We start from the raw sequence: 56481 nt of genomic DNA on the forward strand, positions 1-56481 counted from the left end.
GTGGTGAGCAGGCCGAACCAGGCCGCGCCGGCGTGGAACGAGACCTTGGCGAGCACCGCCAGCGTCACCGGGAAGTTGAAGCCGATCATGGCGACCACGGCCATCACCACGATCACCAGCAGCAGGTCGCCGCGGGTCCACACGTACCGGAGGCCGTCGAGCACGCCGCCCTTCGCGCGCGTGCCCGGGGCCGCGGCGCGGATCAGGGCGGGGACGTGCATCCGCAGGTACGCGAAGACCGGCGCGACGCCCAGCGCGGTGCTGATCAGGAAGACCGGCCCGACGCCGAGCCCCGCGATCGCCACGCCGGCCAGCGCCGGGCCGCTGACCCGGGCGACGTTGAACGTGGCGGCGGAGAGCGAGAGCGCGTTCGGCAGCAGCGTCAGGCCGACCAGCTCGGAGATGAACGACTGGCGGACCGGCGTCTCGATCGCATTGGCGACGCCGAGCAGCCCGGCGAAGACGAAGACGTGCCAGAGCTCGACCACGCCGGCCGCGACCAGGATCGCGAACACGATCGCGAGCAGCGCGTACGCGGCGTTCGAGGCGATCAGGATGCGGCGCTTGTCGTACCGGTCGGCGAGCTTGCCGGCGTAGAGCGTGAGCAGCAGGACGGGCAGGAACTGGAGCGCGGTGACGATGCCGAGCGCGGAGCCGGAGTTGCCGGACAGGTCCAGCACCAGCCAGTCCTGGGCCGTGAACATCATCCAGACGCCCACCAGCTTCACCAACTGGCCGGTGGCGAACAGCCGGTAGTTGCGTACGGTCAGGGATCGGAATGTCGTGTTCAGCGTGGCCCGCACGGGATCGTGCGCCTCCCTCGTCTCGGCGTGCTGGTGCTGCCGTGTGACGGATCAGGCGGCGCGAGCGACCCTCTGCATGATCTCGGCCGCCCGGCGGAGGGTCTCCAGATCCTCCGCGGACAGGTCGGCGAGATGGTCAGCGAGCCACTCGTTGTGCGCGCGCTGCACCTGCTCGTACTCCTGGCGCCCCTGCGCGGTGGTACGCAGGATGACCTGCCGGCCGTCGGTCGGATGCGGCTCGCGGAGCACCATGCCCCGCTCCTCCAGCTTCGCGATGATCTTGGTCATCGTGGGTGGCTGCACCCGCTCGACGTCCGCGAGCTCGCGCGGGCTGAGCGCACCGGCCAGCTCCAGGCTGGTCAGCGCGGACAGCTGCGCCATGGTCAGGTCGCCGACCGGCCGCGCCTGCCGCAGCCGCCGGTTGAGCCGGGTGATCGCTTCGCGCAGCCCCAGGGCGAGCTGCAGCGCGGTCGTGCGCTCCGCCATCACCGTCCCGCTCCGTCACGTTCCTTAGCCTAGCTAATAAGCCTGGCTAACTACCACCGATATGACCGCTCTCACCAGCGTGCGCCGGGAGGTTCGGCACACCGTACCCCCCGGCGCCGCCACATCAGATGATCGCGGCCTCGATCGGACCGCGCAGGAAGTAGAGGACGAAGAGGAAGGCCACGGCGTACAGCAGCGGGTGCACCTGGCGGGCCTTGCCGGACACCGCCTTGAGCAGCACGTACGTGATCACACCGGCCCCGATGCCGTTCGAGATCGAGTACGTGAACGGCATCAGCACGATGGTCAGGAACGCCGGGATCGCGATCTCCCAGTCGCTCCAGTCGATCGTGCGCACCGCGGTCATCATCAGGAAGCCGACCACCACCAGCGCCGCGGACGCCGCCTCGAACGGCACGATCTGCACCAGCGGCGACACCAGCACCGCGACCAGGAACAGCGCGCCGGTCACCAGGTTCGCCACGCCGGTCCGGGCGCCCTCGCCCACGCCGGCCGCGCTCTCGATGTACGACGTGTTGCTGGACGTGCTGGCCGCGCCGCCGGCCGCCGCCGCGATCGAGTCGACCAGCAGGATCTCCCGGGTACGCGGCGGCGTGCCGTTCTCGTCGAGCAGCCCGCCCTCCTGGCCCACCGCGACCATCGTGCCCATCGTGTCGAAGAAGTCCGTCAGCAGCAGCGTGAACACGAACATCAGGCAGACCAGCACGCCCGCGCGGCTCCACGAGTCGAACAGGTTGAAGTCGCCGAGCAGCGACAGGTCCGGCGTGACCGACCAGTCCTTGTCCAGCGTGGGCACGTTCAGCGACCAGCCGCGCGGGTTGCCGGACGGCCCGCCCGCCGGGCCGACCTTCGCGATCGCCTCCACGATCAGGGCCAGCACGGTGGCGGCGAGGATGCCGATCAGGATCGCGCCCTTCACCCGGCGCACCATCAGGACCAGCGTGAACAGCAGCCCGATCACGAAGACCAGCACCGGCCAGGTGACGAGCTGGCCGCCGATGCCGAGCAACAGCGGCGGCGACCCGGCCGCGCCCCGCGCGAAGCCCGCGTCCACGAAGCCGATCAGCGCCAGGAACAGGCCGATGCCGACGCCGATCGCGGTCTTCAACTCCGTGGGTACGGCGTGGAAGACCGCCTGACGGAAGCCGGTGAGCACCAGGACGGCGATGATCACGCCCTCGATGACGACCAGGCCCATCGCGTCGGCCCAGGTCATCTGCGGCGCGATCTCGTACGCGACCAGCGCGTTGACGCCCAGCCCGGCGGCCAGCGCGAGAGGGAAGCGCGCCACCACGCCCATCAGGATCGTCATCAGGCCGGCGACCAGCGCGGTCGCGGCCGCGATCGCCGGGATCGCCAGCGATCGGCCGTCGGCGTCGACCGCGGCGCCGAGGATCAGCGGGTTGAGGACCACGATGTAGGCCATCGTGAAGAAGGTGGCGAAGCCTCCGCGCACCTCGCGGCTCAGCGTCGAGCCGCGCGCGGAGATCTCGAAGTATCTGTCGAAGCCGTTCCGGGGCGTCGTTGCCTCTGCCGGTGAGCCGGCCATGGGCACCTCACTGGGGGATGATCGGGACTAACGGAAGGCGTCATGGTCCCAAACGCACTGTGCCCGCAAAAGCTCACATATGTTTCTGATTCGTACCGCTGACCTGGCGCGGATCACGCTGGACGTACCCTTGGGGCGTGGCCCGATCCCCAGTTCCGCTGCCGACGTCCGACATGACGCCGGATGATCGGCCGTCGAGCCCGGAGGGTCCGCGTCCCCGTCCCACGCCGCTCGATCCGCCGATGGTCCCGTTCGCGGTGGGTGGCACCATCGCCTGGGCGCTCGCCGGTCTGGTGCTCGTCGTCTTCTTCCGGGACTGGCTGGATAGCACCGGCCGCACCGACTGGCTGTGGATCTGCCTCACCGGCTTCCTGCTCGGCTTCCCCGGCACGGTCACGATGATGCGCCACGACGCGCACCGGCGGAGGCGGCGTCGGACTCAGCCGTGACCGTACGGCTCGGCCGGCTCGTCGCCCTCGACGGACCCGGACGCCCGGCTGACCGCCACGGCCTCGACCTCGCTGTCGTCGTAGATCGTCGGCAGCTCCTCGACGTGCGCCTCCGGCTCCTGGAGCGTCTCGGAGTGCGCGCCGCAGCCGTGGTCGATGCTGACGGCGCGGCCGTCGTCCGGCGCGTAGAGGTTGCCGCACACGCCGAACGCCTGACGCAGCGCGCCGGCCAGCGGGAGGTAGAAGCCGCACGAGCCGCACCGGGCCGTGCGCGGGGCCGCCACGGAGATCGGCGCCTCCGGGCCGTGATCCCCGTCGTACCACCGCTGGGCCGTGTCCTGCCGGCCGAACCGGGACATCACCCGCGCCCGGCCCAGGCCCAGCTCCCAGGTGGCCTCCTCGACCGCCGGGTCGTCCGACTCCAGGTAGCCCGGGGCCAGCCGCTCATCGTCCGGCGCGGTCGGCAGCAGGTCGCCCACGCCGAGGTCGCCGGGCTGCAGGCGCTCGTTCCACGGGAGCCAGCCCGGGGCCATCAGCGCGTCCGGCCCCGGCAGCAGCACGGTCTCGCAGACCGTCACGTGCTTGCTGCGTGAGACGCGCGTCACGGTGACCGCCCAGCGCCACCCGCGATAGCCCGCGAGGTGACACTCGAACAAGTGCGTGACCAGGCGATCGCCCTCGGCGATCACCTCCAGGTGCTCACCGACCTCGGACGCGTCCACCACATCGGTGATCGCGTCGCGGGCGATGTCGACGGCGTCGGCGCAGACCTGGTCGAGTTTGGCGGGCCGGGCGGCGATCCTGCTCACCCGTCCATTCTTCCCTACGCATCGGCCGCTCTCCCACTTGACCCCGATCGCGCCCGGCCGGTGGGGCGAATCCGGCCTCGATGGGCGAGGATGGAACGCATGGACTTCCTGGCGCTGTTGATCCGGGGTGTCCGGCTGTTCTTCCGGGCCGCGATCACCAGCACGCGATGGGCCGGGCGGCATGCCGGCCTGGTCCGCGCCAAGGGCGCCGGCGGCGACACCGGCATGATCCGGCTGATGGACCTGCACGCCGCGTCCATCGCCGGCGACACGCTGATCACGCTCGGCCTGGCCGGCACCATCTTCTTCGCGGTGCCGCTCGGTGAGGCGCGCGGCAAGGTGGCGCTCTACCTGTTGATCACCATGGTGCCGTTCGCGCTGCTCGCGCCGGTCGTCGGCCCGCTGCTCGACCACTTCCGGCACGGCCGGCGGTACGCGCTGGCCGTCACCATGCTGGGCCGGGCGTTCCTCGCCTGGCTGATCTCCGACAACCTGGAGGGGTTCGCGCTCTATCCCGCCGCGTTCGGCGTGCTGGCGCTGTCCCGGGCGTACGGCGTGGCCCGCGCCGCGGCCGTGCCCCGGCTGCTCCCCGCCGGGCTCAGCCTCTCCCAGGCCACCGCGCGCGGCAGCGTCTACGGCACCATCGCGGGCACGATCGTGCTGCCGCTCGGCCTCGCCGCGGTCTGGCTCGGTCCGGAGTGGCCGCTGCGCGTCGCCTCGATCATCTTCCTGGTCGGCATGGTCATCGCGCTCCGGCTGCCGCCCAAGGCCGACTCGGAGCCGCCGGAGGCCGTGCCCCGCCCGATCACCGCGATCTTCGGCCTGCGCCGGGGCGCACCACGCGCACTGGACGGCGCGCTCGTGATCGCGACCGTGGCCGGCGCCTCCTCGCTGCGCGCGGTCTACGGCTTCCTGCTGCTGTTCTCCGCGTTCGCGATCAAGGGCGACGAGTTGGCCCCGATGCTGTTCGGCCGCACCATCACCGACCAGGCCGCGCTGGCGGCCGTCGGCGCCGCGCTCGGCATCGGCGCGTTCCTGGCCACCGCCGCCGGCACCCGCCTGCTCATCCGCCGGCCGCTCTGGCTCCAGTCCACCGGCCTGGTCATTGTCGCCGGCCTGGCCGTGCTCACGGTCATCCGGCCGACGCTCGGCATGCTCACGCTGCTGTCACTGATCACGGCCGCGATGTCCGGCATCGCCAAGCTCACGGTCGACGCCACGATCCAGGAGCGGATCTCGGAGCGCCTGCGGGCCAGCGCGTTCGCGCACTCCGAGACCATCCTGATGCTGGCCTGGGTGGCGGGCGGCGCGATCGCGCTCATCCCGCTCGGCATCCGCTCCGGGCTCGCCGTGCCGGCGATCTTCGCGGTTCTCGCCGCGATCCGGGCCGCCTGGACCGTCACCCGCCTGCGCGGCGAACGCCTCACCGGCGTCCCGGCCGCGCCGATCGGCACCCCCGAACTCCCCCCAGGACCATCCAGCGGTACGGACGAGGGCGCCGACCGGCCCGCCCCGCCCCGCGCCCCGGAGGACGTCACGCCGGCGGACCCCTGGGCACCCCCACCGCGCCGCCCGTCCCCGTACCGCAGCGGCACCATCGGCACCCGCCCGGGGTCCCCCGACGGCGGCGTTCGTACCGCCCCGGGTCCGGAGGGTGCCCGGCCGCCGGGAGCGCCCGGCGGCCCCGGCGTTGCCGGGGGCGCGGCCGGCGGTGGCTCCGGCGCCGGGAAGACGCGGTGGTGGCAGCGGCGCAGGCGCGGTCCGGAGCCCTCGGGCCCGGCCGGTCCGCCGCCGGCCCCGGCCCCACCCCGGGACACCGACCTGCCGCCCACCCGGATCGACACTCCCCCGACGCGGGTGGACGAGGGCCGTGACGCGCCGCCCGGCTTCCACGTCTACCGCCCGTCCTCCTCGGGCCAGAGCCGCCCGCCGGATCCGGACGGCCCCGGCCAGGCATGATCAGCCGGTGACCACCGACCCGCTGCCCCGGCCCACCGCCACGACGGATTCCGTCGCGGCCCCCAGCGATTCCGGCGGCACCATCCCGTCGCCGCTCCTCGAAGGCGGGCGTGGTCCCGTGCTCGTGGTGACGGCCGTTGAGCCGGAAGCGGTGGCGGTGCGGGGTGGCCTGGTCGACACCGGCGAGAGTGACGTCGGCGAGCTCTCGGTGTTCGCGGTCGGGGTCGGGTCGGCGGAGGCGGCGGCGGGGACCGCGCGGCTGCTGGCGCTGGCGGAGGCGGCCGGGCGGCCCTACGCCGCGGTGATCTCGGCGGGAATCGCCGGGGGACTGGCCGGGCGCGCCGCGATCGGCGACACCGTGATCGCGGATCGGAGCATCGCCGCGGATCTCGGGGCGGACTCGCCCGAGGGCTACCTGCCGATCGAACGGCTCGGCTTCGGCACCAGCGTCGTGGCCGCGGACGTCGCGCTGACCGCGCTGCTGCGCGCGGCGCTGCCCGACGCGCTGCGCGGCGACGTGCTCACCGTCAACACCGTGACCGGCACCGCCGCCCGCGCCGCCGCGCTCGGCGCCCGCCATCCGGCCGCGGTCGCCGAGGCGATGGAGGGCTTCGGCGTGGCCGCCGCCGCGCGCACGGCCGGCGTGCCCTTCGCGGAGCTGCGCACCATCTCCAACCCGGTCGGCCCGCGGGACCGGGCGGCCTGGAACCTCCCGGCCGCGCTCACCGCCCTCACCGCCGCCTTCGCCGCGCTGGCCCCGGGCAGGCCGGCCGGCTGAGGGGTTTCTCGGCACCCACGGCGGCACCGGCAGGGAGGAGCGCCAGCGACGACCGGTGCCCGCGGGAGCGTGCGGGCCGCGACCACGCCGGGAGTGGGAAAGCAGGACGAACGCCACAGCGTGGCCGGGGGTGCGGCTGGTTACGGTGGCAGGATGGAATCGCTGTCTGTGGCGTATTCGCCGTGTCCGAACGATACGTTCGTCTTCCACGCGCTGGCGCACGGGCTGGTGCCGGGCGCGCCGCCGATCGACGTGACGTTCGCGGACGTGGACGTGACGAACACGGCGGCCGAGCGGGGCGGGTTCGACCTGGTGAAGGTCTCCTACGCGGCGCTGCCGTGGCTGCTCGACACCTACGAGCTGCTGCCGTGCGGCGGGGCGCTGGGCCGGGGTTGTGGACCGCTGCTGCTGGTGAACGACGACCGGACCGACCTGTCCGGCGCGACGGTCGCGGTGCCGGGCGACCGGACCACGGCGTACCTGCTGTTCCGGCTCTGGGCGGGCGAGCGGCAGCCCGCGGCGGTCGAGGTGGTGCCGTTCCACGAGATCATGCCGGGCGTGGCGGCCGGGCGGTGGGACGCGGGCCTGGTGATCCACGAGGCGCGGTTCACGTACCACCGGCACGGGCTGCGGTCGCTGGTGGATCTCGGCGAGTGGTGGGAGTCGGACACCGGGCTGCCGATCCCGCTGGGCGCGATCCTGGCCCGGCGCGGCGCGGTGGATCCGGCCGAGGCGGCCGGATGGATCCGGGAGTCGGTGCGGCGGGCGTGGGCGGATCCGGCGGCGAGCCGCGACTACGTGCTGACGCACGCGCAGGAGATGGATCCGGCGGTGGCGGAGCAGCACATCGCGCTGTACGTGAACGAGTTCACCGCGGACCTGGGCGACGAGGGATACGAGGCGATCGACGCGCTGCTCGGGCGGGCGGCGAAGGCCGGGTTCACGCCGGAGGTGCCGTCGCTGCGGAGGTGAGGAGAGGGCCCTCGCGGGCCCTCTCCGGCCCCTAGATCTCCAGCTCGCGCGCGACCGCGTGCACGACCTGCGCGACCTTCTGCGCGCTGCGCTTGTCCGGGAAACGGCCGCGGCGCAGATCGGGCTGGATCTTCGCCTCCAGCACCTTGATCATGTCTTCGATGAGGCCGTGCAGTTCCTCGGCGGGACGGCGCCGCAGCTCCGCGACGGACGGCGGGGCGTCGATCAGCTTGACGCCCATCGCCTGGGCGCCCTTGCGGCTGTCGACCACGCCGAACTCGATGCGCTGCCCGCCCTTGAGCTCCGTGACTCCCGCCGGGAGCGCGCCCTTGGGCAGGAACACGTCGCCGCCTTCATCACTGGTGACGAAACCGTAGCCCTTCTGCGCGTCGTACCACTTCACTCGACCCGTAGGCACCGCGGACCTCAACTCCGTTGGACAGCGGACGGCCGTGCGCCGCCCTGTGCCCACAAGGCTACTGACCGCGCCGGTACGGACCAACCGCAATCCCGGCCGGCCGTGCGCCCGTCGGGCGGGCCGGGGCCGGCGTATCAGCGCAGATGATCGTCCAACCAGCCGGGGAATTCCGCGAGATCGGTGAGGACCGTGTGCGCACCGGCGGCCCGCAGGTCGTCCGCGCTGCACGGGCCGGTGGCGACGCCGACGCCGGGGACGCCGGCGGTGCGCGCCGCGACCATGTCGGCCGTGTGGTCGCCGACGTAGATCCGCACGCCGTGCTCGGTCAGCGCGGTGGCCTTGCCCTCGGCGAAGAGGTCACCGGCGATCTCGTCGACCGGCAGGCCGAGGTGGTCGACGTGCAGCCGGGCCAGCCGGCCGAGTTTGGAGGTGACCACCACCACCCGGCCGCCGCGGGCGCGCACGGCCGCGAGCGCGTCCAGCGCGCCCGGCATGGGCAGCGTCGGCGTGACCGCGTGGTCCGGGTAGAGCGCGCGGAACAGCGTGACGGCGTCCTCCACCGCCTCCGGCGGGAACCAGTGCGCCAACTCGGTGCGCAGCGGCGGCCCGAGCCGGCTGACCGCGAGGTCCGCGTCGACCGCGACGCCGGTCCGCGCCGTCAACTCCCGGTAGTTCGCGGCGATGCCGGGCCGGGAGTCGATCAGCGTCATGTCCAGGTCGAAGCCGACCGATATCACCTCAGTGCCCGGAGTCGCTGCGGTGGTACGTCAGGCGCTCGACCGGCAGCGGGAAGGTCTGGTCGTCGCCGAACGGCGAGGGCGCGCCCGGGCGGTCCGCGGCGAACTCGGAGATGGGCAGGTGACCGGGCTTCGGCGTCTTGGACCGCACCTTCTCCTGGGCGGCGGGCTTCTCCGTCCGTGCCATGCTGCTGCTCCCTAGCTGTCGGTGATGCTTGCGATGAGAATGTTCCCACCGGCTCCTCGTCCGGGGATCATCGTCCCATGGATCTCCAGCGCCGGGCGCGGCCGGATAGCGTTGAAGGACGATGACCACTCCACTCGCGGACCACCTGCGTTCCCGTACGGACGATGAGCTGAGCGACCTGCTGCGCCGTCGCCCGGATCTGACCGTGCCCGTCCCCGCGGACGTGTCCGCGCTCGCCGCCCGCATGCAGTCGCGCGTGTCGACGGCGCGCGCGCTGGAGGGCCTCACCGAGTTCGCGCTGCTGATCCTGGACGCGGCGCGGCTCACCCGCGACGACGACGGCGTGACCTCGGTGGACGCGATCGTCGCGATGACCGGCGGCGTGGACCCGGCCGCGGTCCGCGCGACGCTGGCCGATCTGCGCGCGCTGTTCCTGCTGTACGGCCCGGACGAGGCGCTGGAGCCGGCGCCCGCGCTGGACGACGTCTCCTCGCCGTACCCGGCGGGGCTGGGCCGGCCGGCCGCGGACCTGCACCCGCGCACGGAGGCGCTCTGCGCGGACCCGGCCAAGCTGCGGCGCGCCGTCCTGGCCGCGTCCCCGTCCGCCCGCGCGGTGCTGGACCGGCTGGCCGCGGGCCCGCCGGTGGGCACGGTGTCGGCGGCGGCGCTGGCCGGGGTGACGCCCGGCTCCGCGATCGGCATGACGGACGCCGCACCGGGCGACGAGCCCGTGGACGAGCCGGGCGGCCCGGTGCGCCGGCTGGTCGAGCAGGGGCTGCTGGTGCCGGTCTCGGCGGAGACCGTGGAGCTGCCCCGCGAGGTCGGCCTGCTGCTGCGGCGGGACACCGGCCCGCTCGGCACGCTGCGCCCGCACCCGCCGGTGATCACGCCGGTCGGCCGCGACCCGAAGGCCGCGGACTCCGCCGGCGCGGGTCAGGCGATGGAGACGGTACGCCGGGTGGAGGCGCTGCTGGAGGCGGTCGCGGCCGAGCCGCCGGGCGTGCTGCGCGCCGGTGGCCTGGGCGTGCGCGAGATCCGCCGGCTGGCGAAGGCCGCGGCCGTGGACGAGGGCACGTCGATCCTGCTGCTGGAGGTGGCGTACGCGGCCGGCCTGCTCGGCGACGCGGAGGCGGCCACCGCGAAGAGCCGCCGGGTGGGCGGCCCGCCCGGCGAGCAGATCTGGCTGCCGACCGCGGTCTACGACGCCTGGCGGGCGACCTCGCTGGCCCGGCGCTGGGCCGATCTGGCCGGCGCCTGGCTGGCCATGCCGCGTCAGGTGATCCAGCCGGGCCAGCGTGACGACCGGGACAAGCCGCTCACCGCGCTCTCGCCGGACGGTGAGCGGGCGGGCGCGCCGGCCAACCGGCGGGTGGTGCTGGAGGTGCTGGCCGGGCTGGAGCCGGGCGCGGCGCCGACCGGCGACGAGATCCTGTCGATCATGGCGTGGCGGTCGCCGCGGCGCACCCGCGGCTGGGAGGGCGCGACGCACCTGGCGCTGGCCGAGGCGGCGGCGCTGGGCGTGACCGGGCTGGGCGCGCTCACCTCGTACGGCCGGCTGCTGGTCGAGGAGGAGGCGTCCGCGGCCGCGCGGGACGCCGCGATGGCCGGCGACCCGCTGGGCATGCGCGCGGAGGCGGACCGGGAGCCGGGTGAGCCGGAGGTGGTGCGGGCGCTGGACGGCCTGCTGCCCGCGCCGGTCGACCACGTGCTGATCCAGGCGGACCTGTCCGTGGTGGTGCCCGGCCCGCCGGAGCCGGAGCTGGCCGCGGAGCTGGAGGTGGTCGCCGAGCAGGAGTCGGCCGGCGGCGCGAGCGTGCACCGGCTGACCACCGCCAGCGTGCGGCGCGCACTGGACGCCGGGTACTCCGCGGACGAGTTGCACCGGCTGTTCGCGCGCCGGTCCCGCACGCCGGTGCCGCAGGCGCTGACGTACCTGGTGGACGACGTGGCGCGCAAGCACGGCGGGCTTCGCGTGGGTACGGCCGGCGCGTACCTGCGCAGCGACGACGAATCGCTGCTGATCGAGGTCCTGGCGGACCGGCGGCTGGCCGCGCTCGCGCTGCGCCGGCTGGCACCGACCGTGCTGTGCAGCCCGTACGCGCCGGGCCGGCTGCTGCCCGCGCTGCGCGAGGCCGGTTACGCGCCGGTGCCGGAGGACGCGTCCGGCGCCACCGTGCTCAGCCGGCCGAAGGCGAAGCGGGCGGCGGCGCGCGGTGCGGTGACCGCGACCGCGTCGGACTCGCTGATCGCGTCGCGGCTGACCCGGCCGCGCCTGCTCGGCATCGTGGAGCAGATCCGGCGCGGGGACGCGGCGGCCCGGGCCGCGCGGCGGGCGCCGTCGACGGTGCGGGACGCGGAGGGCCAGGCGCACACACAGGCGCTGGCCGTGCTGCAACAGGCGGTCCGGGACAAGGCGCTGGTCTGGGTCGGTTACGTGGATGCGCACGGCGCCACCGCCACCCGCCTGGTCCGGCCGGTGTCGATCGGCGCGGGCTACCTGCGCGCGGAGGACGAGCGCACGGAGATGTTGCACACGATGGCGCTGCACCGGATCACCGCGGCGGTTCTTCCCTCCTGAACGACGCCACGATCGAGACGATCAGCAGCGCGGTCACGGCGGAGCCGAGCGACTCGCCCATCGAGTCGACCAGCCCTTGGCGCTGGATGAACAGCCCGTGCAGGAACCAGCCGAACAGCACCACGCCGAGCAGCGTGTAACCCGCCACGGTCGCCCGCGACACCGGTGCTCCGTCATCGGAAGAACGCATGTCCGCCCCCGCCGCGCATAGGTGACCACCCATATCGAGGGTGACAGCTACGCGCCGGCGGGGACAGGTGGAAAAACGCGCGCCCGCCCCCGTTGATCACACGAACGCGCGTTACCCACCTTGAGGAGACGTCTTCGGCCGGTGACCGGTTGCACTCGATTCCACGGCCGGGCCGATCGCGTGACAGACTGGAGGGTCGCCCGAGCCGGGCATGCGGAGGGAGTCACAGACGTGGCCGATGGACCACTCATCGTGCAATCGGACAAGACCCTGCTGCTGGAGGTCGATCACAAGGACGCACAGGCGTGCCGGATCGCTATCGCGCCGTTCGCCGAGCTGGAGCGCTCGCCGGAGCACGTGCACACCTACCGGCTGACGCCGCTGGGGCTGTGGAACGCGCGGGCCGCCGGGCACGACGCGGAGGCGGTGGTCGACGCGCTGATCCGTTTCTCCCGTTACCCGGTGCCGCATGCGCTGCTGGTGGACGTGGCCGAGACGATGGACCGGTACGGCCGGCTCCAGCTGGTCAACCACCCGCAGCACGGCCTGGTGCTGCACGCGCTGGACCGGATGGTGCTGATCGAGGTCGCGAAGTCGAAGAAGCTGGCCGGCATGCTCGGCGCGAAGGTCGACGACGACACGATCCTGGTGCACCCGTCGGAGCGCGGCCGGCTGAAGCAGGCGCTGCTGAAGCTGGGCTGGCCGGCCGAGGACCTCGCGGGCTACGTGGACGGCGAGGCGCACCCGATCGACCTGGCGCAGGACGGCTGGACGCTGCGGGCCTACCAGCGGGAGGCGGTCGACACGTTCTGGGCCGGCGGCTCCGGCGTGGTGGTGCTGCCCTGTGGCGCGGGCAAGACGCTGGTCGGCGCCGCCGCGATGGCGGAGGCGAAGGCGACCACGCTGATCCTGGTGACGAACACGGTCGCGGGCCGGCAGTGGAAGCGGGAGCTGGTCGCGCGCACGTCGCTGACCGAGGAGGAGATCGGGGAGTACTCCGGCGAGCGCAAGGAGATCCGGCCGGTCACCATCGCGACGTACCAGGTGCTCACGTCGCGGCGCAACGGCGCGTTCACGCACCTGGACCTGTTCTCCGCGCGTGACTGGGGCCTGGTCGTCTACGACGAGGTGCACCTGCTCCCGGCGCCGATCTTCCGGTTCACCGCGGACCTCCAGGCCCGCCGCCGCCTCGGCCTGACCGCCACGCTGGTGCGCGAGGACGGCCGGGAGGGCGACGTGTTCTCGCTGATCGGCCCGAAGCGGTACGACGCGCCGTGGAAGGACATCGAGGCGCAGGGCTGGATCGCGCCGGCCGAGTGCGTCGAGGTGCGGGTGACGCTGACCGACGCGGAGCGGATGAGCTACGCGACCGCGGAGTCGGAGGAGCGCTACCGGATGGCCGCGACCGCGCGGACCAAGCTGCCGGTGGTGAAGGCGCTGCTGGAGCGGCACCCGGACGATCAGAAGCTGGTGATCGGCGGCTACATCGACCAACTGCACCAGCTCGGCGAGTTCCTGGACGCGCCGATCGTGCAGGGGTCCACGACGAATAAGGAGCGCGAGCGGCTGTTCGACGCGTTCCGGGCCGGTGAGATCTCCACCCTGGTCATCTCGAAGGTCGGCAACTTCTCGATCGACCTGCCGGAGGCGGCGGTGGCGATCCAGGTGTCCGGCACGTTCGGGTCGCGGCAGGAGGAGGCACAGCGGCTGGGCCGGGTGCTGCGGCCGAAGGCGGACGGGCGCCAGGCGCACTTCTACACGGTGGTGTCCCGGGACACGATCGACACGGAGTACGCGGCGCACCGGCAGCGGTTCCTGGCCGAGCAGGGGTACGCGTACACGATCACGGACGCGGACGACATCCTCGGCCCGAAGCTGCCGGAGTTCTAGGCCGGCACCTCGGGGCCGGGTTCCAGCAGCGCGGCCAGCAGATCCCCGTCGGCGTCCAGGCGCGTCAGGACCTCCGACGGGGAGAGCTGGCGGGCCTCCGCGTCGCCGCACGCCATCGACTCGACCTCGTGCCAGGTCAGCGGCGCGGACGCGGTCGGGGTCGGCTGCGCGCGCAGCGAGTACGGCGCGACCGTGGTCTTGAACGCGTTGTTCTGGCTCCAGTCGATGAAGACCTTGCCGGGGCGCAGCTGCTTGGCCATCTTCGCCGTGATGCCGCCCGGGACCGCGCGCGCCAGCTCCTCCGCGACGCGCTTGGCGTACCCGCTGATGATCTCGGCGTTCTGGGTGCCGGCGACCGGGCAGCAGAGCTGCATGCCCTTCTTGCCGGAGGTCTTCGGGTAGCACTCGATGCCGTCCGCGGCGAGCCGGTCCCGCATCAGCACCGCGACCGCGCAACACTCGCGCAGCGCGGCCGGCGCGCCCGGATCGAGGTCGACCACGAGCAGGTCGGGGTCGGCGCCGACGCGCCACTGCGGCGTGTGCAGCTCCAGCGAGGCGATGTTCGCCACCCAGACCAGCGTGGGCAGGTCGTCCACCACCACGAAGTCGATCTTCTCGCGGCCGTGGGTCGAGTTGGGCACCGGCAGCGTCTCCGTGTGCACCCAGCCGGGCTTGCCCGGCGGCGCGTTCTTCTCGAAGAAGAACGGGCCGGTGACACCGTTCGGGTAGCGGATGCGGGTCAGCGGCCGGCCGCGCAGGTGCGGCAGCAGCGCGGGCGCGACCCGGGTGTAGTAATCGATCACCTCGGCCTTGGTGAAGCCGGCGTCCGGATAGAGCACTTTGTCCAGGTTGGAGAGTTCGACCTCGCGGCCGTCCACCTCGACCAGCATCCGGCTACGCATCGTCGGACACCTCCTCGGGCGATTTATCCGGACGTAAGCGCAGAAATCGGGGAAAGCGCAGGCGGGCGTCGAGCGTGCGCTGGCCGTACTTCACCTCGACCACCTGGGTGGGGTCTACCCAGATCGCGCCGCGCGCATCCTCCCGGGGCACCTCCGCGAACGGCGACTTGTCGATCACCAGCGGCTCCAGCAGCGCCAGCAGCGTCCGCTCGGTGGCCGCGCCGATGCCGCCGCCGACCCGGCCGCGGAAGAGGAGCCGGCCGTCCGGACCGGGCACGCCGACCAGCAGCCCGCCGATCCGGCGCACCCCCGGCCGCCAGCCGCCGATCACGAAGTCGCCGGTCAGGTCCATCTTGACCTTGATCCAGTCGGGCGAGCGGGTGCCCGGCAGGTAGATCGACGAGGTCCGCTTCGCGACCACGCCCTCCAGCCGGTTCTCCTCGGCCACGGCCTGCGTGACCGGGCCGTCCGGGAACGTCGGCGGCACCGCCCAGCGCGGCCCGTCCGGCACCAGCGTCTCCAGCCGGGCGCGGCGGTCCTCGTACGGCAGGCCCATCAGGTCCACGCCGTCGTGCCGCAGCAGGTCGAAGATCATGTAGGTGACCGGCCGGGTCACCGCGAGCCGCGCGGCGCGGGCCCGGTCGCGCACGTGCATCCGCTCCGCGAGCAGCTGGAACGACGGGCGGCCCTCGCTCAGCACCACGATCTCGCCGTCCAGCAGCGCGTCGCCGAGCAGGCCGCCGAGCGGCGCCAACTCCGGGTAGGCGACCGTGATGTCCGTCCCGGACCGGGCGGCCAGACGCAGTGCGCCGCCGGAGGCGTCGGCGAGCGCGCGAACGCCGTCCCACTTGAACTCGTACGCCCAACCGGCACCGACGGGCAACTCCCCCGACGTGGCCAGCATCGGGCGTGGCCCGGCCGCCATGCCGCCAGCCTAGGCGCAAAACCTCGCGCGATGTCGGGATCGGTGCGATCCTCGTAGATACCGGGCCAAAAGTCGGGCGGGGGTTCCGGCCGGTCAGCAGCGGTTTGGAGCGACAATGCGGGCTATCTGGAAGGGTGCCGTCTCGTTCGGCCTGGTGTCGATCGCGGTGCGGCTGTTCTCGGCCACCGAGGAGAAGGACATCCGGTTCCACCAGGTGCACCGGGACGACGGCGGCCGGATCAAGTACAAACGCGTCTGCTCCGTCGACGGCGAAGAGGTCAAGTACGACGACATCGCCAAGGGGTACGACATCGGCGGCGGCGAGATGGTGGTGCTGACCGACGACGACTTCGCGGACCTGCCGCTCTCCACCTCGCGGGCGATCGAGGTGCTGGAGTTCGTGCCGGCCGACCAGGTCGACCCGATCCTCTACAACAAGGCGTACTACCTGGAGCCGGACGGCGCCGCCACCAAGCCGTACGTGCTGTTGCGCGAGGCGCTCGGCGACGCGGACCGGGTGGCGATCGTCAAGGTCGCGCTGCGCCAGCGGGAGCAGCTCGCCACGCTGCGCGTCCACGACGACGTGCTGCTGCTCAACACCATGCTGTGGCCGGACGAGGTGCGCGCGCCCGAGTTCGGCTTCCTCGACGACGACATCGAGGTCCGCCCGGCCGAGCTGGCCATGGCCTCCTCGCTGATCGACTCGATGGCCGCGGACTTCGACCCGGAGGCGTACAGCGACAACTACCGCGCGGCGCTCCAGGAGGTCATCGACGCGAAGGTCGAGGGCCGGGAGATCATCGCGCCGGAGGAGGAAGAGGAGGCGGCCCCGGCCGCGACCGACCTGATGGCCGCGCTGCGCGCCTCGGTGGAGCGGGCGCGCGCGGCCCGCGGCGAGTCCCCGGCACCGGCGTCAACGGCCACGGGCGGCGGCAACGGTACGAAGAAGGCCTCCGCCGCCAAGAAGACCTCCTCCGGCTCGGGCGCGAAGAAGACGGCCGCGGCCGACTCCGGCGATGACGCGGCCCCGGCGAAGAAGGCGGCCCCGGCGAAGAAGACCGCGGCCAAGAAGACGGCGGCGGCCAAGAAGACGGCGCCGGCGAAGCGGAGCACCGCGAAGAAGGCCTCCTGACCGGCGCGGGCGCTACGTTCCGGGGAAGGTGATGCGGATGTCCGTGCCCTTCCCCGCCTCGCTGGCCAGCGAGATCTTCGCCGCGTGCGCGTCGAGGATGACCTTGGTGACGCACAGGCCCAGGCCCGCGCCGGCCGACTCGCTGTCCCGGGCCGCCGCGCCCCGGAAGAACCGCTCGAACAGCATCGGCTGCTCGTGCGCGGGGATGCCGATGCCGGTGTCCCGGATTCGGATCTCCGGCGGGTCGGCGTCGCTGACCTCGACCGCCACCTCGCCGCCGGACGGCGTGAACTTGACCGCGTTGCCGAGCAGGTGGGCGAGCGCCTCGCGGAGCCGCGCGCCGTCCGCGCTGACCCGGACCGCGTCCCGCCGTGCGACGTGCAGCGTCACGCCCTTCGCGGACGCGACCGGCGCCACCGAGGCGATCGCGCAGTCCGCCACGGACAGCAGGTCCACCTCGCCGCGCCGCAGGCTCAGCGCGGTCCCGCCGGCGCCGCCGACCTGGGACAGCAGCATCACGTCGTCGACCATCCGCAGCAGCCGCCGCGAATTGCGGTCGATCGCGCCGAGGAACCGGTCCAGCTGGTGCCGGGACAGGTCGCCGGCGTCGATCAGCACCTCCAGGTAGCCGCGGACCGAGGAGAGCGGCGTGCGCACCTCGTGCGTCATCATCGCCACGAAGTCGTCCTTCATCCGGTCCGCCAGCTCCAGCCGCTGCCGCGCCCGTTCCAGTTCGCGCAGCTCGTGGCGCATGGCCAGGTGCAGGGCCGCCTGCCGGCCGAGCGCCTCCAGCATCGCCAGCCGGTCATCGCCGAGCGTGCGGGGCTCGGCGTCCAGCACGCAGAGCGCGCCGAGCACATGACCGCCGACGGTCAGCGGCACGCCGGCGTAGAAGCGCAGGAAGGGGGCGCCGGCGACCAGCGGGTGCGCGGCGAACCGGGGGTCGGCGGCGGCGTCCGGCACGATCACCGGCGCGCGCGAGGCGATCACCCGGTCGCAGACCGACGCGGTACGCGGCAGGCTCACGCCGCGCGGCAGCCCGACCGCGGCCATGCACCACTCGCGGTCCGTGTCGACCAGCATCAGCGAGCTCATCGGCGCACCGCAGACGAACGCGGCGACCCGCACCAGATCGTCGGCGGCCGGATCGGCGGGGGTGTCCAGCACGGCCAGCTCGCGCAGCGCACGGACACGCGCCTCGTCGTCCGGCGCCCGGGTAGCAGCGTGCATCGGTGGATCGCCCCGTCCGTGGGTGTCGTCGTGACGCCGCGGTTCCGTCCGGGCGTCCTGGTCGCCCCTCTCATCGTCCGTTCGGTCAGGTGCCTGAGCGCTCTGCCCACTCCTTGTCCGCCGCACGCTTGCGTTCCAGGCCGTCGCGTCCGTCGTACCGGAGGAAGGAGGGGAGCGCGGCGGCGAGCGCGATCGTGCCGAGCACGCACAGCACGCCGCCGGTGACGATCGAGCCGCTCACGCCGGTGAACCGCGCGACCAGGCCCGCGCGCGTGCCGCCGAGCAGCGGCCCGACCGAGTACGAGATCATCTCGATGCCGGCCAGGCGCCCACGCAGGTGGTCCGGGATGGTCTGGCCCCAGATCGTCATCCGGAACACGCCGGAGATCATGTCCGCCGCGCCCGCGAACGCCAGGCACGCCACCACCAACCACAGCGAGTCCGCCAGCCCGGCGCCGATGATGCCGACGCCCCAGGCTCCGGCCGCCAGCACCACCATCAGGCCGTGCCGGTGGATCCGGCCGGTCCAGCTCGACGTGAGCGAGGCCAGCATCGACCCGATCGCGGGCGCGGCGTAGAGCAGGCCCAGCACCTCGGGGCCGCCGAGGTCGTCGGCCATGAACGGGTAGAGCGCGGACGGCATGGCGAAGAACATCGCGTTGATGTCGACCAGGTACGTACCGAGCAACTCGGGGCGGCTGCGGGCGTACCGCACGCCGGTGACCACGGACCGGATCGACGGGCGCTCCGCGGCCGGCGGCGGTGGCACGGCCTTGACCAGGTACAGGCAGTACAGCGACACCACGAACGTGAGCAGGTCGAACGCGTACACCCAGTGCAGGTCCACGGTCGCCATCAGCACGCCGGCCAGGCCGGGCCCGGCCAACTGCCGAACCTGGGCACTCAGCGAGTTCAGCGCGATGGCCGCGGGCAGCTTCTCCAGCGGCACCACGCGCGGGATCGTGCCCTCCAGCGCCGGCCGCTGCACGCCCTCGAACGCCGCCGCCAGCCCGGCCACCACGAACAGCACCCACAGCTGCGCGTCGGCCAGCAGCGAGTTGACCAGCAGCACCAGCGCCAGGACGGCCAGCGCGGCCTCGCTGAACAGCACCAGCCGGCGCCGGTCCAGGTAGTCCGCGAGCGCGCCGCCGACGAACGACATGAAGATCAGCGGCACCAGTTCGGCCACGCCCAGCAGCCCGACCATTAGCGGATCATCGGTGAGCTGCGCGACCTGGTACGGGATCGTGATGAGGCTGATGTACGAGCCGAGGCCGGAGATCGTGGACCCGGTGAAGATCAGCCGGAAGTCGCGCGAGATCCGCAGCGGCGAGAGGTCCATCACGTACCGGCATCATTCCCGATCTTGCATGACCGGGCTACTTCATTACGAGCCTTCCGGTCCGCTCGAACTCCGCCAGGTCGTCGAGCGTGCGCGCGACCGAGTCGGGCAGCGGGAACGGCGGATCGGCCAGGTCGAACCACATCGCGTCCAGGCTCTCGTCCGTCACGCGCTGCAACTCGCCGTCCCACTCGTCGACCCGGAACCCGGTCACGAAGTGCTGGTAGGTGTGACCCCACATGTTGGTGAACGTGTAGTCGGCGCCGGAGTACATCGCGTACGGCGTGACCGCGCGCGCGTCCAGCCCGGTCTCCTCCCGCACCTCGCGGATCGCGCACTGGGTGATCGACTCGCCCAGCTCCATCGCGCCCGCCGGCAGTGCCCAGTGCCCGTTGTCCGACCGCTGGATCAGCAGCACCCGGCCACGGTCGTCGCGCAACACCGCGCGCGCCGCGATGAACATCAGGACCCGATCGCCGGCCAGCTCACGAATCTGGCCCATGTACGAGTCCGCCCACGGAATGCTGACCATGCCCGCAGTTTTTCACAGCGCCGAAGGGCTTCCGCACTGTGACCCCGCTCACCTACGTTGGTGCCCATGCGTAGCACGATGATGGCGAATCCGTTGCTCATCTCCCGGCTGCTCGAACACGGCAGCACCGTGCACGGCCGCGCCCACGTGGCCACCTGGACCGGCACCGGCTCCCGCCGGACGAGCTATGCCCACGTGGGTACGGACGCGGCCCGGCTCGCCCACGCGCTGCGCGACGAGCTCGGTGTCACCGGCGACCAGCGCGTCGCCACCTTCATGTGGAACAACGCGGAGCACCTGGTCGCCTACTTCGCGGTCCCCAGCATGGGCGCGGTGCTGCACACGCTCAACCTGCGGCTCTTCCCCGACCAGCTGGCCTACATCGTGAACCACGCGGAGGACCGGGTGATCCTGGTCGACGAGACCCTCGTCCCGCTGCTGGCCAAGGTGCTGCCCTCGCTGACCACCGTGGAGCACGTGGTGGTCAACGGCTCGGCCGCCGCGGTCCCGGCCGGGCGCTGGCGGGTGCACGAGTGGTCCACGCTGATCGAGGGGCGGCCCGGCACGTACGACTGGCCGGAGCTGGACGAGCAGGACGCCGCAGCGCTCTGCTACACGTCCGGCACCACCGGAAACCCGAAGGGCGTCGCCTACTCGCACCGCTCGATCTGGCTGCACTCCATGCAGGTGTGCGCGCCGGAGGGGTTCGGCCTGGGCGCGCGGGACACCATGCTGGCGATCGTGCCGATGTTCCACGCCATGTCCTGGGGCCTGCCGTACGCGGCGTTCATGTCCGGCACCTCGCTGGTCATGCCGGACCGGTTCATGGCCGGCGCCGCGATCGCGCCGATGATCGCCACCGAGCGCCCGACCAAGGCCGCGGCCGTGCCGACCATCTGGACCGACCTGCTCGCCCACCTCGACGCGCACGAGACCGACACGTCCTCGCTGACCGAGGTGATCGTCGGCGGCTCCGCCTGCCCGCCCGCGCTCATGCACGCGTTCCAGGAGCGGTACGGCATCCGGATCGTGCACGCGTGGGGCATGACCGAGATGTCCCCGCTCGGCTCCGTGGCCCGCCCGCCGGCCGGCGCCGACGGCGACGACGAGTGGGCGTACCGGTACACGCAGGGCCGGCTGCCGGCCGGCGTGGCCGCCCGGATCATCGGGCCGCTCGGCGAGGTCATGCCGGCCGACGGCACGTCCGTCGGCGAGCTGGAGGTCCGCGGCCCGTGGGTCACCGCCGGCTACCTCGGCGACGACGACGCCGACCCGGAGCGCTTCCGGGACGGCTGGCTGCGCACCGGCGACGTCGGCACGCTCTCCCCCGACGGCTTCCTCACGCTCACCGACCGCGCCAAGGACGTGATCAAGTCCGGTGGCGAGTGGATCTCCTCCGTGGAGCTGGAGAACCTGCTGATGGCCCACCCCGCAGTGCTGGAGGCGTGCGTGGTGGGCGTGCCCGACGACCGCTGGGGAGAACGCCCGTTCGCCACCGTCGTGCTGCGCGAGAACATGTCCGCCACCGCCGCGGAACTGCGCGAGTTCCTGTCATCGCGGGTGGCCAAGTGGCAGCTGCCGGAGCGGTGGGCGTTCATCCCCGCGGTCCCGAAGACGTCGGTCGGCAAGTTCGACAAGAAGCGCGTCCGGTCGTCGTACGCCGCCGGCTCCCTGTCCGTGGAGACGCTCTAGGCGTGCTGCCGGACGTGCGGCCCCTCGGCGATCTCCTCAACCATCTTCTCGCAGAAGGCCGGGAGGTCGTCCGGGTTTCGGCTGGTCACCAGCCCGTTGTCGACGTAGACCTCCTCGTCGACCCAGGTGGCGCCCGCGTTCGCCAGGTCCGTGCGCAGGCTCGGCCACGACGTCAGCGTGCGCCCGTCCACCACGCCGGCCTCGACCAGCGTCCACGGCCCGTGACAGATCGCCGCGACCGGCTTGTGCGCGTCGAAGAACGACCGCACGAACCGCACCGCGTCCGGGTCGGTGCGCAGGAAGTCCGGGTTCGCCACGCCACCCGGCAGCACCAGCGCGTCGTAGTCCTGCTCGCTGGCGTCGGCCACCACCTTGTCCACCGGGTACGTCTTCGACTTGTCCATGTGGTTGACCGCCTGGATCTCCCCGGACTTGATCGACACCAGCTCCGGCGTACCGCCCGCGTCGATCACCGCCTGCCGCGGCTGCGTGTACTCGACCTCCTCGACCCCGTCCGTCGCCAGGAACGCGACCCGCTTGCCCTCCAGCACCGCACTCATGACCCGTACCTCCCCTTCCGTTCGGTGTCTCGACGCCTCCCGGGGTTCCCGCCCTCCCCCACCCGAAACCAACACCCCCTGTGACCCGCCCCGGCCCCGTCCGACGCGCCAGGGGGATCTCGCTGTCGGCGCCCTCCGCACGTGCCGTATATTGTGTGGGCGTTGCCGCCTTAGCTCAGTCGGTAGAGCGTGGTACTCGTAATACCAAGGTCGACGGTTCGATTCCGTCAGGCGGCTCAGCAGAGCGAAGCCCCTGGTCACTCCGGTGACCAGGGGTTTTTGCGCTTCAGGCCCCGCCACCGCCACCACCTCCGTGGCCACAGGGCCTCCTCACCTGAGGGGGTCACCCTCCTCCAACCCGGTTCCGTCCAGATTCGCGGCCTCCAACTGCGCCCCGCGCAGGTCCGCGCCCTTCAGGTTCGCGCCCGCCAAGTGCGCCCCGATGAGGTTCGCGTCCTTCAACAGCGCCCCGCGCAGGTCCGCGCCCGCCAGCCGCGCACCGAACAGGTTCGCGTCCGCCAACTGCGCCCCGCGCAGGTCCGCGTCCGCCAACTGCGCACCGATCAGGATGGCGTCCTCCAACAGCGCCCCGCGCAGGTCCGCGCCCTTCAACCGCGCCTCGGTCAGGCTGGCGCCCTCCAACAGCGCGCCGAACAGGTTCGCGCCCTCCAACTGCGCCTCGGTCAGGATGGCACCCTCCAACTGCGCCTCGAACAGGTTCGCGCCGTTCAACTGCGCCTCGCTCAGGACGGCGCGCTTCAACTGCGCCCCGCTCAGGTCCGCGCCCGCCAACTGCGCCCCGTTCAGGATGGCGCCCTCCAACTGCGCCCCGCGCAGGTTCGCGCCCGCCAACTGCGCCTCGCGCAGCATGGCGGCCTTCAACTGCGCCCTACTCAGGTCCGCGCCCTTCAACTGCGCCTCGGTCAGGGTGGCGCTCTCCAGCAGCGCCCCGCTCAGGACGGCGCCCTCCAGCAGCGCCCCGCGCAAGATGGCGTCCTCCAACTGCGCCCCGATCAGGTCCGCGCCCGCCAACTGCGTCTCGCTCAGGGCGGCGCGCTTCAACTGTGCCCTGCGCAGGTCCGCGCCCTTCAACTGCGCCTCGCTCAGGACGGCGCCCTCCAACTGCGTCCCGAACAGGGTCGCGCCCGCCAACTGCGCCCCGCGCAGGTTCGCTCGCTGGAGGTGGAGGTGGGCGAGGTTGATGGAAGATTTCTCTCGGCCGAGGATGCGGGGCCGGCCCCCAAGCGTGGTTAGCGCGGCCTGCACATCGGGTTCCGGCTCGGCCGGCAGTGCCGCCATGGGGTAGATCGGCGAGTCGGGAGCGTTCTGGCGCCGGGGGGCTCGGTCGCGGATGAACGCGACGAGTACCTCGACAACATCATCGTGGTGTTCGGGTGAGTCGATCATGACCTGGCGTAGCGCGTGCAGACCGCCGATCCGGACGTACATCTCGCTGGAGCCGAGGCGTTCGAGTGCCTTGGTGTACCGGTCGGTGACCTGCCCCCGATAGGACAGCCGGTAGTTGCGCGCGGTGTAAAGCAGACCAACGGCAACGACAACCGCCCCGATACCGGAGACGACCAGCAGCCGGGCGTTGTGCCTCGCCGTCAGGACGGCATCGCCCGTCGCCGGCGCCGTTAGATCGGGCACGCCCAGCAGGCGGGGCGCCAGCCACACGATCAACGCGTAAGCACCGACGACCGCGACCGCCGCGACCGCCACAGCCACCGACCTCAGCGCCCACCGAGCCCGCTTCGCCAACAGCCGCACCAGCAGCGACATCCGCTTCCGCATGAGCGTCATTGTGGACGCCCGCGACAACCATCAGCTTCAATGCTTCACCCCGCGGGCTGAACATGACGGGCGTCGGGGTCGATGAAGACGTGACGGTGGGGCATGGGCGGCCCTAGAGTTTCACTATCTGTGCGTGTCGTGTCACTGAGGGCTGGCGTTTTGGTATATATGGCCTCGGGTACCGACTCTCCCGACGACGCGCAGGGCGATGTGGGAGCGGGTGACGATCGTGGAAAGCCGACTCAAGGTATCGGGGCACTCGGTCCACCTGATGTTGTTCATGCTGCCCATGGGACTGTTCGTCACCGGGCTCATCTTCGATGCCTTCCACGTGATGGGTGGCCCGTCGCTGCTGGCGATGGCGGGGTACTGGCAGGTGGTCGGCGGCCTGGTCGCGGCCGCCATCGCGGGGCTGGCCGGCGTCGTCGACCTGCTGTTCCTGCGGCAGGGGACGCGGGCGCGGCGGGTGGCGATCGCGCACGGGCTGATCAACGGTGGCGTGCTGGCGATGTTCGCGGTGATCTGGCTGGTCCGGGTGGGCGACCCGCTGCGGGCCGCGGGCTCCGGGCTGGTGGCGGTCGAGCTGTTGGTGCTGGTGCTCGGCGGCGTCGCGGCGTGGCTGGCGGGTGAGCTGGTGGAGGACGCGCCGGCGGACGGCGAGGTGCGGCCGGTGACGCTGCGCAGCCGCACGGTGCAGGCGATCGGCGCGCTCGTCAGCGCCCGCTGAGTCGACGACCACCGATAGATTGTCCCGGTGACCGTCGATCCCACCGAGGTGCCGGCGGAGGCGCAGCCCCGCGTCCGGCCCCGTCCCGCGTCCCTCGATCCGCGCGAGCTCGGCTTCACCCCGCAGGCGCCGGTGCCGTGGCTCGCGCCGCTGCTGCTGATCAACGCGGGCCTGCGTACCCTCCTGGCCCATCTGTTCGGGGCCTATCTGGACAAGCGCGAGTTGCAGATCGCGCTCGGCCCGCCCCCGGAGCACGACCACAGCGACGTGGACGAGTTGTGGATCGACTACGTGGCCGACCTGGGCGACGGGTTCGACGCCACCTACTCGATCGCCTACCTGCTGGCGCAGCCGGAGCTGCGGCCGGACGGCGTGGACCGGCCGTTGCCGCGCGGGCGGCTGCTGGTGATGGGCGGCGATCAGGTCTACCCGACGGCCAGCGGCGAGGCGTACGAGAACCGGTCCAAGGGCCCGTACGAGGCCGCGCTGCCCGTGGCGCCGGGTGAGGGCGCGCAGCCGACGCTGTTCGCGGTGCCGGGCAACCACGACTGGTACGACGGGCTGACCGCGTTCCTGCGGTTGTTCGCGCGGCGGCGGGACGCGGAGTTCGGTGGCTGGCGGACCGAGCAGCGGCGCTCCTACTTCGGGATCAAGCTGCCGCACGGCTGGTGGCTGCTGGGCCTGGACGAGCAGGCCGGGTCCTACATCGACGATCCGCAGTTGGAGTACTTCCAGGAGCTCGCGGCGCGGATTCGCCCGGAGGACCGGATCATCCTGGCGGTGCCGGCGCCGACCTGGGTCAAGGCCGCGGACCGGCCGGGCGCGTACGACTCCGTCGACTACTTCGTGCGCAAGGTGCTGGCCCCGACCGGCGCGCAGGTGCGCCTGATGGTCAGCGGCGACCTGCACCACTACGCGCGCTACTCCGGCGCGGACCGCGAGCTGATCACCTGCGGGGGCGGTGGCGCGTACCTGGTCGCCACGCACTCGCTGCCGGAGACGATCACCGTGCCGCCGCGGGAGACGCTGGTCCGCAGCGCCAGCCCGCACCGCGACTACGCGATCAAGGGCCGGTTCCCGACCGTGCGGGAGTCCCGCGGGTACATCCCGGGGATCTTCTGGCGGCTGCCGCGCAACAACCCCGGATTCGCCACGTTCATCGGCATCCTGCACACGATGCTGATGCTCACGATGAGCGGCGCGGTGCGCGGCGAGGAGTCGTCGCCGCAGCTCATGACGCTCCCGCTCGGCCTGATGCTCTTCTTCATCCTGGGCGCCACGATCGCGTTCGCCAAACCCCCGAGGATCGGCCAGCGGGGGTACGCCAAACACTGGCTGATCGGCATCGCCCACGGCCTGGCGCACCTGGCGCTGGGCGCGCTCGGCACCTGGCTGTGGCTGAGCAGCCCGGTGTCCACGTGGGAGTGGCAGGTGGTGACGGCCGCGGTCGTCTACGGCCCGATCGCCGGACTGGCCGGCACCGAGCTGCTCGCGCTCTACCTGGTGATCGCCAACTTCTTCACCGTGAACGTCAACGAGCTCTTCGCCGGCCAGGGCATCGACGACTCCAAGTCGTTCCTGCGCATGCGCATCGCCCCGGACGGCACGCTCACGGTCTACCCGATCGCGCTGCGCAAGGTGGGCCGCCGCTGGCGCGCGGCCCCCGACGCGCCCGAGGACTCCCCGTGGATCGTGCCGGCCACGCCGCTGCGCCCGCACCTGGCGGAGGAGCGGCCGATCACGATCTGAGCGCGGTCAGGCCTGCGGGTAGGCGGCGTCGTGGGCCTGGCGCGGGCCGCAGACCGAGGCGCGAGAGCAGGAGCAGCGGGAGCCGTCCGCATCGAGGCGCACGATCACCTCGTCGCGCGGGACGCTGTGCCCGACGACCTTGCCGTCGCCGTGGTCCGTGGTGACGCGGGAACCGACGGCCGGCGCGGTGGCCTGGAACTTCTGGTACAGCGGGTGCTCGTACTTGAGGCAGCACATCAGGCGGCCGCAGGCGCCGGAGATGCGCAGCGGGTTGAGCGGCAGCTCCTGGTCCTTGGCCATCCGGATGGTGACCGGCTCGAAGTCGGTGAGGAAGGTGGCGCAGCACAGGTCGCGGCCGCAGGAGCCGATGCCGCCCTGGACGCGGGCCGAGTCGCGGGCGGAGAGCTGGCGCAGCTCGACGCGGCAGTGCAGCGTGGCGCCGAGGTCGCGGACCAGGGAGCGGAAGTCGACGCGGTGCGGCGCGGTGAAGTAGATCGTGGTGCGGGCGCCGCCGTTGCCGCCGGTGGACTCCAGCACGTGATCGATCGCCACCACCTTCATCGGCAGGCCGTGCTCGCGGATCAGCCGCTTCGCGGCGACCTTGGCCTCGGCCTTGCGGCGGCGCTGGGCTTCGTCGCGCTTGAGGTCCTTCTCCGTGGCCATGCCGGCCAGCTTGGGGAAGCCGTCGGTGTCCTCGGTCACCCACTGGGCCGCCCACACGCACTCGGCCACCTCCGGACCGTCGTCCGTGGGCACCAGCACCTTGTCACCCACGGCGGGGCGCAAATCGCCCGGATCGAGGTAATACAGGCGCCCATAACGGTTGAAACTCACCGCACACAGCATCCCCATCCCTTCACAGTACGTCGTGGGACGGCCATCGGGGAGTGCCCGGGAGCACGGTGGTTTGTCCGCGATACGTGGTTCGGCACGACCGGCCGGAAGGCGCTGACCGTCCGGACAGGACATCGACACCGGCCGTGTCCGAAGCGGCGGCGGGCAGTTGGGCAGGTGTCCACAGGCCCTGCGGGGGGTGCAGGGAACGGCGGCGGCGTCGCGGCCGGAGCGGCTCTTGGCACCAGCCCTCCCGCCCGCGACTCCGCCGCCTTCCGCGGGCCGGGCGCCCCCCACGGTTCTGCGGAACCACCCACGGACGCCGCAGGGAGGAGCGCCAGCGACGACCGGTGCCCGCGGGAGCATGCGCAAGGCGGCCCCGCCGGAAGCGGGAAGATGAATCAGGTCCCCGAGGTCAGGGTCTTGCCGTTGACGGCGGTGAAGGCGCCGGAGATCAGCTCGCGCAGGGCCTCGCTGTCCACGTCCGAGAGTCGCTTGACGTAGAGGCAGGACTTGCCGAGCGTGTGCGGGCCGAGGCGCTTCATGATCTCGTCGTAGCCGTCGAACCCGGGCGACAGGTAGAACGTGAGCGCGGCGCGGCGCGGGGAGAAGCCGACGGCCGGCCAGTCGCCGCTGCGGCCGGACGCGTACTCGTAGCGGTACGCGCCGAAGCCGACGATGCTGGTGCCCCACATGACCGGCTCGGCGCCGGTGACGTCGGCCATCAGCGCGCACGCGGTCTCCGCGTCCTCGCGGCGGCGGGCGTCGGTGACGGAGGCGAGGAAGCCGGGCACGCTCGCCGTGTTCCGCTGGGTCTTCGGCTCAGCCATGCCGCCCACGGTAGGCCGCTGACCGGCGGGTTGTCGCACAGACTCGCACAACGATCAGTAACGGGTACGCAGCACACCACTGTCCGGCGGCGGCAGCGGCTCGTCGGCCGGCTCCCGGTAGCCGATGCCGGCCAGTCGGTCCGTCCACTCCGCGTGCAGCGCCTCGCCGTCCTCGACGATCTCCGCGACCACGGCCAGCACCCGGGCCGCTATCTCCGCGGCCGCGGACGCCACCACCAGTTCGTCGTCCGCGACCGCGCCGGCCAGCGTGACCGCCTCCGCGGAGGCCAGCGACGCGGCCAGCACGGACGCGAGCGCGGTCCGGGAGGAGGCGATCCAGGCGTCCAGCGCGGCCGTGTAGTCGGCCGTGGCCCGGAGGTGGCCGGCCAGGCTCGCGCCGCCACCGGCCAGGTGGTCGGCGAGGCCGGCCCGGTACCGCTCGAACGCCTGCGCGCCCGCGCCCTCCCAGTCCTGCGGCGTGCCGATGGCGTCGCGCGCCTCCACGTACTCCCGGCCGACCTGGCGCAGCGACGCGCCGGCGGCGGCCAGCGGCGCGGGCCGCAGCGCGATGATCGCCTCGACGGACGGGAGCGTGAGCGCGCCGAGCCGGCGCAGCAGGGGCCAGAGGCGGTGCTCGGTGGGGGCGCCGTGGGCGTGCAGCGCGTCGTCGACCCGGCGCAGCAGGTCGGCGGCGGGCTCGGCGAGCGCGTCCAGCTGGTCCATCTCAGGAAAGGCCTCGGGTCATCGGTCGCGGAATCGGCCGGCGGTGGCACGATCGGTCTCGGCGTACGCGGACGCCGCGATGCGCAACGACTCGGCCGCACCGGCGAGGCGGGCGGCGGTGGACGCGGCCTCGCGGGCGTGCCCCTCCACGACGCGGGTCCACTGGCTGCGCAGTGAGCGGTGCAGCTCGCCGAGGCGGCCCGGCGCGTCCGCGCCGATCCAGGTGGCGGTCTCCAGGTCGACGAGCTTGCGGTACGCCGAGTCCAGGGTCGAGGCCGCGCCGTCGAGTCGGTCGGCGGCCTCGCGCATGCTCTCCATCCGTGGCTCCCTGAAGTGAGTCAGTCCGCGAGGGACGGGTAGTCCGCGAAGACCTCGGCGCGGAGCTTCTCCCGGGCCCAGCGCGCGGCCTCGGTCGCGGCGGTGACCGCCGCGGTGACGGCCTCGGACAGCTCCCGGCCGGTGCGGCCGTGCAGCGTGCCGAGGATGCGCACGTCCGTGATGGCGCCGGCCGCGGTGACGTCGACCTCCACCGAACCGTCCGAGGAGCGGACGGTCACCGCGACGGCCGCCGCGGCCCGGTCGAACTCGGCCTGCGCGGCCTGGATTCGGCGATAGCGCGCGATGGCCTCATCGACCCACGCCTCGTCGATTTCCCGGGGCATTCACGGCTCCCTCACCGAATGTGTGCCCTCCGTTACGGCTGAGCACACTACCGCCGAACGGCTGTCGATGTAATCCCCAGCCGGGCAGAGCTATCGGAGATTGAAATCCCGCTGGTGGAATCAGCCCTTCCACAGGGAGAGCATCATGGCCTCCACCGCGATCCGCGGCTTCACGTTGAGCGTGATCGCCTCGCGGCAGCTCAGCACCGCCTCCAGGCGGCGCAGCGTGCTCTCCGCCGTCCACTTCCCGGCCGCGGCCCGCGCGCTCGCCGCGGTGTCGCCGTGCACCGGCCGGACCGGCGCGCCGAACTGCGCGCTCAGCACGTCGCGGTAGAAGCCGGCCAGGTCGACCAGCGCCCGGTCCAGCGCGTCCCGCTGTGCGCGGGTGGCCCGCGACTTCTGCCGCTTCTCCAGGTCCTTCAGCAGGCCGGCCGCGCCGCGGATCGCGCCGGCCGCGCCCCGGCCGGTGCCGCCCGCGCCCAGCGCCCGCTCCAGGTCGGCACGCTCCGTGCCGTCCAGCTCAGCGACCAGCGCGGCCGCCTCCGCCTCCGCGGACTCGATCAGCGCGGACGCCGCGTCGAACGCCGCGCCCACGCTGGTCAGCTTGCGCGGCACGGCGAGCACCGCCTCGCGCCGCTTGCGCACCTCCGGGTCCTCGGCCAGCCGCCGGGCCAACTCCACGTCCCCCTGCGCGGCCGAGGCGGCCCACTCGGCCACGTCCGCCGCCACGCCCTGCCGCTCGGTCAGCGCCGCGGCCAGCGCCTCGGGACGCGCCTGGACCAGCGGCACCACGCGGCACCGGGACCGGATGGTGACCGAGATGTCGTCCGGGTGCGTGGACGGCGTACAGAGCAGGAAGACGGTACGCGGGGAGGGCTCCTCGATCGCCTTCAGCAGCGCGTTGCCCGCGCCCTCGGTGAGCCGGTCCGCGTCCGAGACCACCACCACCTGCCAGCGCCCGCCGGACGGTGCCGTGGCGGCGCGCAGCACCAGCGCGCGCATGTCCTTCACCGCGATGGAGAGACCGTCCGGCACCACCATCCGCACGTCCGCGTGGCTGCCGGCCAGCGTCGTGTGGCAGCCGTCGCACTCGCCGCAGCCGACGCCGGTGCGGCACTGCAGCGCGGCCGCGAACGCGCGGGCCGCCTCCAGCCGGCCGGAGCCGGGCGGGCCGGTGACGATCCAGGCGTGCGTCATCGCGCCGGTCCGGGTGCCGCCGGTCGCGCCGTCCTCGGCGCTCAGCCCGCGACCGGCCTTGACCAGCGCGTCCGCCTCGGCGGCGGCGCGCCGGAAGGTGACCGTGGCCGAATCCTGGCCGACCAGCGCCGCGAAGACGTCCATCAGGCACCGTTCCTTCCGTTGTCCGCGCCGGCCATGACCGGTTCGTCCCGGTCCTGCGTCATGGCCAGCACCCGGTCCATGATGGCCCGGGCCAGTTCCTCCGGCGAGCGCGACGCGTCCAGCACCAGGTAGCGGCGGGGGTCGGCCGCGGCCAGGTCGAGGAACGCGTACCGCACCCGCTCGTGGAACGAGGTCGCCTCGCGCTCCAGCCGGTCCGCGCCCTCGCCTCGGCCGGCCGCCCGGCTCAGGCCCACGGCCGGGTCCACGTCCAGCAGCACCACCAGGTCGGGCTTGAGTCCGCCGGTCGCCCACGAGGACAGCCAGGAGATCTCCTCGACCGGCAGCGTCCGGCCCGCGCCCTGGTACGCCAGGGACGAGTCGATGTACCGGTCGCTGATCACCACCTCGCCGCGGGCCAGCGCGGGCCGGACCACGGTGGCGACGTGATGCGCGCGGTCGGCCGCGTAGAGCAGCGCCTCCGCGCGCGGCGACGGCGAGTCGCGGTGCAGCACCAGGTTGCGGATCTCCGCGCCGATCTCGGTGGCGCCCGGCTCGCGCGTGCACACCACCGTCCGGCCGTGCCCGCGCAACGCCTCGGCCAGCGCCTTGACCTGCGTGGACTTGCCCGCGCCCTCGCCGCCCTCGAACACCACGAAGAGGCCGTCCGCGTGGCCCGGCTCGGCCGCGGAGAGCGGGCGCCCGCGCATCGAGCCCCACAGGTCGGCCAGCACCGGCACGCCGCGCTTGTCGTCCATCTGGCGGAAGGCGCTGATCCCGGCCACGATCCCGACCGCGCCCGCGACCAGCAGCAGGGCGCGCGTGGAGGAGAACGAGACGCTGACGCCGGCGATCTCCACGCGCCGCGAGCCACCGGCGCCGACGATCACGCCGGAGAGCGCGATCGCGATCATCAGGATCATCCGGGTGCCGGTGTTGACCACCGCGAAGACCCGGCCGCGCACGTCGTCGCCGATCTCGCCGCCGAGCAGCGTGGTGCCGGCCAGGAACGCCATGCCCGCGCCGGCGCCGACCAGCAGCGCGCCGAGGATCGCCATGGCCAGGTGGAGCGCGAACGCCAGGAACATCACCGAGCCGGCCGCCAGCACGATGCTCATGCCGAACCAGCGGCGCCGGGACAGGTTCCGGACGATCACCGGGCCGAGGCCGATGCCGGCGCCGAGCCCGATGAACAGCGTGCCGAACAGCAGGTAGAACGCGGCGTCGCCGGCGCCGAGCGAGGCGGTGAAGAACCGGGCCGTGCCGATCACGATGCCGCCGCCGCCGAACGCGCCGAGGATGCCGAGCACCAGGCCGCGGACCATCGGGGTCTTGCCGACGTACTTCCACCCGTCCACGAACTGGCGCAGCATCCCCTGCTCGCGGACCTCGCGCCGGTCACCGCGGCCGCTGATCTCCTTGATCCCGAAGAAGACCACGACCGCGATGGCGAGCCGGGAGAACGCGTTGAAGTAGAGCGCGAGTTGCGCGGGCTCGGCCCACTCCGGCGGCTGCGGCACCACGCCGGAGCGGACGAACGCGTCCAGCGCGGACAGGCTGAGCGCCGCGATCACCGGCGTGATCCCGTAGGTGGTGATCAGCGTCAGCTGGTTGGAGATCTCCAGTCGCGCGCGCGGGATCAGGTTCGGGACCGCGGCCTCCTTGGCCGGAATCCAGATCAGCGTGATCGCCTCGATCAGGAACGTGGCGACCGCGGCCCACGTCACGATCAGGCCGGCGTTGTCCACGACCAGCGCGGTGAGCGGGATGGAGAGGAACAGCAGGAAGCGGAGGATGTCGCAGACGACCATGGTGAGGCGGCGGTCGAAGCGGTCGGCCAGCACGCCGGCCACCGGGCCGAGCACCAGTGCCGGGAGCAGCCGCACCGCGATCGTGGAGCCGAACACCAGCCCCTTCGCGGCCGAGCCGGTCACCTGGGCGGAGGCGAAGATCGCGGTGGCCAGCAGGCCGAGCCAGTCGCCGAGCGAGGCCACGCCGAGCACCAGCCAGAGCCGCCGGAACGGCCGGATGCGCATGACCGACCGCAGCGCCTTCATCCCGGACAGGTCGACCTGTCCGCCCGCCTGAGTGTCGATGGCCGTACCTCCGCGTGCCGGCCCCTCGCTGGGCGCCCCCGGCAGAACACTCTAGCGGCGGTGTCCTCCGCCCCTCGCTCCCCGTTTCCCTTGATCGAGACCCGAGCGGATTAACCGTTCACCCACCCATACGTGAAGGAGGCTCGCGTTGCCCGGCCCATCCCGATACCGTACGCACGTGCCCCCCACGGACCGTGCAGCGCTGCGCGCGCGACTCGACCGCGCCACCGCCCACCTCGACCCGCCGGTCGGCGTGGTCGACCTGGCCGCCTTCGACGCCAACGCGGACGCGCTGACCGCCCGCGCGCAGGGCAAGCCGATCCGGGTCGCCGCGAAGTCGGTGCGCTGCCGCGCGCTGCTCGACCGCGTGCTGGCCCGGCCCGGGTGGGAGGGCGTGATGGCGTACACGCTGCCCGAGGCGATCTGGCTGGTCCGCTCCGGGGTCAGCGACGACGTGCTGGTCGCGTACCCGACCGCCGGCCGGGCCGCGCTCGCCGAGCTGGGCGGCGACCCCAAGCTCGCGGCCGCGATCTCGATCATGGCGGACAGTCCGGCGCAGCTCGACCTGATGGACGCGGTCGCCCCGCCCGGCGCGCGCGAGGAGATCCGGGTCTGCCTCGACCTGGACGCGTCCTGGCGCCCGCTCGGCGGCCGGCTGCACGTGGGTGTGCGCCGCTCCCCCGTGCACTCCGCCGCACAGGCCGGTCGGTTCGCCGAGCACGTCGCGCACCGCAAGGGATTCCGACTGGTCGGGCTGATGGCGTACGAGGCACAGATCGCCGGCCTCGGCGACGCACCCCCGCGCCAGGCCGCCCGCGGCGCGATCATCCGCGCCATGCAGAAGCGCTCCGGCGCCGAGTTGCTCCCCCGCCGCATCGCCGCGGTCGCCGCCGTGCGCGAGCTGGCCGACCTCGAGTTCGTCAACGGCGGCGGCACCGGCAGCGTGGCCGCCACCGCACAGGATCCGTCCGTCACCGAGGTCACCGCCGGTTCCGGCCTCTACGGCCCCGCGCTGTTCGACGCGTACCGCGCCTGGCAGCCCGAGCCCGCCGCGTTCTTCGGCCTCTCCGTGGTCCGCCGCCCCGCCGACGGCTTCATCACCGTCCTCGGCGGCGGCTGGGTCGCCTCCGGCCCCGCCGAGAAGAGCCGCCTCCCCCTCCCCTGGCTCCCGGAGGGCCTCGACTACGTCGGCACGGAAGGCCCCGGCGAGGTCCAGACCCCCCTCTCCGGCCCCGCCGCCGCCTCCCTCCGCCCCGGCGACCGCGTCTGGTTCCGCCACGCCAAAGCCGGCGAACTCTGCGAACACGTCAACGAACTCCACCTGATCGAGAATGACCAGGTGACCGCCACGGTCCCCACGTACCGCGGCGAGGGGCACGCTTTCCTGGGCTGATCTTCCTTCTCCCACTCCCGGCGGGGCCGCTTGCCGCACGCTCCCGCGGGCCAACCTCCGGCTCCCCTCCGACTCCGCTGACGCTCCGCTCCGGTCCGCCGTCCGGAGCCGGTGCCGCCGCCGGCCCCTGACAACCCCCACCGGCACTGCCGCCACCCGCGCCGGTCCATCGCTCCGGTTGCGGGGCGAGGGCGGTCCCGGGCGTTGGCACCGGGCGCTCCGCGCCCGAATCTCGTCTTGTCGAGAGCGCGGCCGTACGTCCATTGCGACGTTGTGAGCCTCAGGCACGTCATTCTCGCCGAATAAGGTGCCTGAGGCTCACAAAGTCGGTCACCAGCACATTCGCGTGCGGGATCTGTCGGGGGGACGTCGATGGGGCTGCCTTATGCCGGCGTGGCGTCGCATCGGGGAGATGACGTTGGCCGTCCAGGTTTTGCCCAGGCAGCACTGAGGCGCGGGGCGTTGTGGCCGGAGGCGCGCAGACCCCGGGAATCACGACCACGGCGGATCCGGCGCCGGCGAGGGTGGCCGGAAGCCGGTGGTTGTGGGTGGGGGCCGCGGAACTGGCTCCGGCGCGGTGACCGGAGCGGAGCGCTAGCGGAGTCGGAGGACGCCGCGCGGTTTGCCCGCGGGAGCGTGCGGGGAATGAGCCGCCGGAAGCGGGAATATCAAGATTTTTCGGGTTTGATGAGATTCGGCGGGGGCGCGGTTGTGGTCGAACCCCCGCCCGGTTTTCAGTTTTTCAGACGCCGACGTGCGATTGGAGGTAGTCGCGGATCAGCGTCTTGGACTCCTGGATGATCTGCGTGTCGCCGTCGGGGTCGCGGCGGAACGCGAGCTTGATCAGGGAGTCGGCCGTGGTGACCGCGATCTCCAGTGCGAAACGGAGCTTGGGCGTGTCCGCGACGGCGAACTGCTCGTGCAGGACCTCGGCGATGCGGTTGGCGATGACCACGTTGTTGTCGCGTTCCTCGTCCAGCAGGTGCACGTCGACGACGTCGCCGAAGTGCAGCGTGCGGAAACCGGCGACGGTCCGGTGCATGCCGATGAACTCGTCTATCGCGGCGTCCACCCCGTCCCACCACTGGGCGAGGTTCCCGGCGGCGAACCGGGCGGACAGCCGCTCGAGGTAGGCCTCCATGTTGCGCAGGGCGAGCGCCTGCACGATGGCCCGCTTGTCGGGGAAGAACTGGTAGACCGACCCGATCGCCACCTCGGCGCGCTCGGCGAGCAGGGTCGTGGTCAGTCCCTCATATCCGACCTCGTCGACAAGCTCGGCGCAGGCGTCGAGCATGCGCTGGACTCGCGCTACGCTGCGTCCTTGAACAGGTACGCGACGTAGGGGTCCGGCGGTGACAGCTGTTGTCGACACGCGTCGCAACTCCCTTTCGGCAGAGAGAAAACAAAGGTTACTCGGCTTAACGAGCGAGTGGCCGCAAGGTGTTTACTCTCCGTCTCCGTGCTGATATGAATTCAACTCACGTTAGGTGTGACCCTGGGGGACGCCATGACCCGCACAGCACCGGCACCGACTCCGACGTGGTCCAACTGGGCCGGTAACCAGCAGGTCAGGCCCGTGCGGGTAACGATGCCGGTGAGCACCGACGAGGTGTGCGTCCTCGTCCAGGATGCCGCCAGGGAAGGGCGCCGCGTCAAGCCCGTGGGCACCGGTCACTCGTTCACGTCGGCCGCCGTGGCGGAGGACATCCAGGTGGATCTGCGCCGGATGTCCGGGCTGGTGTCGGTGGACCGGGAGGCGCGGCTGGCCACGGTGCAGGCCGGGATCGATCTCTGCCGGCTCAACGACGAGCTGGCCACGCACGGGCTGGCCATGCCGAACCTGGGCGACATCAACGTGCAGACCGTCGCCGGGGCCATCTCCACCGGCACGCACGGGACCGGCGCCGGCTACGGCTGCCTCTCCACGTTCGTGGAGGCGTTGACGCTGGTCACCGGCGCCGGCGAGGTGCTGCGCTGCTCCGCCACGGAGAACCCGGACGTGTTCGCCGCCGCCCGCGTCGGGATCGGCGCACTCGGCGTCATCACCGAGGTCACGCTGCGCTGCGCGGACGCGTTCGTGCTCCGCGCGCACGAGACGCCGGCGCTGCTCGCGGACGTGCTGGCCAGCCTGGACGACCGGATCGGCGGGAACGACCACTTCGAGTTCTACTGGTACCCGTACACCGACCGGGTGCAGGCCAAGACCAACAACCGGGTGCCGCTGGACGACGCGCCGCTCAGCCGGTTCCGCGCCTGGCTGGACGACGAGTTCCTGTCCAACACGGTGTACGCGGGGGCCTGCCGCCTCGGCCGGGCCATTCCCGCGTTCGTCCCGGCCGTCCAGGCCGTCTCCGCCCGCGCGCTCACCGAACGCACCTACACTGCCCGGTCCGACCGGGTGTTCTGCACGCCGCGCCGGGTGCGGTTCACCGAGATGGAGTACGGCGTGCCCCGGGCGGCGCTGCCGGAGGCGCTGACCGCGTTGCAGCGGATCGTGGCGTCGCTGCCGTTCAAGGTGCAGTTCCCGGTCGAGATCCGGTTCACCGCGCCGGACGACATCTGGCTCTCCCACGGGTACGGCCGCGAGTCCGCCTACCTGGCCATCCACCAGTACGTGGGCGCGCCGTACGAGCCGTACTTCCGCGCGTTCGAGCGGGTCGCGGCGTCACTGGGCGGGCGGCCGCACTGGGGCAAGCTCCACTACCGCGACGCGGACTCGCTGCGCCCGGCCTACCCGCGCTTCGACGACTTCCTGACGGTCCGCGACCGCCTCGACCCGTCCCGCACCTTCCAGAACGACTACACGGCCCGGGTGCTCGGCGCCTGACCCGCGGGCCAGGCGCCGGTCCGGTCAGGAGGCGTCGGTGGTGGCCTTGGCGGGCGCGGCCTTCTTGGCGGGCGCCTTCTTCGCGGCGGTCGCCTTCTTGGCCGCGGTGGCCTTCTTCGCGGTGGTCGCCTTCTTCGTGGCGGTCTTCTTCGTGGCGGTGGCCTTCTTCGCCGGGGTCGCCTCGCCGTCCGCCGCCTTCTTCGCCGGGGCCTTCTTCGCGGCGCGCTTGCGGGCCGGGGCCGGACCCTTGGCGCGCTTCTCGGCGAGCATCTCGGAGGCCTCCTCCAGCGTGAGGGCCTCCACGGTCTGGCTGCGGCGCAGCGATGCGTTGAACTCGCCGTCCGTCACGTACGGCCCGAACCGGCCGTCCTTGATGACCAGCGGCTTCTCGGTGGCCGGGTCGACGCCCATCTCGCGCAGCGGCGGCGCGGCGGCCCGGCGGGCACCGCGCGTCTTAGGCTGGGAGAACAGCTCCATCGCGCGGTCGAGCGTGACCGTGAAGATCTGCTCCTCGTTCTCCAGCGAGCGGGAGTCGTCGCCCTTCTTCACGTACGGCCCGTAGCGGCCGGAGAGCGCGAAGACCTCCACGCCGTCCGGGGCCACGCCGACCAGGCGGGGCAGCGAGAGCAGGCGCAGCGCGTCGGCCAGCGTCAGCTCGTCCGGCTTCTGGCTGCTGAACAGCGAGGAGTTCTTGTCGCCGCTGGACACGTACGGCCCGAAGCGGCCGGACTTGAGCAGCACCGGCTCGCCGGTCTCCGGGTGCTCGCCGAGCTTGCGCTCACCGCTGCCGCCGCCGAGGAACAGCTCGTCGACCTTCTCCGGGGTGAGCTCGTCCGGGGCCAGCGCCTCGGGGATGGAGACGCGGCCCTCGTCGGAGGAGTCGGCCGGCTCCTCCGTGTGGTGCGTGCGCTGCAGGTACGGCCCGTAGCGGCCGACCCGGACCACGACGTCGCGGCCCTCGTCGTCGCGGAACAGCGGGATCGAGTTGACGCTGCGCGCGTCGATCTCCGCCAGGTTCTCCGTGACCAGCTTCTTCAGGCCGCCGGCCCGAGCGATCGACGCCTCGGCGCCGGCACCGCTGCCGAAGTAGAACGCGGTGAGGAAGTCCGCGGACCGGGCGTCGCCGCCGGCGATCTCGTCGAGCTGGTTCTCCATCGCGGCGGTGAAGTTGTAGTCGACCAGGCCGGGGTAGTGCCGCTCCAGCAGGCCCACCACCGCGAACGCCAGGAACGACGGAATCATCGCCTGGCCGCGCTTGGTCACGTACCCACGGTCCTGGATGGTCTGCATGATCGACGCGTACGTGGAGGGGCGCCCGATGCCCAGTTCCTCCAGCGCCTTGACCAGCGAGGCCTCCGTGTACCGGGACGGCGGCTGGGTGGTGTGGCCGACCGCGTCCAACTGCTCCGCGGTCAGCGGCTGGTCCTTGACCAGGTTGGGCAGGCGGCGCTCGGCGTCCTCGGCCTCCGCGTTCTCGTCGTCGGAGGACTCGACGTAGGCGCGCAGGAAGCCGGGGTCGGTGATGGTCTTGCCGGTGGCGCCGAAGTCGGCCTCCTCGCCGGCGCTGGAGACCGCGCGGATGCGCACCGAGACGGAGGAGCCGACCGCGTCGGTCATCTGGGACGCGATGGTGCGCCGCCAGATCAGCTCGTAGAGCTTGTACTCCTCCGTGGTCAGCTCGTTGGCCACCTCGCCGGGCGTGCGGAACACGTCGCCGGCCGGGCGGATCGCCTCGTGCGCCTCCTGCGCGTTCTTCACCTTGCCGGTGTAGCGGCGCGGCTGCGGCGGCACGCTGGACGGCCCGTACAGCTCCGCGATCTGGCTGCGGGCGGCGGAGAGCGCGGACTCGGAGAGGTTCACCGAGTCGGTACGCATGTAGGTGATGTAGCCGTTCTCGTACAGCCGCTGCGCGGTGCGCATGGTCTGCTGCGAGCTGGAGCGCAGCTTGCGCGCCGCCTCCTGCTGGAGCGTGGAGGTGATGAACGGCGCGTACGGGCGGCGCCGGTACGGCTTCTCCTCCACGCGGGTGACTTGGAAAGGCCGCCCGTCGAGGCGGGCGGCCAGGCCGCGGGCTCCGTCCCCGTCGAGGTGGATCACCCCGGCGCCGGGCCGCACCCGCCCGGTGGTCGGCTCGAAGTCCTTGCCGGTGGCGACGCGGTCCCCGTTCAGCGCGATGAGCGTGGCGTTGAAGGTGCGCGGGCCCTCGACCTGGCCGGTGACGGCGAGGCGGGCCAGGATGTCCCAGTACTCCGCGGTGCGGAACGCCATGCGCTGCCGCTCGCGCTCGACCACGATGCGGGTGGCGACGGACTGCACGCGGCCCGCGGAGAGACCGGTGCGCACCTTCTTCCACAGCACCGGGGAGACCTCGTAGCCGTAGAGCCGGTCCAGGATGCGGCGGGCCTCCTGCGCGTCGACCAGGTCGCGGTCGAGCTCGCGCGGGTTCGCCACGGCGGCCTGGATGGCGGGCCGGGTGATCTCGTGGAAGACCATCCGCCGGACCGGGACCTTCGGCTTCAGCGTCTCGATCAGGTGCCAGGCGATGGCCTCGCCCTCGCGGTCCTCATCCGTGGCGAGCAGGACCTCGTCGACGTCCTTGACCAGCGAGCGGAGCTTGGTGACCTGCTTCTTCCGGTCGGGGGAGACGACGTAGAGCGCGGTGAAGCCGTTGTCCACGTCGACGCCGAGCCGGGCCCACGGCTTGTCCTCGTATCCGGACGGGACCTCGGCGGCGTTGCGGGGCAGGTCGCGCACGTGCCCGAAGCTGGCCTCGACGACGTAGCCCGGGCCAAGGTAGCCCGAGATCGTCTTAGCCTTCGCCGGTGACTCGACGATGACCAGACGGGTGCTCTTGGCGTTGCTCGGCACGTTACTCCTGACCTCGGTGGATCCCCTGCGAGTGGATCGCGGCGTCTATCGGCGGCTGACTGCGCGCGGGTCGGATCGGCCACGGCTGATCATGCGCGCCGCTGCGCCGACCGATCCACGGTAACGCGGTCTGTGGCCGGCGGGTCGCGCGGGACCGTCGGCTCCCCACGCTACCGGGCCACCGGCGCCATGGATCGGCAACGCCGTCCGAGCGACCGCTGTTCCCCCCAACGGTGTCCGCTGCCGGAAAACGTCGGCACGGACCAGCACCATCGTGCCGGTCTATGTGTCGGTCCTCCAGTCACCGTAACTGTCGGAGATTAGACAGTACACCGGGGGTCAGGAGGGCCACGCGGACTCCGGCGCGGCGTCCGGACGTTCGCCGACCAGGTCGGCGAGGCGGGCGATCCGGCGGCGGCCGGAGATGCGCAGTCCCGGCTCACCGTCCGGCGGCGTGGTGAGCCGGCTGGGCAGTCCGGCGGCGTGCAGCGCGGCGCGGACGATCTCCCAGACCGGCTCGTCGTCGCGGCCGAGCCGCAGCACGTACCCGGAGGCGTCGGGCGCGCCCGCGGCGGCGACCCAGAGCCGGAGCCGGAAGCCGTTGAGGAAGAACGCGCGCGGCGGGCGCTTGGGGTCGCCCGGCTCGCGCAGCCAGGCGCGGCCGAGCGGCATCAGCGTGGTGGCGTACGCGGTGCGCACCTCCAGCCGCTCGTCCTCCGTGCGCGACCAGGTCGCCTGCAGACCGCGGCGGGTGATCTCGGGGACCAGCACGTGCACCCGCCACGGCTCGGCGACGGTCACCGAGACCCGCGCGGTGCCTCCCATCCGGACGATCTCCCCCGGCCCGGCGAGCAGCCCGGCCAGGTCCGCGACGCCCGGATCGTGCGCCTCCACCCCGAAGAGCGTGGGCTGGTCTCCCCGGCCGCCGCCCCGGCCACCCTCCCCCGAGTCGGCCGAAGGCCGTCCCTCCTCAGGGTCTTGATCCATGTTTCTCGGCGCACCCCGCCGCCGCCCCTTTTCAAGATCAAGATCTTGCGGGGGTACGTCCGGGAGTCCCGGGATCGGCGGGTTGACCGACACCTCAACGGCACTCCGGCACCTGGTCGAAGGCCTCGCGAAGCTCCTCCGACTTCAACGACGACGTGTCCAGCGCGGTCTTGTCGTACTCCGTGTCGAGCGTGGCGACCACCTGCTCAACCCCGGCGTAGAACGCGTCCGCCTTCGTAGTGTCCAGCGCCTTGACGCCGGTCAGCGCATTGTCGTAGGCGGCGCGCACGCCCTCCAGCGACGTCAGGAAGCCCTTCGCCACGCTCTCGCCGTCCTCCACGTCCGGCACGCCGGCCCGCTCGACGCCCTGGCGCGCGGTCTCGCTGGCGTCCCTGGCCCCCTGGAACAGCCGCGCCAGGTTCTCCTGGGCGGCGCTCGGCGTGGTCTCCGCGCTCATCTGCTGCTGGGCGCGGGTGGTCAGCGTGCTTATCTCGGTGCGCCACGGGCCCAGCGCCTGGCAGACCGCGGACGCCCACGCCTGGGGCGTGGCGCCACCGCCGCAGCCGGCGGAGAGCAGAAGGAATGAGGTGAGGACCGCGGTGATGGACACCATGCGGGGGGTGCGCATGGAGAGCAGCGTACGACTGCGGGCCGTGCGCGCGCGATGCCGCCGGGGAGCATGCCGGCTCCCCGGCGGCATCACCACGTCAGGCGCGCACGGTCTCCTGGTGCGGTGGCACCTGCGTACCGGCCGGCGGCGGCGCCTCGCCCATCGAGATCGGCTTGCGCTTGCTCCAGACCACGGCGGCCACGATGACCAGCGTCGCCACCGCGGCGATGGCGATCCGGACCGGCGTGTTCGCGTCGTCGCCCACGCTGAGCATCACCACGCCGGGCGCGATCAGCAGACTGACCAGGTTCATCACCTTGATCAGCGGGTTGATGGCCGGGCCGGCGGTGTCCTTGAACGGGTCGCCGACCGTGTCACCGATGACGGTGGCGGCGTGCGCCTCCGAGCCCTTGCCGCCGTGCGCGCCGTCCTCGACCAGCTTCTTCGAGTTGTCCCACGCACCGCCGGAGTTGGACAGGAACACCGCCATCAGCGTGCCGGTGCCGATCGCGCCGGCCAGGTAGGACGCGAGCGCGCCCGCGCCCAGGCCGAACCCGACCGCGATCGGCGCCATGATCGCCAGCAGGCCGGGGGTGAGCAGCTCGCGCTGCGCGTCCCGGGTGCAGATGTCGACCACACGGCCGTACTCCGGGCGCGTGGTGCCCTCCATGATGCCCGGGTTGTCCCGGAACTGGCGGCGCACCTCGACGACGACCGCGCCAGCCGAGCGGGAGACCGCGTTGATCGCCAGGCCGGAGAAGAGGAACACCACGGCCGCACCGACCAGCAGGCCGACCAGGTTGCGCGGGTCTGACACGTTGAGCAGCGCGTCGATCGACAGCTGCTCGCCGGCGTCGCTGATCGCGGTCGCGATCGTGTCCCGGTACGAGCCGAACAGCGCGGTCGCGGCCAGCACCGCGGTGGCGATCGCGATGCCCTTGGTGATCGCCTTCGTGGTGTTGCCGACCGCGTCCAGCTCGGTGAGCGTGCGCGCGCCGGCCTCGTCCACGTCGCCGGACATCTCCGCGATGCCCTGCGCGTTGTCGGAGATCGGGCCGAACGTGTCCATCGCGACGATGACGCCGACCGTGGTCAGCAGGCCGATGCCGGCCATCGCGACCGCGAACAGCGACAGGATGATCGAGCCGCCGCCGAGCAGGTACGCACCGAACACGCCGGCACCGATCAGCAGCGCGGAGTAGACCGCGGACTCCAGGCCGACGCTGATGCCGGCCAGGATGACGGTGGCCGGGCCGGTCAGCGAGGACTTGCCGATGTCCTGCACCGGGCGCTTGTCGGTCTCGGTGAAGTAGCCGGTCAGCGCCTGGATCGCGGCGGCCAGCACGATGCCGATCACGACCGCGCCGAGCGCGAGGATCTGCGGGTTACCGGTGAACTCGGTGCTCACGTTCGGGTCGTTGAAGCCGGCGAACGTGTTCGGCAGGTAGAGGAACGTGACCGCGGCGACCAGCGCGGCGGCGAGCGCCGCGGAGATGTAGAACGCCCGGTTGATCGCGGTCAGGCCATTGCGGTCGGACGCGCGCAGCCGGGTGATGAAGACGCCGACGATCGCGACCAGCACGCCGACCGCGGAGACGATCAGCGGGAAGACCAGGCCGTCCTCGCCGAACGCGGCGCGGCCCAGGATCAGCGCCGCGACCAGGGTCACCGCGTACGACTCGAACAGGTCCGCGGCCATGCCGGCGCAGTCGCCGACGTTGTCGCCCACGTTGTCCGCGATGGTCGCGGCGTTGCGCGGATCGTCCTCCGGGATGCCCTGCTCGACCTTGCCGACCAGGTCCGCGCCGACGTCCGCCGCCTTGGTGAAGATGCCGCCGCCGACCCGCATGAACATGGCCAGCAGCGCGGCGCCGAAGCCGAAGCCCTCCAGCACGGTCGGCGCGTCGCCCTTGTAGAGCAGCACCACCAGCGCGGCGCCGACCAGGCCCAGACCCACCGTGAGGAACCCGACCACGCCGCCGGTGCGGAACGCGATCTGCATCGCCTTCTCCCGGCCGCCGGTCGCCTCGTTCGCCGCGGCGGCCACGCGCAGGTTCGCCCGGGTGGCCAGCGCCATGCCGGCACCGCCGATGAACGCCGAGAAGACGGCACCGACCACGAAGAACGCGGATCGGCCGATCTTGACCAGCGTCTCGTTGCCGTCGGTCTCGTGGACCGGCAGCAGGAAGAGCAGGACGAGGGCGATCACCACGAAGATGCCGAGCGTCTTGAACTGGCGGAAGAGATAGGCCGACGCGCCCTCCTGCACGGCGCCGGCGATCTCCTGCATGTTGGTCGTTCCCTTACCGGCTGCCAGCACCCCGCGGACGAGCGCGAGGGCGAACCCGAGCGCCACCAGCGCGATGACCGCGGCGACGACGACGTACGAGAGATTCGTACCGGTAAGGGACAGGCCGTCGCCGGCGGCGACGGAGCTGTTCCCGGACATCGATGTCCTCCTCAATTCCTACCGAGCGCGCACCAGCCGGCGGACGAACCGGCGGCCGCAGCCACGCGGCGTGGCAGCGTCCGGCCCTCACCCGAACGGGCAGAGCCGGGAACAGTACGTAATGACCCGCGTACTGTAGCGGTCAGCCGTGTCGAGGTTCACAGCCGGAGCCGTCGTGTCGTGACGATGTTGGCGATTGTGTTAGCCGACAGGCCCCATCGGGGCCCGTCTGTAGGCATAGTCAAGGTCATCCGCCCGGTGCACGCAACCGGACGGAACAAGATCAAGATCCTGACCTGGGGGTACGACATCCGGGCCGCCGCACGGGCATCTACCGGCGTTTATAGGGCTTTGAGCCCGTTTAGCGGGATGGTCTCGCCGATGCGCCCTTCAACGCGACCCTCGATCACGGGGTGTGATCTGCGTCTCGCATTCCCCACGACACCCACTTCATGCCTGCCTCATGACGGCCTCCCGCCTTCGCGACCTCCGCCCCGGCCCACTCTCGCCGCTTGACGGAACCGGCCACCCTCCGGCGGCCGTTGGCCGCGCCACCTTCGACGCGCTCCCGCCGCGCGATCCGGGCAGGGCGCGCTTCGCAGGACCGGCCGGCCTCCGGCAGACCCGGGCCGCGTCACCTTCAACACCCTGCCACCGGGCGATCCAGGCACGCGCGTTCCACAGACCGGCCAGCCTCCGGCCGACCTTGGCCGCGTCACCTTTCACCGCACTCCCACCGGGCGATCGGGCAGGGTGCGTCTCAGGGACCGGCCGACCGTGGCCGCGTCAGCCTGCAACACACTCCCCGCCGGGCACTCCGGGCGGGGCGTGTTTCGCGCGACCCGCCGGCCTTGGCCGGGTCACCTTTCTACGCGCTCCTCGCCGAACGATCCGGGCAGGGCGCGTTCAGGGATCGGCCAACCTCCGGCAGATCTTGGCCGCGTCACCCTCAACACGCTTTCCGCCGGGCGATCCGGGCAGGTGTGATCGCGCGCCCGGGGCGGTGCAGGGCGTTCGAGGTGTGGGAGGTGTCGGTCGTACCAATGGATGGGTGTGGTTGTGGCTGGCGACCGGGAGGGGAACGGTCAGGCGGCGTGGGTGGGCCAGGCCATGCGGACCTCGGTGCCCACGCCCTCGTCGACCGGGCGCACCTGCAAATCATCCACAAAACCGGCCAAAAGGGCAAATCCGACACCCGTGGTGAGTTCGTCGTCGGAGAGCGACTCGTTGGCCAGTTCGTCCGGTGGGATCGAGGGGATGCCCAGGCCGGCCTCGATCGGCGCGCGGTCGATCACTCGAACGGTGTAGGAGTCCTCGTCGGACATCTCCACCTGGACCGGAGCGAAGACGCCGTACTGCCGGTGCAGCGCGACCGCGCGGGCGCACGCCTCACCGATCGCGAGCCGGACCTCGTCGAGCAGTTCCTCGGCCACGCCGGCGCGCCGGGCCACGGCCACGCCCACCAGCCGGGCGGTGCGCACGTGCACAGGCGCGGGGGAGAACGCCAGCCGGACAGTGGCCATCACGCGGTCGGACCGGAGTCCGCGCCCGCCCCGCCGGCGGCCTGCACGGCCGCGTCGACCGACGGGTAGATCGGGAAGACCTGATCCAGCGCGGTGATCCGGAAGATCTTGAGCAGCGGCTCCTTCGCGCAGACCAGGCCGAACGTGCCACCGACCGGACGCAGCCGCTTCAGCGCACCGACCAGCACGCCGAGCCCGGTCGAGTCGAGGAACTCGACGCCGCCCAGGTCCACGATCACGCCGCGGACGCCGCCGTCGATCAGCTCGACCAGCCGTTCCCGCAGTCGAGGCGCGGTGTAGACGTCGACCTCGCCGCCGACCTCCAGGACCGTGTGCCCGGCGACGGTGCGGGTCGCCAGCTGCAGCTCCATCAGTCCTCCTCGGCTCCTTAGGCGGCTACGCCTAAGCGAATCTAACCATCGGGCGGCCTCCGTCGCATCGCGCGGCCCCGTGCTTGCGTGTTCCCGTTTGGGTTTTCCGCACACCAGTGCGAGAGTGCATGCCGTGAGTCACACCGCGGTCGCCCCGGCCGAACTGCTGCGGCGTCTTCACACCTCCCCCTCGGTCACGCACGTGGAGATCATCCCGCCCGCCGCCGGTGACCCGGTCGAATGGCCCTCGTGGGTACCGCCGGAACTGCGCGACTCGCTGGCCGCACGCGGCATCTCGCGGCCGTGGCGGCACCAGGCCGAGGCCGCGACGCTGGCGCGCGAGGGCCGGCATGTGGTGGTCGCCACCGGGACCGCGTCCGGCAAGTCGCTCGCCTACCTGCTGCCGTCGCTGTCCGCGCTGTTCGAGGACCCGAAGGCGACCGTGCTCTACCTGGCCCCGACGAAGGCGCTGGCGGCGGACCAGTTGCGCGCGGTGCTGGCGCTGGCTCCGGGGGTACGGCCGGCGTGCTACGACGGCGACACGCCCACGGACGAACGCGAGTGGATCCGGGCGAACTCGCGGTTCATCCTCACCAACCCGGACATGCTGCACCACGCCATCCTGCCCAACCACGGCGCGTGGTCCTCCTTCCTGCGCCGCCTGACGCACGTGATCGTCGACGAGTGCCACGTGTACCGCGGCCTCTTCGGTTCCCACGTGGCCCACGTGCTGCGCCGCCTCCGCCGGGTGGCCGACCGCTACGCCCCGGTCTCCTTCGGCTCCGACGACACGGCGCCGACGACCGGCGCACCGTCCGTGGCGGCGCAGGACCCCGTGAGCCCTGGCGCGGTGATTCCCGTGCAGCCGGGTGCGGTGGTTCCGGCGCAGCCGGGCGCGGAGGTTCCGGCGCAGCCGGGCACGGAGGTTCCGGCGCAGCCGGGCGCGGAGGTTCCGGCGCAGCCGGGCACGGAGGTTCCGGCGCAGCCGGGCACGGAGGTTCCGGCGCAGCCGGGCACGGAGGTTCCGGCGCAGCCGGGCACGGAGGTTCCGGCGCAGCCGGGCACGGAGGTTCCGGCGCAGCCGGGCACGGAGGTTCCGGCGCAGCCGGGCACGGAGGCTGAGGGGAAGGTCGCCGGGCACCGGAGCGGGCGTGGGCGGGCCGCGCGGCGGAGCCGGGCGGTGTTCGTGCTGGCGTCGGCGACGTCCGGCGATCCCGCGGCGACCGCGTCGCGGCTGACCGGGCTGCCGGTGACCGAGGTCTCGGCGGACGGGTCGCCGCGCGGTGGCGTCACGTTCGCGCTGTGGGAGCCGCCGCTGCTGCCGCCCGAGCTGTCCGGCGGCCTCGCGGAGGCCGACCCGGACGATCCGCTCGCCATCCCGTCCGTCCGGCGATCCGCGCTGCGGGAGACCGCGGACCTCCTCACCGACGCGATCACCCACGGGGTACGCACGCTGGCCTTCGTCCGATCCCGGCGCGGTGCCGAGGTGGTCGCGTCCATCGCCCGCCGCTCGCTCGACGAGGCCGTGCCCGGGCTGGGCTCGCGCGTCGCCGCCTACCGCGCCGGCTTCCTGCGCGAGGAGCGGCGCGAGCTGGAACGGGCGCTGCTCAGCGGCGAGCTGCTCGGAATGGCCTCGACGAACGCGCTGGAACTCGGCGTCGACCTGGTCGGCCTGGACGCCGTGATCATCTGCGGCTATCCCGGGACCCGCGCGTCGCTGTGGCAGCAGGCCGGCCGCGCGGGCCGGTCCGGTGGCGAGGCGCTGGCCGTGCTGGTCGCGCGCGACGATCCGCTGGACACCTACCTGGTGCACCACCCGGACGCGCTGTTCGGCCGCCCCGTGGAGGCGACGGTCCTGGACCCGGCGAACCCGTACGTGCTCGGCCCCCAGCTGTGCTGCGCCGCGAACGAGGCCCCGCTGACCGAGGACGACCTGGAACTCTTCGGCGGCGCGCCCGCGGCGGCGACCGTCGCCGCGCTGGTCGCCTCCGGTGCGCTGCGCCGCCGTCCCACCGGGTACTTCTGGACCCACCGCACCCGGCCCGACGTCGACCTGCGCGGCAGCGGCGGCTCCCCGATCAACGTGGTGGAGTCCGCCACCGGCCGCCTGCTCGGCACCGTCGACCCCGCGTCATCCCACATGATCGTCCACCCCGGCGCCGTCTACCTGCACCAGGGCAGCTCGTTCATCGTCGAGGAGTTGCACCTCGACGACGCGGTGGCGCTGGTACGGGCCGAGGAGCCGGACTGGACCACGCACGCCCGCGACGTCACCTCGCTGGCCGTCACCTCCGTCCGCGAACGTCTCGACGCCGGCCCGGTCGGCCTCTTCCTCGGCGAGGTGGACGTCACCAGCCAGGTCGTCTCCTATCAGCGCCGCCGCGTCGGCTCCGGCGAGGTCATCGACACCCGCCCGCTCGATCTGCCCGTGCGCGAGCTGCACACGGTCGCGGTCTGGTTCACCATCACTCCCGAGGCGCTGGAGGCCGCGGGCGTCGAACCCGCGGACTTCCCCGGCGCCCTGCACGCCGCCGAACATGCCGCCATCGGCCTCCTTCCGCTCGTGGCCACCTGCGACCGCTGGGACATCGGGGGCATCTCCACCGCCGCGCACCCGGACACCGGTTACCCCACCGTCTTCGTCTACGACGGTCACCCCGGCGGCGCCGGCTTCGCCGAGCGCGCGCACGGGATGGCCGCCGACTGGCTCCGCGCCACCCGCGAGGCCATCAGTTCCTGCGCCTGCGAGACCGGCTGTCCCGCCTGCGTCCAGTCGCCCAAGTGCGGGAACGGGAACAATCCGCTGGCCAAGGACGCCGCCGTACTGGTCCTCGACACGGTGCTCGCCGCCCTTCCCGTTTGACCCTTTTTTCGCATCGCGGGATGCCGCAGATGACCCCGCTCAGGATGGGCATCTATGCGTGGGAGCGCTACCACGCGCTCCGTTCCCACCCTCGAGCCCAAGGGAGCCCTTCAGTGGCGAACACCATGTCCGACGCCGTCGAGCTCGTATACAGCATCGATCCCGACACGCTCACGGTCGACCAGCAGATCGCGCTGGCCCACGCCTATGCCGCCCTCACCCAGGCCGAACGCCTCGACTGGATCTTCCAGCGCCTCGACAAGATCCATCAGCTCCTGGTGACGATCAACGGCCGGATACCCACGGCATCACCCACCTCCCACGCCGCTTGATCGGTTGCGGTGATGTACACGGGGGTCGTGCGGAGTGGGACACGTCGTCCGCTCGATCCGCCTGAAACGCCACCGGCAGATCCGCCGGGCGGGGACGGGACTGCGTCGGGTAGGTCCGGGCCGGCAGGAGCGGTGGCCGGGCCGGCGGGTGCGTCGTCCGGGCCGGCGGGTGCGTCGTCCGGGCCGGCGGGAGCGGTGGCCGGGCCGGCAGGAGCGGTGGCCGGGCCGGCAGGAGCGGTGGCCGGCCGGCGGGTGCGTCGTCCGGGCCGGCGGGAGCGGTGGCCGGGCCGGCAGGAGCGGTGGCCGGCCGGCGGGTGCGTCGTCCGGGCCGGCGGGAGCGGTGGCAGGGCCGGCGGGTGCGTCGTCCGGGCTGGCAGGAGCGGTGGCCGGGCCGGCTCTGGCCTCGGCGTGGGTCGTCAATCGCAGGTCGGGCCAGGGCTCGACGTCGAGGTCCACGCGGACCAGCAGTGTCAGCCCGTCCGTCGCGCAGGCTGACAGGCGGGCACCGTTCGCCTCGACCAGCTGCGCGGCGCGGGCGCAGGCGATCGCCTCGCCGCGTGGCGCCAGAGGTGCGCCCGCGAGCGCGCCGAGGTCCGCCGCGATGTGCACCCTGCGGTGCGCGGCCGCGGAGTCGATCACCGCGGCACCGGCCATCCCGGCGGCGACGAAGAGCAAACCCAACGCCGCCACCAGCAGGGAAGCGCCGCCGCGGTCCGGCGCCGCCACCCGCCGACATGCACCACCATGAAACGGCACCCTCACCAGCCCGGACCCGCCACCATGAAACGGCACCCCCACCAGCCCAGACCCGCCACCACGAAACGGCACCCCCACCAGCCCAGACCCGCCACCACGAAACGGCACCCCCACCGGTCGGGACGCGCCATCATGATCCGACGCCACTGCCAAGCGCGCCGAGTGGCGAGCGACGACGCCGTTCATTCCGCGATCACCGTGACACCGGGCTCGATGGCGGCGACCGCCTCGCCGGAGGCGGTGAGGTCAGGGACCGTCAGACCGAGCGCGCGCACCGGTACCGTCACCACGACCCTGACCTGGTCCCCGTCCGGAAGCACGGTGACCGTCGCGCCCGGTGGTGCCGCCGCGGTGCCGGCGTCCACACCGGACTGGCCACGGGCCGCGGCCAGCGCCGCGTCCCGTGCGGCGTCATAGCACCGTCCCCGATCGGCCACGGCCGTCATCACGGTGAGCCCCACTCCCAGCAGCAGCATCAGCGCCGGCAGCGCCGCCGCGAACTCCGCCGTGAACGCACCCCGATCGACGTCGCGCCGCTCGCCCTGACCGGACAGGACCGCACGGGTCCGGCCGGGGCCGCCGTGCCGGACCGCGGCACCGGCGCCGGTCCCGGCTGACCGCGCGGCCCCGTACGGCACCTCCTCCGCCGGGTCACCGTCGACGGAAGATCCCGGCGGGCCGGCACCATGCCGGGCATCCGGCGGCCAAGGACGACTCCGGAGGCCGAGCCCGGAGATGACGATGTGCAGCAGCCGAGACATCAGACCGGGGCGGTGGTGGCGACCGCGATAGCGAAGGCTGATCATTTCAGCGCCCTCTCGATGATCTCGGTGAGCGCCTTCTGGATGGACGGACTGGTCAGCACCTTGAGCAGCAGCGCGGCGAACGCCACGGCGGCCAGTGTGCCGACCGCGTACTCGGCGGTGTTCATGCCGGCGTCGCCGCGCAGCCGGCGGCCGAGCGGGCGAAGTCGGTCGCCGATGCGGCGGAGGAACGTTGTGAGCATTGGTTTCCCTCTCTTCTGGGTGTTCACAGCAGTTCGCTGAGGACGGCGATGATCACCGGTGCGAGCCCGGCGAGGACGAAGGCGGGCAGGAAGCAGAGCCCGAGCGGCAGCACCACGAGCACGCCGGCGCGGTGAGCCGCCACCTGCGCCGCGACGGCGCGATCCGTACGCAGGTCGTCGGCGAGCCGGGTTAGCGCCCCGGCGAGCGCCGCACCGCTCGCGCTGGAACGGATCGCGGCCGCGACCACGCGCTCCGCGCCCGGCACCTCCGACAGGTACGCCCACGCCTCCTCGGCCGGCGCACCCAGGCGGAGCGACCGCGCGACACGAGCGAGGTGAACGGCGAGCGGTCCGCCGAGCGCGTCCGCGACCGCGTCGGCGGCCCGGTCGACGGGCGCGCCCGCGCGGAGCGTGGCCGAGAGCAGGTCCGCGGCGAGCGGAAGGTCGGCGACCGCCTGGAGCCGCAGCCTGCGCGCCGACGCCGGCTCCAGCCGGCGCAGCACCAGGAAGGTCCCGACGGCCGCGGCCACGCCGAGACCGACCCCGGCCCAGCCGCCGAACAGCAACGCCACCGCCGCCCCGCCACCGGCCGCACCGGCGATCAGCACCGCCGGCCGCGGGCGTTCGCGCGCATCGTCTCGCTCGGGCACGACGCGGCCGGAGGCGGAGGCGGGCGAGTCACCCGCGCCCGGCACGATCCCGGCGACGACCTCGTCGGGCGCGACGCCGGGGCCGCCCTCCCCACGCGCAGGCGCACCAGTTCCGCCGCTGCCCGGCCCGGGCGCCGCCCCGGTAGCCCAGTAGAGCCCGCCATGCAGGTCCAGACGACGGCCATCCCGATCCTGGCCGGTACCCACGATCGGCAGGTCCCGACCGTTCCCGGCCGCTGCCCCGCGCGGGGCCGCTGGCCGCGCACCGGAACCGTCGGCGTACTCGACGGCCTCGGGCGCGGTCCCGGCGGCGCCGCGCGGGGCACGGAAAGATCGAAACAGTTCGGGCGCCCACGCCCCGGCCAGCACCGCCACGCCGGCCACGGCGGACAGCGCCACCACCCACGTCACGACGCCGCCCGCCCGCTCGCCGCGCCAGCCGGGGACGCGCACCCGGCGGCAGCCCGGCCGCGGCAGGGCAACGCCGCCGGCCGCAAGGCGCACCATCCCGGCCGGTCGAGCCGCACGCGCGGTCCCCGCCGCCGATGCGAGGCGAGCCGCCACCGCAACGCGGCGAGCGCCGACAGCGCGTCGCACCACAGTCGACAGTCGAGCGTGACCGGCAGCTCGGTGAGGCACCCGGCGACCGTGCGGTCCGGTAGCGGCAGCGGCGTGCCGCACCCGCCCGCGCACACCACGGACAGCGCGGTCACGACGTCCCTCCCGGGCTGGCGAGCCGATTGGCCCAGGCGAGACCGGCCGACTGAAGAACCACGGCACCGACGGCGCACGCCGCCCCGATCGGCGTGTGGAGCAGGACGTCCAACGGGTTCACGCCCATGAACGCACCGAGCGCCAGGCCACCGATCGGAAGCCCGGCGAGCAGCCAGGCGGTGACGCGCGCACCCGCGGCCTCCGCGGCAGCGGCCGCTTGCCCCCTGGCCATGACGCGGGTGTCGGACTCGATGCGTTCCACGAGGTCGGCCAAGGGCGCGCCGGTACGCTCCGCCAGTAGCCAGGCCGCCGTGGTGAGCCGCCCGATCCGCGGGTCCGGCAGCGCCGGTGGATCGGTGTGCGGCAGCCCGGCCCGCAGGTCGGCCGCGAGCGTGCAGAGCATGTCCAGCGTCCGATTCCGCGCCAGCAGTTCGGCCCTCGCGGCATCGCGGCGCAACAACCCTCGCACGGCCAGCCGGCAGTAGACGGCGACCAGCATCCCCACCGGCCCGGCGGCAACCAGTCCACCCAGCGCCGACACCCCGGCGACACCCACGACCAGAAGCCGCCGCCCACGCCGGGTCCGCGGCAACGACACCGCACCGCGCCACCCGGGCCGCGCAACCGGCACCCCGGGCGAGACGGGCACCGCAGAAGAGACAGGCACGTCCGTCGCAGGAAAAGCGGTCTCGATCGGCTGCGTCACACGAACCTCGTCCCGCACGGACGCCCGCCCGACGAACGCCGACCGCAGACCCGACACCGCCGGGAGAGACGACATGGCAGGAAGAGACGACGCATCCCAGGCCGCCCTGGGCAACGGCTGTCCCGCATCCATCGGCGTGAACCGTCCGCTCGCACCCTCGAAGCGGAACGCCGCGGGTAGCGACGCCTCCGCCGCGAACAGCCCACCCCGCACCGGCGCCACGCGCGGCGCAGCGGACGGCACACTCCGGCGCGTCTGGAACGCCGCCAGCCCCGCCAGCACGGCCACCGTCCCGGCGAGCACGCCGATCGCCATCCAGAACGCGCTCACGACGCGTCACCGCCGGGCCGCGGCCGGCGCCGCAACGGCGTCACCTCCGCCGCGCCGTCGCCGACCGGCGTCGACACCGGCGACCGCAGCAGGTGTGGCACGGGCACGTCACGCTCGCCGAGCAGCCGGGCCAGCTCGGCCGCTGCCGGGCCGGGCCCGTGTCCGCGCCGCCACACCGTCCGCGTGGCCAGCAGCCGCTCCGGGCCGTCGGCCGTGAGCAGTGAGATCGAGTCGAGCACGCGCCCGCGTGCGCCGCGCCGGAGGTGCACCACCACCTGCAACGCCGCCGCCACCTGTGCGTGCAGCGCCGCGCGCGGCAGCCCGCCGACGATGCCCAGCGCCTCCAGCCGGGCCGGCACGTCGGCCGGTGCGTTCGCGTGCAGCGTGCCCGCGCCACCGTCGTGCCCGGTGTTCAGCGCGGCCAGCAGGTCGACGACCTCGGCGCCGCGGCACTCGCCCACGATGAGCCGGTCGGGCCGCATGCGCAGCGCCTGCCGGACCAGCGTGCGCAGGTCGACCGCGCCGGCACCCTCCACGTTGGAGACCCGGGCCTGGAGCGCGACCACGTGCGGGTGCTGGGGCCGCAGCTCCGCGGCGTCCTCCACGATGACGATGCGCTCGGTGGGCGGCACCAGGCCGAGCAGCGTGTTGAGCATGGTGGTCTTGCCGGAGCCGGTGCCGCCGACCACGAGGTACGCGAGCCGGGCGGTGACCACGGCGTGCAGGATGTCCGCCACCGGGCCGGGCACGGTGCCCGCGTGCACCAGGTCCGCCAGCCGGTACGGCCGCTGCCGGAACGTGCGCAACGACAGGTACGGCCCGGTGGTGGCGACCGGCGGCAGCACCGCGTGCACGCGCGTGCCGTCGGGGAGCCGGGCGTCGACGAACGGCTGCCCGTCGTCGAGCCGGCGTCCGCAGCCGGCGGCGAGGCGCTGCGCGAGCCGGCGCACCTCGTCCGGACCGCCCATCCGCACCGGCGCGCGGACCAGGCCGTTGCCGCGGTCGACCCAGACGTCGGTGGCGTTGACCAGGATGTCGGTGACCGTCTCGTCGGCCAGGAGCGGCGTCAGCGGACCGGCACCCACCAGGTCACCGCGGACCCGTTCGGCGAGGCGCAGCACCGCGCCCGGGCCGAGCTCGGCGGCGCCGGGATCGGTGCGCACGGCCGCGACCACCGCGTCCTCGGTCGCGTCCGCCCCGGCCACGGTGAACCGCTCGCGCACCCGGGCGGAGAGCCCGGCCGCGCCCCTCATGCCGCCGCCTCCTCGGTGCCACGGCCCGGGGGAACCGTGAGGAGGCGGCGGCAGAGGCCCGTCAGCGGGCCGTGCCCGTCGACGGGCGGCACCTCGCCGCGAGCGAGCAGCGTGCGAAGCGCCGGGTCGCTGGAATACGCACCGGCAACCGGAAGGCGCGCGGTGCGCGCGACGTCGTCCACGGTGAGCGTGTCGGCGGAGGCGTCGCGGACGATGGCGGAGAGCCGCCAGCTGTGCGGCCGGGCGAGCGCGGCGATCCGGCCGGCGGCGAGGCAGGCGCGCAGCTCCGCGGGGACGATGACGTGCGCCTGGTCGGCGTCGCGCAGCGCGGCCGGGCCGGCCTGGCCGAGGTGCCGGGGCAGGTCGGCGACGACCAGGTCGCACTCCCGGCGGCCCGTGTCCAGGCCGGTGGTGATGGCACCGGCGGGGAGGTCGCCGGGCCCGCCGTGGTCGAGGCCGAGCAGCACCAGCTCGCCGGGCCCGTCCCGGTCGAACTGTCGCAGGCCGACCATGAGGTCGAGCCGGCCGCCGAGCGGGTCGGCGTCGAGCAGCAGCACGCGGCGACCGGCGCGGGCCGCGGTGACCGCCAGCGTCACCGCGAACGTGCTGGTGCCGGCGCCACCACGGGCACCGAACAGCGCGATGACCCGGCCGCGTGGCGGCGGCGGAGGCGTGCCGAGCCGGTGCACGAGCCAGCGCTCCGCGGCCGGGAGGACGGCGATGTGCTCGACGCCCAGCCGCTCGACCAGGTCGGGCGGCGGATCGGCCGTGCCGGCCCGGCCCACCAGGACGACGGTGCGCCGCCGCAGCCGGGCGCGGGAGAGCGGGCCGGTCTGGTCGGACCCGACCAGGACGACGGGCGCCTGCTCGTAGTGCGGGCGGGCGGCGGCCGGGTCGGTGGCGACCTGCAGCTCGGTGCCGGCCGCGGCGGCGAGCCGCAGCAGATCGTCGAGCAGAGCCTCGTCGGCCGTGACGACGAGCGGCCGTGATCCGGTGCGAGCCATCGGAACCCTCCATGGACATCGAGGACGTCCCGGAGAGACTCGCCGTCCGTACCCGTCGATGGCGGCGTCTGTGGATGAGGAGAACGCCTGTGGACAACGCCCCGAGAGCGCCCGCGATCTGCTACGAACGCCCGTCGCGAACGTGAATGATGTTGGGTATCTTTGGTCGCCAGTACGGCGTTGGAGTGGTGCCCATGCAGATCACGAGCGAGTTGTCCCCGGAACCGGTCGCGGACGGACGTCTGGTGGTGGTCAGGGTCGCGGGCGAGATCGACTACACCAACTCCGGCGAGATGGCCGGCGAGATCTGGAACGTACTGGCCCGGCACTCCCCCGCGGCGATCCGGGTCGACCTCGCGGAGGCCTCGTTCATCGACTCGACCGGCCTGGGCGCGCTGGTCGGCGGCTATCGCGCGGCGGCGGAGGCGGGCTGCGCGTTCACGGTCGCGGCGCCGAGCCCCGCGTTCCGCCGGGTCCTGACGATCACCGGCCTGACCGACCTCTTCGGGGTGGAGGACGAGCGGTCGGGCCCACAGAGGACTGTAGAAAGGTGACGACCCCCGTCGGGGGGTGACGGGGGCCGTCCGGGGGTCCGACTCCGGGGGGGTCGAGCCGAACCCGCTCGGCAGTCACGGGGGGTGCAACCGCCGAGGGTCTTCGGGCGACACCTGGAAAGGACATGAATCGGCGTCGCAAACCTAAGGATGCCTGAAGTCAACCGCGCACGTCGAGTGGCGAACGCCCTATGACGCACGACACGCCGTATTGCGCACAAGATCACAGGGAATCCACGCCGCCGGGCGGGGCCGTTCGCGCGGTGGCGTTAAACTCTGCTGCCGTGGGCCGAAGCGCCGCGTTTTTCGATCTCGACAAGACGGTCATCGCCAAGTCAAGCGCTCTGGCGTTCGGCCGCCCGTTCTACCGTGATGGGCTGATCACCCGGCG

At 72.9% G+C, this 56481-nt stretch carries 52 protein-coding genes and 1 tRNA gene (2 of these 53 cut by a window edge); 17 read left to right on the forward strand and 36 right to left on the reverse strand.

Annotated features, from left to right (window positions below):
- The 3 genes from J2S41_RS31915 to J2S41_RS31925 form a co-directional block, all read right to left on the reverse strand.
- Positions 1-803, reverse strand: partial view of an MFS transporter gene (locus J2S41_RS31915; RefSeq protein ID WP_310373544.1) — the 5' portion only. 493 nt of this gene lie to the left of the window's left edge; 803 of the gene's 1296 nt are visible here — the first part of the coding sequence; it begins with the start codon at positions 801-803; its stop codon lies beyond the left edge, outside the window.
- A 51-nt stretch (positions 804-854) separates the two neighbouring features.
- Entirely contained in the window at positions 855-1289 is a 435-nt protein-coding gene (locus tag J2S41_RS31920) for a MarR family winged helix-turn-helix transcriptional regulator (protein WP_310373546.1), read from the reverse strand.
- Positions 1290-1413: 124 nt separating this feature from the next.
- On the reverse strand, positions 1414-2859 hold the full coding sequence (locus J2S41_RS31925; RefSeq protein WP_310373548.1) for an NCS2 family permease: 1446 nt from the start codon (positions 2857-2859) through the stop codon (positions 1414-1416).
- Between the two features lie 173 nt (positions 2860-3032).
- Here J2S41_RS31925 and J2S41_RS31930 point away from each other — a divergent pair, with 173 nt between their 5' ends.
- On the forward strand, positions 3033-3308 hold the full coding sequence (locus J2S41_RS31930; RefSeq protein WP_310376667.1) for a DUF2530 domain-containing protein: 276 nt from the start codon (positions 3033-3035) through the stop codon (positions 3306-3308).
- Here the strand turns inward: J2S41_RS31930 and J2S41_RS31935 are convergent.
- Complete coding sequence (locus J2S41_RS31935) at positions 3299-4117, reverse strand: DUF3027 domain-containing protein (protein WP_310373550.1); 819 nt, start codon at positions 4115-4117, stop codon at positions 3299-3301. The two genes, J2S41_RS31930 and J2S41_RS31935, sit on opposite strands and share 10 nt — an antisense overlap.
- A gap of 90 nt (positions 4118-4207) precedes the next feature.
- Between J2S41_RS31935 and J2S41_RS31940 the strand changes: the two genes are divergently transcribed.
- The 3 genes from J2S41_RS31940 (at position 4208) to J2S41_RS31950 (ending at position 7826) form a co-directional block, all read left to right on the forward strand.
- Complete coding sequence (locus J2S41_RS31940; protein WP_310373552.1) at positions 4208-6076, forward strand: MFS transporter; 1869 nt, start codon at positions 4208-4210, stop codon at positions 6074-6076.
- Positions 6077-6194: 118 nt separating this feature from the next.
- Complete coding sequence (locus J2S41_RS31945; protein ID WP_310376669.1) at positions 6195-6854, forward strand: futalosine hydrolase; 660 nt, start codon at positions 6195-6197, stop codon at positions 6852-6854.
- Between the two features lie 153 nt (positions 6855-7007).
- On the forward strand, positions 7008-7826 hold the full coding sequence (locus J2S41_RS31950; RefSeq protein WP_310373555.1) for a 1,4-dihydroxy-6-naphtoate synthase: 819 nt from the start codon (positions 7008-7010) through the stop codon (positions 7824-7826).
- Between the two features lie 31 nt (positions 7827-7857).
- On the opposite strand, the gene J2S41_RS31955 is transcribed toward J2S41_RS31950, so the two are convergent.
- From J2S41_RS31955 to J2S41_RS31965, 3 genes are all read right to left on the reverse strand, one after another.
- Entirely contained in the window at positions 7858-8244 is a 387-nt protein-coding gene (locus J2S41_RS31955; RefSeq protein WP_310373557.1) for a cold-shock protein, read from the reverse strand.
- Positions 8245-8378: 134 nt separating this feature from the next.
- Positions 8379-8981 (reverse strand): HAD family hydrolase, encoded by a 603-nt coding sequence (locus J2S41_RS31960; protein WP_310373558.1) that lies wholly within the window; start codon positions 8979-8981, stop codon positions 8379-8381.
- Position 8982: 1 nt separating this feature from the next.
- Positions 8983-9168 carry a hypothetical protein gene (locus J2S41_RS31965; protein ID WP_310373560.1) on the reverse strand — a complete coding sequence of 62 codons (186 nt, stop codon included), beginning with the start codon at positions 9166-9168 and terminating at the stop codon, positions 8983-8985.
- 121 nt (positions 9169-9289) lie between these two features.
- On the opposite strand from J2S41_RS31965, the gene J2S41_RS31970 reads away from it, so the two are divergent.
- Positions 9290-11746 (forward strand): helicase-associated domain-containing protein, encoded by a 2457-nt coding sequence (locus J2S41_RS31970; RefSeq protein ID WP_310373562.1) that lies wholly within the window; start codon positions 9290-9292, stop codon positions 11744-11746.
- Here J2S41_RS31970 and J2S41_RS31975 read toward each other — a convergent pair.
- Entirely contained in the window at positions 11721-11909 is a 189-nt protein-coding gene (locus J2S41_RS31975; RefSeq protein WP_374728187.1) for a hypothetical protein, read from the reverse strand. The two genes, J2S41_RS31970 and J2S41_RS31975, sit on opposite strands and share 26 nt — an antisense overlap.
- A 258-nt stretch (positions 11910-12167) precedes the next feature.
- Between J2S41_RS31975 and J2S41_RS31980 the strand changes: the two genes are divergently transcribed.
- On the forward strand, positions 12168-13826 hold the full coding sequence (locus tag J2S41_RS31980) for a DNA repair helicase XPB (protein WP_310373566.1): 1659 nt from the start codon (positions 12168-12170) through the stop codon (positions 13824-13826).
- Here the strand turns inward: J2S41_RS31980 and ligD (J2S41_RS31985) are convergent.
- A complete protein-coding gene (gene ligD / locus J2S41_RS31985) occupies positions 13823-14728 on the reverse strand; it encodes a non-homologous end-joining DNA ligase (RefSeq protein WP_310373568.1) in 906 nt (301 codons plus the stop codon). The genes J2S41_RS31980 and ligD (J2S41_RS31985) overlap by 4 nt on opposite strands.
- Positions 14721-15653, reverse strand: coding sequence for a non-homologous end-joining DNA ligase (gene ligD / locus J2S41_RS31990; RefSeq protein ID WP_310373570.1), 933 nt, complete (start codon positions 15651-15653; stop codon positions 14721-14723). Before ligD (J2S41_RS31990) ends, ligD (J2S41_RS31985) begins: the two co-directional genes overlap by 8 nt.
- Before the next feature lie 115 nt (positions 15654-15768).
- Between ligD (J2S41_RS31990) and ku the strand changes: the two genes are divergently transcribed.
- Positions 15769-16785 (forward strand): non-homologous end joining protein Ku, encoded by a 1017-nt coding sequence (ku, locus tag J2S41_RS31995; RefSeq protein ID WP_310373572.1) that lies wholly within the window; start codon positions 15769-15771, stop codon positions 16783-16785.
- 12 nt (positions 16786-16797) lie between these two features.
- Here ku and J2S41_RS32000 read toward each other — a convergent pair whose 3' ends face one another.
- From J2S41_RS32000 to J2S41_RS32010, 3 genes are all read right to left on the reverse strand, one after another.
- Entirely contained in the window at positions 16798-18015 is a 1218-nt protein-coding gene (locus J2S41_RS32000) for an ATP-binding protein (RefSeq protein ID WP_310373574.1), read from the reverse strand.
- 85 nt (positions 18016-18100) lie between these two features.
- Entirely contained in the window at positions 18101-19357 is a 1257-nt protein-coding gene (locus J2S41_RS32005; RefSeq protein WP_310376671.1) for an MFS transporter, read from the reverse strand.
- Positions 19358-19394: 37 nt separating this feature from the next.
- Positions 19395-19889, reverse strand: coding sequence for an NUDIX domain-containing protein (locus tag J2S41_RS32010; RefSeq protein ID WP_310373575.1), 495 nt, complete (start codon positions 19887-19889; stop codon positions 19395-19397).
- Between the two features lie 66 nt (positions 19890-19955).
- On the opposite strand from J2S41_RS32010, the gene J2S41_RS32015 reads away from it, so the two are divergent.
- Positions 19956-21581 carry a long-chain fatty acid--CoA ligase gene (locus J2S41_RS32015; RefSeq protein ID WP_310373576.1) on the forward strand — a complete coding sequence of 542 codons (1626 nt, stop codon included), beginning with the start codon at positions 19956-19958 and terminating at the stop codon, positions 21579-21581.
- On the opposite strand, the gene J2S41_RS32020 is transcribed toward J2S41_RS32015, so the two are convergent.
- Positions 21578-22141, reverse strand: coding sequence for a type 1 glutamine amidotransferase domain-containing protein (locus J2S41_RS32020; protein WP_310373578.1), 564 nt, complete (start codon positions 22139-22141; stop codon positions 21578-21580). The two genes, J2S41_RS32015 and J2S41_RS32020, sit on opposite strands and share 4 nt — an antisense overlap.
- 164 nt (positions 22142-22305) lie before the next feature.
- On the opposite strand from J2S41_RS32020, the gene J2S41_RS32025 reads away from it, so the two are divergent.
- Positions 22306-22378: transfer RNA gene (locus J2S41_RS32025), tRNA-Thr, on the forward strand.
- 93 nt (positions 22379-22471) lie between these two features.
- On the opposite strand, the gene J2S41_RS32030 is transcribed toward J2S41_RS32025, so the two are convergent.
- The gene (locus J2S41_RS32030) at positions 22472-23935 is read right to left on the reverse strand and encodes a pentapeptide repeat-containing protein (protein WP_310373580.1); all 1464 of its coding nucleotides are present in this window, start codon (positions 23933-23935) and stop codon (positions 22472-22474) included.
- 208 nt (positions 23936-24143) lie between these two features.
- On the opposite strand from J2S41_RS32030, the gene J2S41_RS32035 reads away from it, so the two are divergent.
- Complete coding sequence (locus J2S41_RS32035) at positions 24144-24662, forward strand: DUF2231 domain-containing protein (RefSeq protein WP_310373581.1); 519 nt, start codon at positions 24144-24146, stop codon at positions 24660-24662.
- Positions 24663-24689: 27 nt separating this feature from the next.
- Positions 24690-26411, forward strand: a complete 1722-nt coding sequence (locus J2S41_RS32040; protein WP_310373583.1) for a metallophosphoesterase family protein — start codon at positions 24690-24692, stop codon at positions 26409-26411.
- A gap of 6 nt (positions 26412-26417) precedes the next feature.
- Here the strand turns inward: J2S41_RS32040 and J2S41_RS32045 are convergent, their stop codons facing one another.
- The 7 genes from J2S41_RS32045 to tmk all read right to left on the reverse strand — a co-directional run bounded on the left by J2S41_RS32045 (position 26418) and on the right by tmk (position 32855).
- Positions 26418-27263, reverse strand: a complete 846-nt coding sequence (locus J2S41_RS32045; protein ID WP_310373585.1) for a PSP1 domain-containing protein — start codon at positions 27261-27263, stop codon at positions 26418-26420.
- Positions 27264-27646: 383 nt separating this feature from the next.
- The gene (locus J2S41_RS32050; protein ID WP_310373587.1) at positions 27647-28075 is read right to left on the reverse strand and encodes a DUF1801 domain-containing protein; all 429 of its coding nucleotides are present in this window, start codon (positions 28073-28075) and stop codon (positions 27647-27649) included.
- Between the two features lie 54 nt (positions 28076-28129).
- Entirely contained in the window at positions 28130-28798 is a 669-nt protein-coding gene (locus J2S41_RS32055) for a hypothetical protein (protein ID WP_310373589.1), read from the reverse strand.
- Positions 28799-28816: 18 nt separating this feature from the next.
- A complete protein-coding gene (locus J2S41_RS32060) occupies positions 28817-29116 on the reverse strand; it encodes a type VII secretion target (protein WP_310373591.1) in 300 nt (99 codons plus the stop codon).
- Positions 29117-29136: 20 nt separating this feature from the next.
- The gene (locus tag J2S41_RS32065) at positions 29137-29460 is read right to left on the reverse strand and encodes a YbaB/EbfC family nucleoid-associated protein (RefSeq protein ID WP_310373592.1); all 324 of its coding nucleotides are present in this window, start codon (positions 29458-29460) and stop codon (positions 29137-29139) included.
- Positions 29461-29580: 120 nt separating this feature from the next.
- Entirely contained in the window at positions 29581-30801 is a 1221-nt protein-coding gene (locus J2S41_RS32070; protein WP_374728188.1) for a DNA polymerase III subunit delta', read from the reverse strand.
- On the reverse strand, positions 30801-32855 hold the full coding sequence (gene tmk / locus J2S41_RS32075) for a dTMP kinase (RefSeq protein ID WP_310373595.1): 2055 nt from the start codon (positions 32853-32855) through the stop codon (positions 30801-30803). Before tmk ends, J2S41_RS32070 begins: the two co-directional genes overlap by 1 nt.
- 217 nt (positions 32856-33072) lie before the next feature.
- Between tmk and J2S41_RS32080 the strand changes: the two genes are divergently transcribed.
- Positions 33073-34287 (forward strand): amino acid deaminase/aldolase, encoded by a 1215-nt coding sequence (locus J2S41_RS32080; protein ID WP_310373597.1) that lies wholly within the window; start codon positions 33073-33075, stop codon positions 34285-34287.
- Positions 34288-35029: 742 nt separating this feature from the next.
- Here J2S41_RS32080 and J2S41_RS32085 read toward each other — a convergent pair.
- The gene (locus tag J2S41_RS32085) at positions 35030-35659 is read right to left on the reverse strand and encodes a TetR/AcrR family transcriptional regulator (RefSeq protein ID WP_310373599.1); all 630 of its coding nucleotides are present in this window, start codon (positions 35657-35659) and stop codon (positions 35030-35032) included.
- 135 nt (positions 35660-35794) lie between these two features.
- Between J2S41_RS32085 and J2S41_RS32090 the strand changes: the two genes are divergently transcribed.
- A complete protein-coding gene (locus J2S41_RS32090) occupies positions 35795-37114 on the forward strand; it encodes a D-arabinono-1,4-lactone oxidase (protein WP_310373600.1) in 1320 nt (439 codons plus the stop codon).
- Between the two features lie 24 nt (positions 37115-37138).
- Here the strand turns inward: J2S41_RS32090 and topA are convergent, their stop codons facing one another.
- The 6 genes from topA to J2S41_RS32120 form a co-directional block, all read right to left on the reverse strand.
- A complete protein-coding gene (gene topA, locus J2S41_RS32095) occupies positions 37139-39982 on the reverse strand; it encodes a type I DNA topoisomerase (RefSeq protein ID WP_310373602.1) in 2844 nt (947 codons plus the stop codon).
- A 339-nt stretch (positions 39983-40321) separates the two neighbouring features.
- A complete protein-coding gene (locus J2S41_RS32100; protein ID WP_310373604.1) occupies positions 40322-40969 on the reverse strand; it encodes a hypothetical protein in 648 nt (215 codons plus the stop codon).
- A gap of 94 nt (positions 40970-41063) precedes the next feature.
- Complete coding sequence (locus tag J2S41_RS32105) at positions 41064-41597, reverse strand: hypothetical protein (protein ID WP_310373607.1); 534 nt, start codon at positions 41595-41597, stop codon at positions 41064-41066.
- 79 nt (positions 41598-41676) lie between these two features.
- Positions 41677-44028: a sodium-translocating pyrophosphatase gene (locus J2S41_RS32110; RefSeq protein ID WP_310373608.1), complete on the reverse strand. Its 2352-nt coding sequence runs from the start codon at positions 44026-44028 to the stop codon at positions 41677-41679.
- 1085 nt (positions 44029-45113) lie between these two features.
- Positions 45114-45554 (reverse strand): ATP-binding protein, encoded by a 441-nt coding sequence (locus J2S41_RS32115; protein ID WP_310373610.1) that lies wholly within the window; start codon positions 45552-45554, stop codon positions 45114-45116.
- Complete coding sequence (locus J2S41_RS32120) at positions 45551-45922, reverse strand: STAS domain-containing protein (protein ID WP_033339217.1); 372 nt, start codon at positions 45920-45922, stop codon at positions 45551-45553. Before J2S41_RS32120 ends, J2S41_RS32115 begins: the two co-directional genes overlap by 4 nt.
- A gap of 133 nt (positions 45923-46055) precedes the next feature.
- Here J2S41_RS32120 and J2S41_RS32125 point away from each other — a divergent pair, with 133 nt between their 5' ends.
- Complete coding sequence (locus J2S41_RS32125) at positions 46056-48785, forward strand: DEAD/DEAH box helicase (protein ID WP_374728189.1); 2730 nt, start codon at positions 46056-46058, stop codon at positions 48783-48785.
- 113 nt (positions 48786-48898) lie between these two features.
- Complete coding sequence (locus J2S41_RS32130) at positions 48899-49117, forward strand: hypothetical protein (protein ID WP_310373612.1); 219 nt, start codon at positions 48899-48901, stop codon at positions 49115-49117.
- On the opposite strand, the gene J2S41_RS32135 is transcribed toward J2S41_RS32130, so the two are convergent.
- The 7 genes from J2S41_RS32135 to J2S41_RS32165 all read right to left on the reverse strand — a co-directional run bounded on the left by J2S41_RS32135 (position 49094) and on the right by J2S41_RS32165 (position 55536).
- Positions 49094-50059, reverse strand: coding sequence for an Rv3654c family TadE-like protein (locus J2S41_RS32135; RefSeq protein WP_310373614.1), 966 nt, complete (start codon positions 50057-50059; stop codon positions 49094-49096). The genes J2S41_RS32130 and J2S41_RS32135 overlap by 24 nt on opposite strands.
- Positions 50056-50427 (reverse strand): TadE family type IV pilus minor pilin, encoded by a 372-nt coding sequence (locus J2S41_RS32140; RefSeq protein ID WP_310376673.1) that lies wholly within the window; start codon positions 50425-50427, stop codon positions 50056-50058. Before J2S41_RS32140 ends, J2S41_RS32135 begins: the two co-directional genes overlap by 4 nt.
- A gap of 248 nt (positions 50428-50675) precedes the next feature.
- Positions 50676-50879, reverse strand: coding sequence for a DUF4244 domain-containing protein (locus tag J2S41_RS32145; protein WP_310373616.1), 204 nt, complete (start codon positions 50877-50879; stop codon positions 50676-50678).
- Positions 50880-50902: 23 nt separating this feature from the next.
- Positions 50903-51577 carry a type II secretion system F family protein gene (locus tag J2S41_RS32150; RefSeq protein ID WP_374728288.1) on the reverse strand — a complete coding sequence of 225 codons (675 nt, stop codon included), beginning with the start codon at positions 51575-51577 and terminating at the stop codon, positions 50903-50905.
- A gap of 661 nt (positions 51578-52238) precedes the next feature.
- Positions 52239-53279: a type II secretion system F family protein gene (locus J2S41_RS32155; RefSeq protein WP_310373618.1), complete on the reverse strand. Its 1041-nt coding sequence runs from the start codon at positions 53277-53279 to the stop codon at positions 52239-52241.
- On the reverse strand, positions 53276-54532 hold the full coding sequence (locus tag J2S41_RS32160; RefSeq protein WP_310373620.1) for a TadA family conjugal transfer-associated ATPase: 1257 nt from the start codon (positions 54530-54532) through the stop codon (positions 53276-53278). The genes J2S41_RS32155 and J2S41_RS32160 overlap by 4 nt, the downstream gene beginning before the upstream one ends.
- The gene (locus J2S41_RS32165; protein WP_310373621.1) at positions 54529-55536 is read right to left on the reverse strand and encodes a P-loop NTPase; all 1008 of its coding nucleotides are present in this window, start codon (positions 55534-55536) and stop codon (positions 54529-54531) included. The genes J2S41_RS32160 and J2S41_RS32165 overlap by 4 nt, the downstream gene beginning before the upstream one ends.
- Positions 55537-55730: 194 nt before the next feature.
- On the opposite strand from J2S41_RS32165, the gene J2S41_RS32170 reads away from it, so the two are divergent.
- Both J2S41_RS32170 and J2S41_RS32175 read left to right on the forward strand, forming a co-directional pair.
- Positions 55731-56090, forward strand: coding sequence for an STAS domain-containing protein (locus tag J2S41_RS32170; RefSeq protein WP_310373623.1), 360 nt, complete (start codon positions 55731-55733; stop codon positions 56088-56090).
- Between the two features lie 284 nt (positions 56091-56374).
- A protein-coding gene (locus tag J2S41_RS32175) for an HAD family hydrolase (protein ID WP_310373625.1) crosses the window boundary here: on the forward strand, positions 56375-56481 show its 5' end (the start). Its footprint extends 694 nt past the window's final position; the window shows 107 of its 801 coding nt (coding positions 1-107); it begins with the start codon at positions 56375-56377; its stop codon lies off the right edge, out of view.

It is taken from the genome of Catenuloplanes atrovinosus (assembly GCF_031458235.1).
Classification (GTDB): Bacteria; Actinomycetota; Actinomycetes; order Mycobacteriales; family Micromonosporaceae; genus Catenuloplanes; species Catenuloplanes atrovinosus.

Coding starts and splice junctions, on each gene's coding strand:
- J2S41_RS32050 (WP_310373587.1), bottom strand. CDS start 28,075: ATGGCTGAGCCGAAGACCCAGCGGAACACGGCGAGCGTGCCCGGCTTC.
- J2S41_RS32045 (WP_310373585.1), bottom strand. CDS start 27,263: ATGGGGATGCTGTGTGCGGTGAGTTTCAACCGTTATGGGCGCCTGTAT.
- J2S41_RS31925 (WP_310373548.1), bottom strand. CDS start 2,859: ATGGCCGGCTCACCGGCAGAGGCAACGACGCCCCGGAACGGCTTCGAC.
- J2S41_RS32005 (WP_310376671.1), bottom strand. CDS start 19,357: ATGGACCTCTCGCCGCTGCGGATCTCGCGCGACTTCCGGCTGATCTTC.
- J2S41_RS31940 (WP_310373552.1), top strand. CDS start 4,208: ATGGAACGCATGGACTTCCTGGCGCTGTTGATCCGGGGTGTCCGGCTG.
- ligD (WP_310373570.1), bottom strand. CDS start 15,653: ATGGCGGCCGGGCCACGCCCGATGCTGGCCACGTCGGGGGAGTTGCCC.
- J2S41_RS32110 (WP_310373608.1), bottom strand. CDS start 44,028: ATGTCCGGGAACAGCTCCGTCGCCGCCGGCGACGGCCTGTCCCTTACC.
- J2S41_RS32160 (WP_310373620.1), bottom strand. CDS start 54,532: ATGAGGGGCGCGGCCGGGCTCTCCGCCCGGGTGCGCGAGCGGTTCACC.
- J2S41_RS32010 (WP_310373575.1), bottom strand. CDS start 19,889: ATGGTCAGCATTCCGTGGGCGGACTCGTACATGGGCCAGATTCGTGAG.
- J2S41_RS31920 (WP_310373546.1), bottom strand. CDS start 1,289: ATGGCGGAGCGCACGACCGCGCTGCAGCTCGCCCTGGGGCTGCGCGAA.
- J2S41_RS32145 (WP_310373616.1), bottom strand. CDS start 50,879: ATGCTCACAACGTTCCTCCGCCGCATCGGCGACCGACTTCGCCCGCTC.
- J2S41_RS32035 (WP_310373581.1), top strand. CDS start 24,144: ATGTGGGAGCGGGTGACGATCGTGGAAAGCCGACTCAAGGTATCGGGG.
- J2S41_RS32055 (WP_310373589.1), bottom strand. CDS start 28,798: ATGGACCAGCTGGACGCGCTCGCCGAGCCCGCCGCCGACCTGCTGCGC.
- ku (WP_310373572.1), top strand. CDS start 15,769: ATGCGGGCTATCTGGAAGGGTGCCGTCTCGTTCGGCCTGGTGTCGATC.
- J2S41_RS32060 (WP_310373591.1), bottom strand. CDS start 29,116: ATGGAGAGCATGCGCGAGGCCGCCGACCGACTCGACGGCGCGGCCTCG.
- J2S41_RS32165 (WP_310373621.1), bottom strand. CDS start 55,536: ATGGCTCGCACCGGATCACGGCCGCTCGTCGTCACGGCCGACGAGGCT.
- J2S41_RS32000 (WP_310373574.1), bottom strand. CDS start 18,015: ATGCACGCTGCTACCCGGGCGCCGGACGACGAGGCGCGTGTCCGTGCG.
- J2S41_RS32030 (WP_310373580.1), bottom strand. CDS start 23,935: ATGCGGAAGCGGATGTCGCTGCTGGTGCGGCTGTTGGCGAAGCGGGCT.
- J2S41_RS32015 (WP_310373576.1), top strand. CDS start 19,956: ATGCGTAGCACGATGATGGCGAATCCGTTGCTCATCTCCCGGCTGCTC.
- J2S41_RS32070 (WP_374728188.1), bottom strand. CDS start 30,801: ATGGACGTCTTCGCGGCGCTGGTCGGCCAGGATTCGGCCACGGTCACC.
- J2S41_RS31930 (WP_310376667.1), top strand. CDS start 3,033: ATGACGCCGGATGATCGGCCGTCGAGCCCGGAGGGTCCGCGTCCCCGT.
- J2S41_RS32100 (WP_310373604.1), bottom strand. CDS start 40,969: ATGGATCAAGACCCTGAGGAGGGACGGCCTTCGGCCGACTCGGGGGAG.
- J2S41_RS32090 (WP_310373600.1), top strand. CDS start 35,795: ATGACCCGCACAGCACCGGCACCGACTCCGACGTGGTCCAACTGGGCC.
- J2S41_RS31950 (WP_310373555.1), top strand. CDS start 7,008: ATGGAATCGCTGTCTGTGGCGTATTCGCCGTGTCCGAACGATACGTTC.
- J2S41_RS32170 (WP_310373623.1), top strand. CDS start 55,731: ATGCAGATCACGAGCGAGTTGTCCCCGGAACCGGTCGCGGACGGACGT.
- J2S41_RS32120 (WP_033339217.1), bottom strand. CDS start 45,922: ATGGAGCTGCAGCTGGCGACCCGCACCGTCGCCGGGCACACGGTCCTG.
- tmk (WP_310373595.1), bottom strand. CDS start 32,855: ATGAAGGCGCTGCGGTCGGTCATGCGCATCCGGCCGTTCCGGCGGCTC.
- J2S41_RS31970 (WP_310373562.1), top strand. CDS start 9,290: ATGACCACTCCACTCGCGGACCACCTGCGTTCCCGTACGGACGATGAG.
- ligD (WP_310373568.1), bottom strand. CDS start 14,728: ATGCGTAGCCGGATGCTGGTCGAGGTGGACGGCCGCGAGGTCGAACTC.
- J2S41_RS32135 (WP_310373614.1), bottom strand. CDS start 50,059: ATGAACGGCGTCGTCGCTCGCCACTCGGCGCGCTTGGCAGTGGCGTCG.
- J2S41_RS32065 (WP_310373592.1), bottom strand. CDS start 29,460: ATGCCCCGGGAAATCGACGAGGCGTGGGTCGATGAGGCCATCGCGCGC.
- J2S41_RS31965 (WP_310373560.1), bottom strand. CDS start 9,168: ATGGCACGGACGGAGAAGCCCGCCGCCCAGGAGAAGGTGCGGTCCAAG.
- J2S41_RS32020 (WP_310373578.1), bottom strand. CDS start 22,141: ATGAGTGCGGTGCTGGAGGGCAAGCGGGTCGCGTTCCTGGCGACGGAC.
- J2S41_RS32105 (WP_310373607.1), bottom strand. CDS start 41,597: ATGCGCACCCCCCGCATGGTGTCCATCACCGCGGTCCTCACCTCATTC.